Origin of the sequence: Nostoc sp. LPT, from assembly GCF_017115165.1 — a bacterium.
In the GTDB taxonomy this organism is placed as follows: Bacteria; Cyanobacteriota; Cyanobacteriia; order Cyanobacteriales; family Nostocaceae; genus Nostoc.
On the sequence record NZ_JABXKF010000150.1, the window covers coordinates 1 to 57,671 of the forward strand.

Annotated in this window: 49 protein-coding genes, 1 tRNA gene and 2 pseudogenes; 24 read left to right on the forward strand and 28 right to left on the reverse strand. The window is 42.5% G+C overall.

Annotated features, from left to right (window positions below; genetic code table 11):
• Positions 1 to 454: 454 nt before the first annotated feature.
• The 7 genes from HWQ58_RS29250 to HWQ58_RS29280 all read right to left on the reverse strand — a co-directional run bounded on the left by HWQ58_RS29250 (position 455) and on the right by HWQ58_RS29280 (position 6,317).
• On the reverse strand, positions 455 to 1,213 hold the full coding sequence (locus HWQ58_RS29250) for a YebC/PmpR family DNA-binding transcriptional regulator (protein WP_104906393.1): 759 nt from the start codon (positions 1,211 to 1,213) through the stop codon (positions 455 to 457).
• A 156-nt stretch (positions 1,214 to 1,369) separates the two neighbouring features.
• On the reverse strand, positions 1,370 to 2,938 hold the full coding sequence (locus HWQ58_RS29255) for a metallophosphoesterase (protein ID WP_292870904.1): 1,569 nt from the start codon (positions 2,936 to 2,938) through the stop codon (positions 1,370 to 1,372).
• Between the two features lie 215 nt (positions 2,939 to 3,153).
• Positions 3,154 to 3,579: a type II toxin-antitoxin system VapC family toxin gene (locus HWQ58_RS29260; protein WP_104906391.1), complete on the reverse strand. Its 426-nt coding sequence runs from the start codon at positions 3,577 to 3,579 to the stop codon at positions 3,154 to 3,156.
• 7 nt (positions 3,580 to 3,586) lie between these two features.
• Positions 3,587 to 3,802 carry a hypothetical protein gene (locus HWQ58_RS29265; protein ID WP_292870906.1) on the reverse strand — a complete coding sequence of 72 codons (216 nt, stop codon included), beginning with the start codon at positions 3,800 to 3,802 and terminating at the stop codon, positions 3,587 to 3,589.
• Between the two features lie 126 nt (positions 3,803 to 3,928).
• Positions 3,929 to 5,158, reverse strand: coding sequence for a damage-control phosphatase ARMT1 family protein (locus HWQ58_RS29270; RefSeq protein WP_292870908.1), 1,230 nt, complete (start codon positions 5,156 to 5,158; stop codon positions 3,929 to 3,931).
• Positions 5,159 to 5,462: 304 nt separating this feature from the next.
• Positions 5,463 to 5,864, reverse strand: coding sequence for a hypothetical protein (locus tag HWQ58_RS29275; RefSeq protein WP_292870910.1), 402 nt, complete (start codon positions 5,862 to 5,864; stop codon positions 5,463 to 5,465).
• A 282-nt stretch (positions 5,865 to 6,146) separates the two neighbouring features.
• The gene (locus HWQ58_RS29280) at positions 6,147 to 6,317 is read right to left on the reverse strand and encodes a hypothetical protein (protein ID WP_292870912.1); all 171 of its coding nucleotides are present in this window, start codon (positions 6,315 to 6,317) and stop codon (positions 6,147 to 6,149) included.
• A gap of 623 nt (positions 6,318 to 6,940) precedes the next feature.
• Here HWQ58_RS29280 and HWQ58_RS29285 point away from each other — a divergent pair.
• Positions 6,941 to 7,225, forward strand: a complete 285-nt coding sequence (locus HWQ58_RS29285) for a DUF427 domain-containing protein (RefSeq protein ID WP_292870914.1) — start codon at positions 6,941 to 6,943, stop codon at positions 7,223 to 7,225.
• A 129-nt stretch (positions 7,226 to 7,354) separates the two neighbouring features.
• On the opposite strand, the gene HWQ58_RS29290 is transcribed toward HWQ58_RS29285, so the two are convergent.
• Positions 7,355 to 8,182 carry a PEP-CTERM sorting domain-containing protein gene (locus tag HWQ58_RS29290; protein WP_292870916.1) on the reverse strand — a complete coding sequence of 276 codons (828 nt, stop codon included), beginning with the start codon at positions 8,180 to 8,182 and terminating at the stop codon, positions 7,355 to 7,357.
• Between the two features lie 137 nt (positions 8,183 to 8,319).
• On the opposite strand from HWQ58_RS29290, the gene HWQ58_RS29295 reads away from it, so the two are divergent.
• A complete protein-coding gene (locus HWQ58_RS29295; RefSeq protein WP_292870918.1) occupies positions 8,320 to 9,441 on the forward strand; it encodes a carboxylate-amine ligase in 1,122 nt (373 codons plus the stop codon).
• Between the two features lie 184 nt (positions 9,442 to 9,625).
• On the opposite strand, the gene HWQ58_RS29300 is transcribed toward HWQ58_RS29295, so the two are convergent.
• The gene (locus tag HWQ58_RS29300) at positions 9,626 to 9,814 is read right to left on the reverse strand and encodes a hypothetical protein (RefSeq protein WP_292870920.1); all 189 of its coding nucleotides are present in this window, start codon (positions 9,812 to 9,814) and stop codon (positions 9,626 to 9,628) included.
• 395 nt (positions 9,815 to 10,209) lie between these two features.
• Between HWQ58_RS29300 and HWQ58_RS29305 the strand changes: the two genes are divergently transcribed.
• Together HWQ58_RS29305 and HWQ58_RS29310 are read left to right on the forward strand one after the other, a co-directional pair.
• Positions 10,210 to 10,440: a DUF433 domain-containing protein gene (locus HWQ58_RS29305; RefSeq protein WP_292870922.1), complete on the forward strand. Its 231-nt coding sequence runs from the start codon at positions 10,210 to 10,212 to the stop codon at positions 10,438 to 10,440.
• Entirely contained in the window at positions 10,437 to 10,805 is a 369-nt protein-coding gene (locus HWQ58_RS29310; RefSeq protein ID WP_292870924.1) for a DUF5615 family PIN-like protein, read from the forward strand. The genes HWQ58_RS29305 and HWQ58_RS29310 overlap by 4 nt, the downstream gene beginning before the upstream one ends.
• Before the next feature lie 86 nt (positions 10,806 to 10,891).
• On the opposite strand, the gene HWQ58_RS29315 is transcribed toward HWQ58_RS29310, so the two are convergent.
• Together HWQ58_RS29315 and HWQ58_RS29320 are read right to left on the reverse strand one after the other, a co-directional pair.
• Positions 10,892 to 14,410, reverse strand: a complete 3,519-nt coding sequence (locus HWQ58_RS29315) for a HEAT repeat domain-containing protein (protein ID WP_292870998.1) — start codon at positions 14,408 to 14,410, stop codon at positions 10,892 to 10,894.
• Positions 14,411 to 14,479: 69 nt separating this feature from the next.
• On the reverse strand, positions 14,480 to 14,938 hold the full coding sequence (locus HWQ58_RS29320; RefSeq protein WP_292870926.1) for a hypothetical protein: 459 nt from the start codon (positions 14,936 to 14,938) through the stop codon (positions 14,480 to 14,482).
• A gap of 271 nt (positions 14,939 to 15,209) precedes the next feature.
• On the opposite strand from HWQ58_RS29320, the gene HWQ58_RS29325 reads away from it, so the two are divergent.
• Both HWQ58_RS29325 and HWQ58_RS29330 read left to right on the forward strand, forming a co-directional pair.
• Complete coding sequence (locus HWQ58_RS29325; protein ID WP_292870928.1) at positions 15,210 to 16,352, forward strand: FAD-dependent oxidoreductase; 1,143 nt, start codon at positions 15,210 to 15,212, stop codon at positions 16,350 to 16,352.
• The gene (locus HWQ58_RS29330; protein ID WP_292870930.1) at positions 16,258 to 16,587 is read left to right on the forward strand and encodes a hypothetical protein; all 330 of its coding nucleotides are present in this window, start codon (positions 16,258 to 16,260) and stop codon (positions 16,585 to 16,587) included. The genes HWQ58_RS29325 and HWQ58_RS29330 overlap by 95 nt, the downstream gene beginning before the upstream one ends.
• A 485-nt stretch (positions 16,588 to 17,072) precedes the next feature.
• Here HWQ58_RS29330 and HWQ58_RS29335 read toward each other — a convergent pair whose 3' ends face one another.
• The 5 genes from HWQ58_RS29335 to HWQ58_RS29355 all read right to left on the reverse strand — a co-directional run bounded on the left by HWQ58_RS29335 (position 17,073) and on the right by HWQ58_RS29355 (position 25,247).
• On the reverse strand, positions 17,073 to 20,117 hold the full coding sequence (locus tag HWQ58_RS29335; RefSeq protein WP_292870932.1) for a hybrid sensor histidine kinase/response regulator: 3,045 nt from the start codon (positions 20,115 to 20,117) through the stop codon (positions 17,073 to 17,075).
• Positions 20,118 to 20,350: 233 nt separating this feature from the next.
• Positions 20,351 to 23,176: a methyl-accepting chemotaxis protein gene (locus HWQ58_RS29340; protein ID WP_292870934.1), complete on the reverse strand. Its 2,826-nt coding sequence runs from the start codon at positions 23,174 to 23,176 to the stop codon at positions 20,351 to 20,353.
• Positions 23,177 to 23,238: 62 nt separating this feature from the next.
• A complete protein-coding gene (locus HWQ58_RS29345; RefSeq protein ID WP_292870936.1) occupies positions 23,239 to 23,736 on the reverse strand; it encodes a chemotaxis protein CheW in 498 nt (165 codons plus the stop codon).
• Between the two features lie 4 nt (positions 23,737 to 23,740).
• The gene (locus HWQ58_RS29350; protein WP_069071198.1) at positions 23,741 to 24,118 is read right to left on the reverse strand and encodes a response regulator; all 378 of its coding nucleotides are present in this window, start codon (positions 24,116 to 24,118) and stop codon (positions 23,741 to 23,743) included.
• A 61-nt stretch (positions 24,119 to 24,179) separates the two neighbouring features.
• Entirely contained in the window at positions 24,180 to 25,247 is a 1,068-nt protein-coding gene (locus HWQ58_RS29355; protein ID WP_292870938.1) for a response regulator, read from the reverse strand.
• An 862-nt stretch (positions 25,248 to 26,109) separates the two neighbouring features.
• Here HWQ58_RS29355 and HWQ58_RS29360 point away from each other — a divergent pair.
• Entirely contained in the window at positions 26,110 to 26,364 is a 255-nt protein-coding gene (locus HWQ58_RS29360; protein ID WP_292870940.1) for a hypothetical protein, read from the forward strand.
• Here HWQ58_RS29360 and HWQ58_RS29365 read toward each other — a convergent pair.
• Positions 26,356 to 26,472: an STAS-like domain-containing protein gene (locus HWQ58_RS29365; protein WP_292870942.1), complete on the reverse strand. Its 117-nt coding sequence runs from the start codon at positions 26,470 to 26,472 to the stop codon at positions 26,356 to 26,358. The two genes, HWQ58_RS29360 and HWQ58_RS29365, sit on opposite strands and share 9 nt — an antisense overlap.
• Before the next feature lie 290 nt (positions 26,473 to 26,762).
• Between HWQ58_RS29365 and HWQ58_RS29370 the strand changes: the two genes are divergently transcribed.
• Positions 26,763 to 27,056, forward strand: coding sequence for a hypothetical protein (locus tag HWQ58_RS29370; protein ID WP_292870944.1), 294 nt, complete (start codon positions 26,763 to 26,765; stop codon positions 27,054 to 27,056).
• A gap of 3 nt (positions 27,057 to 27,059) precedes the next feature.
• On the opposite strand, the gene HWQ58_RS29375 is transcribed toward HWQ58_RS29370, so the two are convergent.
• Together HWQ58_RS29375 and alr are read right to left on the reverse strand one after the other, a co-directional pair.
• Positions 27,060 to 27,141: transfer RNA gene (locus HWQ58_RS29375), tRNA-Leu, on the reverse strand.
• Between the two features lie 177 nt (positions 27,142 to 27,318).
• On the reverse strand, positions 27,319 to 28,506 hold the full coding sequence (gene alr / locus HWQ58_RS29380) for an alanine racemase (protein WP_292870946.1): 1,188 nt from the start codon (positions 28,504 to 28,506) through the stop codon (positions 27,319 to 27,321).
• A 509-nt stretch (positions 28,507 to 29,015) separates the two neighbouring features.
• Here alr and HWQ58_RS29385 point away from each other — a divergent pair.
• The 9 genes from HWQ58_RS29385 to HWQ58_RS29425 all read left to right on the forward strand — a co-directional run bounded on the left by HWQ58_RS29385 (position 29,016) and on the right by HWQ58_RS29425 (position 38,066).
• Positions 29,016 to 29,513, forward strand: coding sequence for an HNH endonuclease (locus HWQ58_RS29385; protein ID WP_094349059.1), 498 nt, complete (start codon positions 29,016 to 29,018; stop codon positions 29,511 to 29,513).
• A gap of 669 nt (positions 29,514 to 30,182) precedes the next feature.
• Complete coding sequence (locus HWQ58_RS29390; RefSeq protein ID WP_292870948.1) at positions 30,183 to 31,466, forward strand: bifunctional oligoribonuclease/PAP phosphatase NrnA; 1,284 nt, start codon at positions 30,183 to 30,185, stop codon at positions 31,464 to 31,466.
• Positions 31,467 to 32,242: 776 nt separating this feature from the next.
• Positions 32,243 to 32,737 carry a phosphohistidine phosphatase SixA gene (sixA, locus tag HWQ58_RS29395; protein ID WP_292870950.1) on the forward strand — a complete coding sequence of 165 codons (495 nt, stop codon included), beginning with the start codon at positions 32,243 to 32,245 and terminating at the stop codon, positions 32,735 to 32,737.
• 108 nt (positions 32,738 to 32,845) lie between these two features.
• A complete protein-coding gene (locus HWQ58_RS29400) occupies positions 32,846 to 33,982 on the forward strand; it encodes a citrate synthase (RefSeq protein WP_292870952.1) in 1,137 nt (378 codons plus the stop codon).
• A 298-nt stretch (positions 33,983 to 34,280) separates the two neighbouring features.
• Positions 34,281 to 35,399 (forward strand): NADH-quinone oxidoreductase subunit NuoH, encoded by a 1,119-nt coding sequence (nuoH, locus tag HWQ58_RS29405; protein WP_292870954.1) that lies wholly within the window; start codon positions 34,281 to 34,283, stop codon positions 35,397 to 35,399.
• 100 nt (positions 35,400 to 35,499) lie between these two features.
• A complete protein-coding gene (gene ndhI / locus HWQ58_RS29410; protein ID WP_229462911.1) occupies positions 35,500 to 36,084 on the forward strand; it encodes an NAD(P)H-quinone oxidoreductase subunit I in 585 nt (194 codons plus the stop codon).
• Between the two features lie 75 nt (positions 36,085 to 36,159).
• Entirely contained in the window at positions 36,160 to 36,774 is a 615-nt protein-coding gene (locus tag HWQ58_RS29415) for an NADH-quinone oxidoreductase subunit J (protein ID WP_292870958.1), read from the forward strand.
• A gap of 59 nt (positions 36,775 to 36,833) precedes the next feature.
• Entirely contained in the window at positions 36,834 to 37,139 is a 306-nt protein-coding gene (nuoK, locus tag HWQ58_RS29420; RefSeq protein ID WP_006199065.1) for an NADH-quinone oxidoreductase subunit NuoK, read from the forward strand.
• Positions 37,140 to 37,145: 6 nt separating this feature from the next.
• A complete protein-coding gene (locus HWQ58_RS29425) occupies positions 37,146 to 38,066 on the forward strand; it encodes an NAD(+) kinase (RefSeq protein ID WP_292870960.1) in 921 nt (306 codons plus the stop codon).
• Between the two features lie 198 nt (positions 38,067 to 38,264).
• On the opposite strand, the gene HWQ58_RS29430 is transcribed toward HWQ58_RS29425, so the two are convergent.
• The 3 genes from HWQ58_RS29430 to HWQ58_RS29440 all read right to left on the reverse strand — a co-directional run bounded on the left by HWQ58_RS29430 (position 38,265) and on the right by HWQ58_RS29440 (position 41,200).
• Positions 38,265 to 39,080 carry a pentapeptide repeat-containing protein gene (locus HWQ58_RS29430; RefSeq protein ID WP_292870962.1) on the reverse strand — a complete coding sequence of 272 codons (816 nt, stop codon included), beginning with the start codon at positions 39,078 to 39,080 and terminating at the stop codon, positions 38,265 to 38,267.
• On the reverse strand, positions 39,061 to 39,261 hold the full coding sequence (locus HWQ58_RS29435; protein ID WP_292870964.1) for a hypothetical protein: 201 nt from the start codon (positions 39,259 to 39,261) through the stop codon (positions 39,061 to 39,063). The genes HWQ58_RS29430 and HWQ58_RS29435 overlap by 20 nt, the downstream gene beginning before the upstream one ends.
• Before the next feature lie 169 nt (positions 39,262 to 39,430).
• The gene (locus HWQ58_RS29440; RefSeq protein ID WP_292870966.1) at positions 39,431 to 41,200 is read right to left on the reverse strand and encodes a pentapeptide repeat-containing protein; all 1,770 of its coding nucleotides are present in this window, start codon (positions 41,198 to 41,200) and stop codon (positions 39,431 to 39,433) included.
• 546 nt (positions 41,201 to 41,746) lie between these two features.
• On the opposite strand from HWQ58_RS29440, the gene HWQ58_RS29445 reads away from it, so the two are divergent.
• Complete coding sequence (locus HWQ58_RS29445; protein WP_292870968.1) at positions 41,747 to 44,764, forward strand: zinc-dependent metalloprotease; 3,018 nt, start codon at positions 41,747 to 41,749, stop codon at positions 44,762 to 44,764.
• Between the two features lie 88 nt (positions 44,765 to 44,852).
• Here the strand turns inward: HWQ58_RS29445 and HWQ58_RS29450 are convergent, their stop codons facing one another.
• Positions 44,853 to 45,089, reverse strand: coding sequence for a hypothetical protein (locus tag HWQ58_RS29450; RefSeq protein ID WP_292871000.1), 237 nt, complete (start codon positions 45,087 to 45,089; stop codon positions 44,853 to 44,855).
• 112 nt (positions 45,090 to 45,201) lie between these two features.
• Positions 45,202 to 45,415, reverse strand: a pseudogene (locus tag HWQ58_RS29455) (transposase); the annotation flags it as partial.
• A gap of 632 nt (positions 45,416 to 46,047) precedes the next feature.
• Here HWQ58_RS29455 and HWQ58_RS29460 point away from each other — a divergent pair.
• Positions 46,048 to 48,585, forward strand: a complete 2,538-nt coding sequence (locus HWQ58_RS29460) for a calcium-binding protein (RefSeq protein ID WP_292870970.1) — start codon at positions 46,048 to 46,050, stop codon at positions 48,583 to 48,585.
• A gap of 233 nt (positions 48,586 to 48,818) precedes the next feature.
• Here HWQ58_RS29460 and HWQ58_RS29465 read toward each other — a convergent pair whose 3' ends face one another.
• Complete coding sequence (locus HWQ58_RS29465) at positions 48,819 to 48,959, reverse strand: hypothetical protein (protein ID WP_292870972.1); 141 nt, start codon at positions 48,957 to 48,959, stop codon at positions 48,819 to 48,821.
• 293 nt (positions 48,960 to 49,252) lie between these two features.
• Here HWQ58_RS29465 and HWQ58_RS38600 point away from each other — a divergent pair.
• A pseudogene (locus tag HWQ58_RS38600) lies at positions 49,253 to 49,315 on the forward strand (XisI protein); the annotation flags it as partial.
• 19 nt (positions 49,316 to 49,334) lie between these two features.
• On the opposite strand, the gene HWQ58_RS29470 reads toward HWQ58_RS38600, so the two are convergent.
• A complete protein-coding gene (locus HWQ58_RS29470; protein ID WP_292870974.1) occupies positions 49,335 to 49,547 on the reverse strand; it encodes a hypothetical protein in 213 nt (70 codons plus the stop codon).
• 163 nt (positions 49,548 to 49,710) lie between these two features.
• Positions 49,711 to 52,263: a filamentous hemagglutinin N-terminal domain-containing protein gene (locus HWQ58_RS29475; RefSeq protein ID WP_292870976.1), complete on the reverse strand. Its 2,553-nt coding sequence runs from the start codon at positions 52,261 to 52,263 to the stop codon at positions 49,711 to 49,713.
• 484 nt (positions 52,264 to 52,747) lie between these two features.
• On the opposite strand from HWQ58_RS29475, the gene HWQ58_RS29480 reads away from it, so the two are divergent.
• A complete protein-coding gene (locus HWQ58_RS29480; protein WP_292870978.1) occupies positions 52,748 to 53,026 on the forward strand; it encodes a hypothetical protein in 279 nt (92 codons plus the stop codon).
• Here HWQ58_RS29480 and HWQ58_RS29485 read toward each other — a convergent pair.
• Positions 53,023 to 53,757: a DUF1995 family protein gene (locus HWQ58_RS29485; protein WP_292870980.1), complete on the reverse strand. Its 735-nt coding sequence runs from the start codon at positions 53,755 to 53,757 to the stop codon at positions 53,023 to 53,025. The genes HWQ58_RS29480 and HWQ58_RS29485 overlap by 4 nt on opposite strands.
• Positions 53,758 to 54,054: 297 nt before the next feature.
• On the opposite strand from HWQ58_RS29485, the gene HWQ58_RS29490 reads away from it, so the two are divergent.
• The 3 genes from HWQ58_RS29490 (at position 54,055) to HWQ58_RS29500 (ending at position 57,461) form a co-directional block, all read left to right on the forward strand.
• A complete protein-coding gene (locus HWQ58_RS29490; RefSeq protein WP_292870982.1) occupies positions 54,055 to 54,867 on the forward strand; it encodes a DUF2382 domain-containing protein in 813 nt (270 codons plus the stop codon).
• A gap of 556 nt (positions 54,868 to 55,423) precedes the next feature.
• Complete coding sequence (locus HWQ58_RS29495; RefSeq protein WP_292870984.1) at positions 55,424 to 56,329, forward strand: DUF2382 domain-containing protein; 906 nt, start codon at positions 55,424 to 55,426, stop codon at positions 56,327 to 56,329.
• A gap of 241 nt (positions 56,330 to 56,570) precedes the next feature.
• On the forward strand, positions 56,571 to 57,461 hold the full coding sequence (locus HWQ58_RS29500; RefSeq protein WP_292870986.1) for a DUF2382 domain-containing protein: 891 nt from the start codon (positions 56,571 to 56,573) through the stop codon (positions 57,459 to 57,461).
• The last annotated feature ends 210 nt before the right edge of the window (positions 57,462 to 57,671 follow it).

The following is a 57,671-nucleotide window of genomic DNA, read 5'->3' on the forward strand; positions in this document are numbered from 1 at the left end:
CTCATCTTTGCACTCACTACTTTTATCGTAAGCGATTATCCGGACATGATATCATGTCTATTTTTACATCCGTCAAATATAGGACTTACGTCAATACTGTTCGGGTAAGGCAAGAGACGCGATGAATCGCCGTCTATACAATGATGATTTATCGTATCTTTAGCGGTCTAAAATTTTGATCAAAAAACCTTAATCGAATTATATTGGAGCTTACGTGAATCTATCCCACTATTCTAAAAATTCCTACTTTTTGTCGTAAAATGTGCTTCAAAACCTTAATTTTTCGCTTTCATTTCTCAATAAGTTTAAGTTTTATAGCACAAATATTATTAGTAGGATAGGTTCGGGGAATACTTAGCTAAAAAATACTTGCTGGCATTTCAATTTTAAATGTAACAATTTGGACATCATCTAAATAACTGTAATTTGGCTATGATACCTGGGTTAATTTTGATTAGGAAATGCTGAGAGCCATCAATTCTTCTGCTACGTCAAAGTTAGCTGTGACATTTTGCACGTCATCCAAGCTTTCTAGAGTATCAATTAACTTGAAAAGCGATCGCGCCCGATCAGGATCGGTAACTTCTACACTATTACTAGGAATCCAGCGCAATTCGGCATCAGTTACCTTAAAGCCTTGATTTTTGAGTGTCTGACTAAGGGTTTCTAAATTTGCAATATCAGTAAATACCTCAGCCATCTCATCTTCAGTCATCTCATAAGACTGGGCACCGCCTTCAAGGGATGCTTCTAAAAGCTGTTCTTCGTCAAGTACACCCTGCACTACACAAACGCCTTTTTGTTCAAACATCCAGCTAACACAACCTGTTTCACCAAGATTGCCACCATTTTTACTAAAAGCTACACGCAAGTCAGCAGCAGTGCGATTACGATTATCTGTGAGGGCTTCGATTAAAATCGCTACACCACAAGGGCCATAGCCTTCGTAGCGAATGGCTTCAAAGATAGCATTATCGCCGCCAAAAGTGCCTGCACCTTTAGCGATCGCTCGTTCAATATTATCATTGGGAATACTCGCAGCCTTTGCTTTGTCAACTGCCGTGCGAAGTTGAAAATTCAACGCCGGATCTGGTACGCCGCTTCTAGCCGCCACGATAATCGCCCTAGATAACTGAGTAAAGGTTTTTCCCTTTTTTGCATCTACTACCGCTTTCTGGCGCTTAATATTTGCCCATTTACTATGTCCTGCCATAATTTGAGATTATCATAACTCTATTCAAGATTAGGATATACCTAGTTTTTGTCTTAATGCAAAGGTGCATTTAGTAAAAGTTCGCCAAGATGCAGCACTGAGATTTGATTTTCAAGTGAGATGAGGAATGGTGTCTTCAATTACTTCGTATCCTGTTTAGATAACAAAAGGTTCAAGTTCCGTGTTATGCCACTCTTGTTCAAGCCGTTCAGTAATCAACGGTCTGATGATAAACTTGGGCGGGCTACCATCCAGAACATCAATCCGCACACATGAATAAGGCAGTCGGTTCTGGAAATTGTAGTTATGACGGCCCACAAATAGCGTTGAATCCGCAACTTTCCGAGTGGGTTTACCTAGAATGTCAGCAAAAGTTTCCATCAATTCAGTCCCTTCTCGCCGTTGATAGCGGGGACGATGACCGCTACCACCAGAGATAATACAGTTAATGTGCGAGTCTGCAAATCCGGTATCAGTTGTGCAAAGATGCTCTAAACAGTGAGCGTGTCCATTTAAAATCAAATCGACTATGGGACGTTCTTTAATTAGAGAACCAAGAGTTTCTGCCACTTGTTCAAAGACCCAGCGCAAGCGGTGGCGAACCGCCAAGGTTTGTGCCTGATTCCACTTGGTAGCTTCTGTGACGTAGGGAGGATGGTGGAAAAAGATTACACGTCCGCGCACTTGGGAAGTGTTCCAAGATTCGATTAGTCTGCTTCGCAACCATTCAAGTTGTTCAAAGTCGATCGCAGGCATTTGATGAGATGCTAGTTGTTTTTCAATGTCGATTTTGATCTCGTTGATTTGGTCTAATTTGGCACTAAGGTCATCAAGTTGTTCCGCTTCGGTGGGTTTATCTGGGTTGAGGCGATCGTATATTTTCAAAATCTGCAATTCTTCTCGATCTATTTCCTGACGACGCTTTTGCAATTCCTGGCGGTAAATTTCCCCCTCTTGAGTTGCAGGTAAAGGTGAGGGTGTATTAAAGGTATTAGAATCCAATGCAAAAAAGTCAATCCCGCCGTAACGAAAGGTGTAATAGCGATTGGGTAAACGGGTAAACTGTCCAGGTTCATAACGCAAACAGCGCCCTGTGTCGGTCTTTGCAGTGTAGTGCCGATCTAAATGACGTTCTAACTCTTGTGGAGACATCGCTTGAGTGTAGTCCATAAATGCCCGTGCATAAGCATTACCTTGATACGATCCATGCCAGCCAATCTCAATGTCTTTGTAGCGGAACAGGCGACGCAGTGAGGATGTTGTGCCAGTAAATAAACGGTACATCAACGGCACATCGTAGTAATCATGATTCCCAAGTACTGGTAAGAACGGCAGATTAAACACCATGCGGTCATAAGGAATGCCTTTCGGGTTGTCACCACCAACAAGAAATTCCCGGTAAGGCTCAATAAAGTTTGTTGAATAATATTCTTGGGAACCCACCACATAGATGACATCGCCAGTATGCAACACAAAGCTGCAATCATCGCGGTGAGTCAGCATCAGTTCGGCAACTTTTCGTTGGGGGTGGTGTCGAGAATGGGATTTAGTACCGGAATCACCGATAACCATAAAAGAAAATTCTGGATTATCCTGCCTGCGATCGTCAATAACTATACTGGTTTGGTCAATTCCCCGTTGCACAAAACTTGGATGCATCCACCGCACCCGTTCCTTCATCTTTTGAATTTTCACAGGAATCGGTGGATCGGAAATCAATTTCATGGCTGATAACTCTTGAATGCCTAACGCACACGCCGATTGTAACGAAATATTTAATTGTCATTTGTCATTTGTCATTTGTGAATAACCAATGCCCAATGCCCTTCAGGAGTGCTGAGTGCTGAGTGCTGAGTGGGGAATCTCACTTCTTTACTCAGCACTTGAAACTCGAAACTCGGAACTGTTTAGCCCTATGCCCAATCCCCAATCCCCAATCTTTAAGGTAAATTTTCTCGCAGTAATGCTCGAAAGCCTGCTTGTTGAAAATGCTCATCAGCTGTCAGTGCTTCAGTGATGCCGCTATATTGCATAACAATAAAAGATACGCAATCGACAAATCCCCATTCTTTCTCTGTTCGTTCGCGATATAGCTGGAAAGCACGTTCGTAGAGTTCCTGGGAAAGGGGGACAATTTCTACTTTGGAGTCTGCTACTAGAGAATTTAATAATATGATTGCCGCCTGACGATAAGGTTGTTGGGATAAGGCATTGCCAATTTCCAACATTACCGCCTGTGTTGTCACCAAACGAGTTTCTGCTGCTTGTAACATTTTAGCCAGATGTAAGGCTCGGTCATGCAAGCGATCGCTCGGTGCCGATAAGGCAATGGCAAATGATGTATCAAGAAAGACTTCAGAATGCATGAAAAGTTTACTTGCTGTACAAATATTTATCTATATTGGTAGACCAGTCAGATGGCCCTTCGAGATTGAGCGATCGTGCCGTTTGTAGAAATGATACCGTTTCATGTTCGCTTGGCGGTAAAATTTCAATACTGATTCGCACGCGGGTATTAATTGGCAGTACGATCGGTTCAGCCGGATAGAACACTTTGCCATTAAACACAGCTGTGATTTTTTCTACCATTTTCCTTAAAAAGTTATTCTAGTCTATCCTAAGCTGGTTGTGGTGATACGGGTAGGGTAAACGACGCTAGAAGTAGTGAAGATACGTATACTTGTCTTACAAATTATCTCGATTTTGCAAAATTGTCTAAACTACCAACTGGATTACACCCCACTGTCCATTTGTCAACCAAGAAGAGTCAGATTTTGCTACTTTCTCGATAACTTCTGGTTTTAAACCGACTGCTACTTCTGACTTTAGGGTGCGTAGAGCTACCATTGGCATGGGTAAGTAGCAGACTATATCTGCAATGTTGGTAGTAAAATTCCAATGGCGATCGCCTAATAATCGGCGATAATTGGCATCTCCTTTGACTATAACCAAACTCGCATTGGCTAACTCATTTTTGAGGGAGTTGGGTATTTCCCAAAAAGCTAAAGGCGATGTCCAAAAGTAATTTTCAGATAGTACTAAACGCCCTGATGCAATATTGTCTTGCAATCTTTTAGCAAAGGATGTAACTTGTTGATTTCCACTAGCGGCTAAAAAACTTGTTGTGTAATGTACATCCTTAATCGTGGCATCAGAGACAAAAGTCGGATGTGGCTTTAAGTGTAGGTAAACCCGATCGGTCAGTCCGCTACTTAACAAAAAATCTACTAAAAATAAATCACAAACAAGTTCAAAACCAGCATTGTCTACAACAAAATCAATCCGTCCTCCTTGAGAGTTGATTAACAATTCCGTGACTTGGGAGGCATCATTTACTAGGATGTGAGCTAGTTGGGTTTGAATATCAAAACGACTGCGATCGCTTTCGGACGCTGACCATAAACTCAAATCAACTCGATTTCCCCACAAAGCAAAATATAACAGTGCTATTAAAGCTGTTTGATTTGATTCTCCCTTTAGTTGTGAATTATCTAACCAATTGTTAGCCTGACCACACAGTAGAATAATCGAATCCAGAGATGCTTCTAAACTTTGAGACTTTTGTAAATCAAATGGATCGACACCTTGCCAGGCACCAGGGCGAAAATAATTAGTAATTTCTAGAATTAACCGAAAAAAATAAGTTTCAGCAAAAAACCAAGGAACATCTACCCAACGCTGACCTTTGTAGAATTCTAAATATGTATTCCAGGCTGAAAAATCTACAGCAGTCTTATTTAAAAGAGGTTGTACATATCCTGCTGGCAATTTTGTAGCCAGGTTTTCTAAGCTGGTATTAATTTCAGACGAGAAATTATTTTCAGCAATAACTTTGCGAGCGATCGCAGGCATTCGTTGAGTAACTGTAAACTCAGTAAAAGAACCGACTTCTGACCCCAAAAGAGACGGTGGTATGGGTAATTTGGGGATGTGGGGTATATTCACTACAAACTTTGATTTTCCTGATCTTTTTAGTTATTCTAACCCTGTATGCGACTTGATTTCAAACCTAATTAACTCAAAAGCGGGATAAATCCACCAATGCTGCAAACAAAGCATTTAAGAAAGTCAGAAAAAAAAGACTGATTATTGTAGAGACGGCGATTCATCGCGTCTCTTGTTTTAACCAAACAGTATTGGGAGTGGTGCTTTTCGTTGTTGTGGAAGCCATGAAAGATTGGGAATTGGATGTAGAAGATACTAAAATTATAGGGAGATGCGGAGATTGATTCCAGCACTCCTAAATTGTCTATTGTGAATCATTAATATCGCCAAAGGATCTCATCTGTAACTCGACTGCGTTGACGTAACTTCGATCGTTCAAAACTTGCGCTGGTAACTTATTAGCCCTGATAGCAGCCTGAACCACATCTTTCGCAGTCAAGTATCCGGTTTGGTATTTGAATAACAAAGTGCCCCCACTAGGAATACCCTGGTCTTTTAAATAACCTTGATAAGCTAGAAAAGCAATATTGAAGGGTTGCAGATATTTAGTATCTGTGGAATTTTTACGTAAAGTATTAGAGTTGATATTTGGATTTATTTGTCCACCACCATTGTTCGTATTAACTGTTTGAGCGCCAGCAATTTTAGGGATGAAAGCCATAGAAGTAATGATAAGTGCAGAATTGAGCAAGGTTGTGAATTTCATGATTTTATCCTTAGTAGACATTAATTAGTGTTTTAAAGTCATCAACTCTTATTTTTTAAAACTTTCAGTATTTTGTAATTAGTCATCATATTTTTCGATTTACAACTCACAATTTTGAGTGAAATAATTTCCTCAAATCTCGATTAAACAAGATTTGAAGAGAATTAATACAGGTTGATAATGGAGTATTGTGGAAATAAACAAATTTATGATGAACTGTGACAAAGCTGTAATTGATAAAACGATCTAAGCTAAACCTTAAAAGCACAGAACTAACTTAGATCATTCAAAATTACCAAAACCCATCATGTAATAGGCGATAAAAGCAGTATCAAAGGATTTGAGGTGATTGACATTCGTGGAATAGCTAGGGAAAGTGTCAGAGTTGATGGCTGTGTTTATTGATGGGCTATTGTGGTTCCTGGATAGATGAAAGCAAGTGATTTTAGGCATAGAAGTAATCCAAGTAACAATATGTGCAGAATTGACTAAATTTGTGAATTTCATAGAATTATATTCAACTGAAGAAAGTGCAATCAGTATCCTCTAGTAATAGAGTTCACTGTTTTCTTAATCTCAATCTTTTATCGGAAGTTTACCTGATGGGTTGATTTGTTATTTACCCGAACTGGTAAGTTAAATTCCCCCCAATTGGAAAAATGGGGAATTAGGAGAAAGTTTAGTAATAACTTCAAAGAGGCAAAGATATGCTAAATAGAATCCTTAGCTGACAAGGATTTTTAGAAGATGCATTAGCGTAGCTCGCCGCAGGCATCGCCTATTCACATATCTAGAGATTTTTGTTTAAGGCTATCAATCGAAATCCAACTTTGTTTTGGCTAATTAACTTTCCATACCAATATGCTAGAAAATCTTGATGATGGAAGCAAATGCTTTTAATTTTCAAATTGATAAATAAAAGTGATTGCAATTAATATCTAGAGGGAAATTCTCCAATTCATTGCCTTTTCGTGACTTCTGAACTATTTTGGCAGTGTCACGGGTTCCATAAATTCACTACAAATAAGCTAATAGTGTCAAAATGTTATATGTATAGTTTATTTACAAAGTCATTTATGCCGAAAGCAATTTGGAATGGAGCTGTTTTAGCCGAGAGTGATAATACTGTAGTTGTGGAGGGCAACCATTATTTCCCTGTTGACACCATTAACAAACAGTACTTTACTGAAAGCAACACTCACACTAGTTGTGCTTGGAAAGGTGTTGCCAGTTACTACAGTATTGAAGTTGATGGGCAAGTCAACAAAGATGCTGCTTGGTATTATCCCAGCGCTAAGGAGAAGGCTAAGAACATTGAAGGTTATGTCGCCTTCTGGAAGGGTATAAAAGTAGAGGCTTAATAAAGGTTCCTGGAAGTATTTTAGTTGCAGGTAATTGATATTACATTCGACTAATTGCCCATAAAATACTTAGCCCGCGCACGCGGGCTAAGTATTTAAATTTATTTGCGAATTTATTTGAACACGTAATTATACCTTCGGCTTGCGAAATGCTGCTTGCTTTCTCTTCGTCAGCCAAGCTAGACTACCAGCAAGTATAGTACCAGCGATCGCACTTGGTTCGGGTACTCTTCTCAGAATCAGGTTAGGGGTTGTAAGAGTTATGTTTCCTCCTAATCCTAAATTATTTCCACCAGCATTAATTTGCCCATTATTATTTAAGCCAAGATTAGTACCGCTAGTGATGCCGTTGGGAGTCCCGATACTACTATAATCTTGAACAATCAGTTGACCAGTATTAATCACAGTATTGTTGCTGCTAACTAGGTGACTATGATCGGTGAGCGTCACCACATCACTAGCATTAATCTCAATATTATTGCTGCTGATAATGCTATTGATAAGTTTTAAGTTACTATCTATCTTAAAATTATCGCCGCTAACAGTGCTATTGGTAAAGGTTAGGTTACTAGAACTGTAAGCATTGAAATTACCAGCGATCGCTAACCCAGAAAATTTAACATCGGCGTCACTAATGTCAAATACGGGAAAGTTATTATTGCTACTGATGGTAAGTAAGTTAGCACCTGGGCCATTAATAGTGAGATTTTTTGCGAGCGCAAGTGCCCCACTTGTCAAGGTAATTGTACTGGGATTACTACCCAATAGGAACTCTACTACGTCATTGCTAGTTGCAGTGTTGATAGCGTCTCGCAATGAGCCAAAGCCACTGTCATCAAGATTGTTAACCGTCAAAGTAGCAGCTTGGGCTGATTCCACTTGCATTATCACCCAACCCAGAGCAACAGCTGTGGAAATAGCTTGAGCAACAGCCTTTTTTCTATTGTTTTTTATCACTTAAAACTCCTCAGATTTAGAGCAAGCAAGTATATTGAATGATGTTTAAGTTTATAACGTCTAACAAAATAAAATATAAGTATAATCTAGGGGTGCTGGTGTTGATTGATTAAACAAACGCTTGACCATCCAAATTTATGCCATCCCAGACCGAAGAATTTACTATTGGTGTCGAAGAAGAATATCAAATTATCGATCCCACGACGCGAGAACTAAGTTCGCGTGTGGAGCATATTCTTCCAAAAGCCGAGAAAGCAATTGGTTCAGAGGTGCAGCCAGAAGCCCAGCAATCGCAGATAGAAATTGGTACGCCCATCTGTAGAACACTTGCAGATGTACGCTCTGAGCTTGTTCGTTTGCGCTACGAAGTGATTACGGCGGCTGCTAAGGACGGTAAGCAAATTGCTGCTGCTGGGACGCACCCGTTCTCACATTGGGATGAACAGCAGATCACGCCCAAAGAACGTTATCAAGATTTGATGCGAGATTATCAACAACTCACCCGTGAACTAGTCATCTTTGGCTGTCATGTGCATGTGGGAATTAGCGATCGCTCTATTGCCATCCAGGTGATGAACCGGACTCGTGTATGGCTTTCCCCACTCTTGGCACTGGCAGCATCTTCACCTTTTTGGTTAGGTACGGATACAGGCTATGCAAGCTATCGTACCGAAATTTGGAGCCGATGGCCTATATCTGGAGTACCACTGATTTTCGAGTCCTTAACTGATTACGAAGCGCTTGTACAAGTTTTAGTAGAGACAAAAAGTGTCGCGGAGGCGACGAAGATTTATTGGGATGTGCGTTTGTCTGAGCGCTTTCCAACAATTGAGTTTCGAGTCACGGATGTCTGTCAGACAGTAGACGAAGCAGTAATGGTAGCAGGGCTTGTACGTGCTTTGGTGCGAACTTGCTACGAAGAAGTCATAACTGATAAACCGTTTCACCCAGTGCGTCACGAACTTATACGTGCTGCTCACTGGCGTGCTGCACGTTATGGATTAGATGAGGATTTAATTGACGTTAGCGCTATAAAAGCTGTTCCGGCACAGGAGATGGTTGAGAGCTTTCTCAGTTTCGTGCGTCCATCGCTTGAGGAGTACGGAGAATGGGATGAAGTCTCGTCTCTTGTACATAGAACGATGGAGTTTGGGAATGGTGCAACACGACAACGCGAAATTTACAAACAAACGGGGCGTTTTTCAGATGTCGTCGATTTAATCGTCCAAGATACAGCAAAAGGGATAGCTTCAGTATAAAGCTTTGGATATTGCAGTCCTAGCCATCCACACAAAATGATGTTTGAGATAAAATGCGGCTAATGACTAGTCTAAATAAATTTGACCCAATTTGTTCACAGTTCCTTTGACTTCAATTGCTTTTATTCTCGTGAATCTGAAGTTGTGCTGTTAATAGTATAAAACTTGTATTGATAAGTTTTGCTTAAGTTTTGGTAACGATCGCATAAGTTTTGTCACAAAAAGATAAGCGTTCTGAACAAAACAACTTGTGTTGTGAACGAATGGACAAGTTTTCGTTACCAACAGATAAGCGTTCTGAACGAAACAACTTGTGTTGTGAACGAACGGACAAGTTTTCGTTACCAACGGATAAGCGTTCTGAACGAAACAACTTGTGTTGTGAACGAACGGACAAGCTGTAGTAACGAAAACAACTTTATTCCTAACGACAGCTTCTTTTTTGGTAACAAATGGACAAGCTGTTGTTATCACAAGAACTTAATTTGTAACGTCGCTGCTGCAAAAGTACTCAAGTTCTTGTGAAAAGGATTTTCTTTAAGCTTTGCATCGCACGAGTAACAACATGATGCTGAAATGTAGGTAGGGTAGAGCGATCGCGACACCCAACACCAAGATCCATGTTGGGTTGGACTGCGCTTCACGCAACCTACATCTGATTTAAAACAACCTCTAATGCTTAACGTGAAAGATTCAGATAATAGAAAAAATGGACGCAGTTATTTATAATTCTTCAATCTAATAACCCCACATAGCGAGGTAACAACCATGCAAAATCTCACCAGAATTACCCGCAATCCAGAAGTGATGGGTGGTAAACCCTGCATTCGAGGAATGCGTATTACTGTTGGTACTATAGTTGGGTTAATGGCATCTGGACACAGCAATAGCGATATTCTTAAAGCATATCCCTACCTCGAAGAAGCTGATATTTATGAAGCACTTGCCTATGCTGCATGGCGAGTTGAAGAAATTGAAGTTCCTCTAAAAAGTGCATGAAAATTTTGATTGATATGAACCTTTCCCCTGATTGGGTTGTGGTTTTTCAGAGGTACAATATTTCGTCTATCCACTGGTCTACTATTGGCAACCCCCGTGAGAAAGATGCAATCATTATGGAGTGGGCAAGAACTAACAGTTATATCGTCTTTACTCACGATTTAGACTTTGGTACTTTGTTAGCTGCAACAGGTGCTGATACCCCCAGTGTAATTCAAGTTCGCGCTCAGGATATTTTGCCAAACAATATCGAAAATCTAGTCATTTCAGCCCTGAATCAGTTTGAGTCCTTACTGGAGTCAGGTGCGTTACTATTGACCAAGCTCAATCTAGGGTGCGTATTTTACCAATTCGTAAATAGCTGACAGCTTTGATTTAAGCATTTACCACAAATATGACAAAGTTCGTTGCCACCACAACTAGATTTGTAACGTCACTGCTGCAAAAATAGTTAAATTATTCTTGTGAAGAGGATTTTCTTTAATCTTCGCATTGTATCAGTAACAAGATTATGCTGATGCCAAGCTCGATAGAAATCTGGGTAAGGCATATTCTGAGTGCATTTCCATATAACATTGTAGCAATTATCATCTAATTGCAAATAACCACTTAAGGCTTTGACTACTGCAAAGCGATGTTCACTGGTTTGTATAATTTTATTTAAAGATGAAGCTGCTTCTTCACGGATGTAGTGAGCCACATTATTTGATTGCAGCAGTTGCACCAAAGCTGCGATCGCAATTTCTTTGCCCGTGCCGATTTGACTTAAGCTTCCTACTGCCAGCCAACGGGTGTAGTCATCCACATTATTTGATTGCAGCAGTTGCACCAAAGTTGCGAGCGCAAATTCATTGCCTGTGCCGATTATCCTTAAGCTATCTGCTGCCTGATAACGGGTATCGTTATTCAGATCATTTGATTGCAGCAGTTGCACCAAAGCTGCGATCGCATTTTCATTGCCAGGACCGATTTTCTCTAAGCTTTTTGCTGCCTGACACCGGGTGCGCCTATCCACAGTTGTTGATTGCAGCAATTGCACCAAGGCGGCAATCGCATTTTCATTGCCTATGCCTATTTCCCCTAAGCTTGATGCTGCCAGCCAACGGATGTAGTGAGCCACATCATTTAATTGTAGCAGTTGCACCAAGGCTGCAATTGCATTTTCATTGCCAGGGTCGATTTGCCATAAGCTATCTGCTGCCCGCCAACGGATGGCGTCATCCACAGTAGTTGATTGTAGCAGTTGCACCAAAGTGGCGATCGCTTTTTCATTGCCAGGGTCGATTTCCCCTAAACTTTCTGCTGTTTGCCTACGGGTGGAGTCATCCACAGTAGTTGATTGCAGCAGTTGCACCAAAGTGGCGATCGCTTTTTCATTGCCAGGGTCGATTTGCCATAAGCTTGATGCTGCCTGATAACGGGTATCGTTATTCAGATCATTTGATTGCAGCAGTTGCACCAAGGCGGCAATCGCATTTTCATTGCCTATGCCTATTTCCCCTAAGCTTGATGCTGCCAGCCAACAGATGTCGTAATTCAGATCATTTGATTTTGATTGCAGCAGTTGCACCAAGGCGGCGATCGCAATTTCATTGCCAGTGCCGATTTGCCTTAAGCTATCTGCTGCCTGATAACGGGTGAAGTCATCCACAATAGTTGATTGCAGCAGTTGCACCAAGGCGGCGATCGCAATTTCATTGCCAGGGTCGATTTGCCATAAGCTATCTGCTGCCCGCCAACGGGTGTCGTCATCCACAGTAGTTGATTGCAGCAGTTGCACCAAGGCTGCGATCGCATTTTCATTGCCTATGCCTATTTTCCCTAAGCTTGATTCTGCCTGCCCGTCATCCACAATAGTTGATTGCAGCAGTTGCACCAAGGCGGCGGTCGCATTTTTATTGCCTGTGCCGATTTCTCCTAAGCTATCTGCTGCCAGCAGACGGGTATTGTAATCTACATCATTTGATTGCAGCAGTTTCACCAAGGTGGCGAACGCAATTTCATTGCCAGGGTCGATTTCCCATAAGCTATGTGCTGCCAGCCAACGGGTGAAGTCATACACATCTTGAGATTGCAGCAGTTGCACCAAGGCTGCGCTCGCAATTTCATTGCCGGGGTCGATTTTCCCTAAGCTATTTGCTGCCAGGCAACGGGTATTGTAATCTACATCATTTGATTGCAGCAGTTTCACCAAGGCTGCGATCTCAAATTCATTACCAGTACCGATTTGGCTTAAGCTATCTGCTGCCGATTCACGGGTGCTGTCATCTACATCATTTGATTGCAGCAGTTTCACTAAGGCTGCGCTCGCAGTTTCATTGCCAGGGTCGATTTTCCCTAAGCTATATGCTGCCAGCCGACGGGTGAAGTCATCTAGATTATTTAATTGCAGCAGTTGCACCCAAGCTGCGATCACTTTTGTACGATCTGTCTGTTGCAGTGCTGATTTAGCTTCCTCTTTAATTGAACTCGGACTATCAATTGTCCATTTGACAATTTGTGTTACTATTTCATCTGCTTTAAAATAATCTCTAAACTCTACAATTCCTGCGGCAGCTAAAAAATAGGCACGCTCTTTATAAAATTTTTGACATCCATCTTTAAAACTAACTAAAGCATCAAAAAACTGTTGCTTTTGCTGTTTGAGATTTTCTTCTTCTCGCCCTAACCAAAGTAATATTGTTTGTTTCCATTGCGGTTCAAAGATGCGATAAGTTCCTTGATTGGGATTTTTGGGAACATGATTAAGAAAAAAATGCCAGTGATCAATTGCTATAGCAGCAAAGTACTCTTGAAATGAGGCATGAAAGAAAGCATAAATAGTTTTTCTATTTGTATCTATCCCTACACAGTTCAGCCAGCCTCGATTTAGTGCCAATTTCAGCAGCGAATTTTCATCATCAACATCGCCCAAAAACTGACTAACAAAATCCTGCCGCAAGCGAAAACGGGTTGCTTGTTTGTCTATAGCTTCTTTTGCTAATTCCCCCAGCTTGATATTGAGTTGCTGACGCTGTTCAGATGTTGTAGTGAATTCCTCTTTCTTCCACTTGTTGAAGTCATCAACAAATTGCTGATAGAGTCCTGCTTGAGTATCCGGTAATTTACCTTCTCCTGATTGCCAATTCAAACACAGCAGTGTCAACCGCAGAGGATTTTTCACTAAATCCTGAATCCGTTCCTTACCTGATTCTTTCAACGCAGTACATAACTGCTCTCCTTTTTCTCGATTAGCAGCGAACCATTTATGAATAAATCTCTCTACCTGTTGTGGATAAGAAAAATCTAAACTGCGATAGGTATCAAAATCATCAAGTGCATTAATGCTGCCATCCCACAGATTAACTCGACAGGTCAGCACAATTCGCGCTTGAGAAATTAACCTTACTTCACGGAATTGTCGTGCAATTTCTGTGAGAGGATTACCTGAAGATGCGGACATTTCATCTAACCCATCTAACAGCAGCCAGACATTATTTTGATTAAACAGAGCTACAAAATCATTCTTCAGTTGCTCAGTGGGTTCAGCTTTACTTGTTTTCTCAGCGACTTGAGTTAACCAAGTTTCAAACAGATAAGATTTTAGTTCCTTCTCTCGCAAATCTGCTAAAGATACCCAAATCACAATCGACTGGTGAATCTCACGAGATACCCAATTAGCAATCTGCTGTAAAAGTGTTGTCTTTCCTGCTCCTGGTTCGCCAATGATTGTAATTCGCTTACCTTGACTTTTAGGCGTGTTCTGCTGTTTGAGAACTTCTTCGAGAAAAGCATCATGCTCAAATGTTTTGGTGATTTCTGTCTCCTTGTAGAGTTCTGAACCCTGTTCTGGAGAAATATCACCTTGACGCTTGGATGGTTTTTTGCGCTCAACTAATCCCAGTGGTACGTAAACATCATCAACTTGCAGGGTGACTCCTTCAGTTGATGTCAGAGGGTTTGTAGTCAGCTTTCGTCGTTCTGCAAGTATTTCACAGCAGACTTGACGCCAGTCATCGGGAGTTAACTTTGTCCCATCCTCCCTTGGGGACGACTGTAGTCAGTTGTAAGTATTGGTCTGTTGCTCAATGTTGATTTGTTGGGCAACCATTGCACCTTTCTCAGCTTTTATTTCCTCTGCTAATTTTGCAAACTTGTTAATAACTGAAGGCTGTGACTTGATTTCATCTGCTAATTTTTGAATTTCCTTAGCACCCTCAGACTGGTCATTGTTAACTGCTGCTTCCACTTCTACAACAGCTTGAGCAATTTCTGGGTCTGCGTCTGCTGCTGCTTTCAGTTCCAGCACTGCTTGACCATAATCTAATCGCTGCGGTTCATTTCCCTCAACAGCACTGGTAAGTAATGGCGATTTATTCTTTTGGCGGAGTAATCCGATTAACTTACCACCTAGCGTCCATGTAGCATCACCAATGTTTTCGCCGATTTTCTCCTGTGCTTTAGTCCAAAGCGTAGTAGCGATCGCAGTAGCAACAGCCGTCAGTGTCACAGTTACCATAAATTCACTACAAATTGAATTGATATAGAAATTTCTCGGCTCAATACCTTTTGCAATTTTTCACAGAGAATATCACGAATACCACGCACAACCTGATAAGTTGAATTTTAACTCAAATAATTTGAGTGGTTTGACTGGAATCAGCGTTGAAGAATAAGAACACCTAATTGGAACCCAAGAAATCCTCGAATGATCAATCAGACTATCATCAACTCGTAAGAATTCAGCACCCAGGAGTCAGAAGTCAGAATTTATAAGGAGTTTAGCACTGATGGAAACAGCAGATGTCATTGTAATCGGCAGTGGTCAAGGAGGCATTCCACTGGCGGCTGATTTTGCCAATGATGGGCGTAAGGTTGTCTTGTTTGAGCGGGATGCTTTAGGCGGCAGTTGTATCAACTATGGCTGCACTCCGTCCAAAGCGTTCTTAGCTGCGGCTCATGCAGCAGGGCGGGCGCGCCTGGGCAAAAAGTTAGGCATCCACACACAGGTTGAAGTGGATTTTCCTGCTGTCATGGAGCGAGTTCGGGGAATCCGCAACAGCTTTAATCAGGGGATTCGCAAGCGATTGGAGACTGCGGGTGTCAAAGTCATTTGTGCCGAAGCTTCTTTTGTGGGTGAACGGACAGTCAAAGGTGGGGATGTTACCTTTCAGGCTCCTCTGGTAATCATTAACACAGGCACGTCAGCGCTGATTCCTGACATTCCTGGACTTGCAGGAACTCCCTACCTGACCAACCGCAACTTCTTTGACTTGAACACCTTACCAGCCCGTTTATTGGTGATTGGAGGCGGCTATATTGGCTTGGAATTGGGACAAGGATTAGCGCGTTTGGGCAGTCAGACCCACTTAATTGTGCGAGGCGATCGCGTCCTCGATCGGGAAGAGGCTGATGTCAGCAAGGTCTTAGCAGAAGCATTAAAACAGGATAGCATTGGGCTGCACTTTGGAGTTAATGTCAATCACGTCGCCCACGAGAGTAATGTGTTTAGCCTAACCCTGAGCAGTGGCGAACAACTCCAGGGAGAAGCGTTGCTGGTTGTGACTGGACGCAAACCTAATACAAGTCGATTAAATGCAGCCGCCAGCAAAATTGAGCTAGACGATCGAGGGTTTATCAAAATTGATCAGCAGTTCCATACTACCTGTTCTGGAGTTTATGCGATCGGGGATGCTGCCAAACAGCCTGCCTTTACGCACGTCTCGTGGGAGGACTATCGCCGCTTAAAAGCAATTATTGTGTGGAGAAAACCGGACACGGAGCGATCGCGTCCTTGGCTATGCGGTCTACACAGAACCCCAGGTTGGACGAGTGGGTATGACGTTAGAACAGGCTCACAAACAAGGTATCAACGCGCGTGCTGTCACATTACCCATGAGCCAAATTGCGCGTGCGATCGAGTGGGGGCATGACCTGGGATTTTATCGCATGGTGATCGACAGCGACACAGACAAAATCCTGGGAGCAACCCTGGTGGGGTACGAAACTGCTGAACTGGTGCATGTATTTTTATCCCTGATGGAAGCAGGAGCAACTTGGCAGTTGTTAGAGCGATCGGTTCACATCCATCCCACCTATGGTGAAGCTTTACCCAGTCTGGCACGATTGCTGCTTGGAGATAACATGCCAGGATGTCCGAATATGTGAAGAGGTTTTATTGATTATCCTTTGCATCCTTTGCGGTAGCCTGCGGCAAGCCCTTCGGGTGCCGCTCGTACCTCGCTAACGCTACGCTAACAGCAGTCGCTCATGGGCGGAAACCCCCTTGGCGCTAACCTCTCCCTTTGGGAGAAGACCGCGCTGCTTCACCGCTTTGCGTCTACGTTCAAAAAATTGACATTTAGAAAGAGTTTGAGTCTTAACCCAAGACGTATTGGGTTTTGTCTGTGTAGCCGCGACTTATAGTCACCAAGGCTGGAAGTCAAAACAAGCGGTGCGTTAGCCTTTGGCGTAACGCACCCTACTGGCGTGGCAAGCTTAAAATGGTGCAATAAATTTTCTTGTGGTGTGGGCCGGAAAGCCCGCACTGGACGGGCGAGACGCCCATCCTACAAGAGGAAAGCTAATGCACTATTTTAGCCTTGACACGCTACTACGAAAATATCTGAAACCTAATTATGAATTATCAATTTTTAATTAGAAGCTGCCTTTTCTGCAACATTACGAATTATTTCCTCCAGCGTTTGGAGTAATTCTTGCTCGTTATAAGGTTTAGAAAAATAAGCTCGTGCCCCCAATTGCATAGCCAGTTGCCGATGTTTATTGCTGCTACGAGAAGTCAGCATTGCAACTGGAATATTTTTTGTATCAACGTCTGAATTTATCTTACCTAAAAAGCCATAACCATCAAGGCGAGGCATTTCAATATCACAAATTACCGCCTCAACTCTCAATCCACTATGGAGTTTTTCTAAGGCATCTTGACCATCTTTAGCTTGCTCTACTTGATACCCTCCCTTTTCAAGGGTCAAAGCTAAAAAGCGGCGAACATTAATTGAATCATCTACAATCAAAATGGTGCCTTTCTGCTTTATAGATGCTGCTGATATTTTCTCTTCATCAAATATTAAGAACGGTGTTTTTAACCTTGCTGATGGTAATTGAGTGCCTCTGGGAGTCCGCGGATTGGTAGCAATCCAATACAGCAACTCATTGACATTCACTAGTGGCACTACTCGACCATCACCGAGAATTGTGCAGTTGCTGAAGCCTTCAGGTAAAGGTATATTCCCTTCAACTTGGCGAATCGCAACTTCCTGTTCACCCCAGCAACGATCTATTTGGATTGCAACTGGCTGATTATTACCTTTGACTACTAACACACTGTTAGTACTAATGGCTGCCGGAATTTCCAACTCTGGGCTATCGTAGCGTAGGCAATTAAACTCTAAATAACGAATTAAGCGAATCAGTGGCAGCATGGTTCCTTGCCAATTTAAAACTTCGCTACCAGCCATCTCGAAAACTCGCTCGTCTTGCAGTAAAGATATTTCTGAAATGACATCTGTGGGAAATGCTAATAGAATCTTATTGATTTCTACTAGCAAAACTCGCGCAACGGAAAGTGTAAACGGTACTGAGAGGGTGAAGGTAGTACCAACTCCTGGTTCTGTATCAACTTTCACATCTCCTCGAATCAGTTTGAGGTTGTTGCGAACCACATCCATACCGACACCGCGACCAGATAATGCTGTGACTTGCTCGGAGGTGGTAAAACCTGGTTCAAAAATTAGTGATAATAGTTCTTCATCACTAGCATTAGCGAGTAAAGAAACATCCAATCCCATCGCTAGGGCGCGGGTGCGAATTTTCTCCAGAGAAATGCCCCAACCATCATCACGGATGGTGATGATGGTGCGATTACTGCGGTGAGTAGCTGTAATTTCAATTAATCCTTGTTCTGGTTTACCCAAAAGGCGACGCGTGGTAGAGTCTTCGATACCATGATCGAAAGCGTTCCTTAATAGGTGCATCAAAGGTTCGTTTAAAGCTTCTAAAATGCTGCGTTCAATTAAAGTGTTGCCACCTTCAATTTTTAACTGGACATTTTTTCCATACTCGACATTTAAATCGCGCAAGGCTCTGGGAAAACGTTCAATTAAATCGGACAGTGGCCGCATTCGGATGTGATTTAGCTTTGTCTGTAACTGTTTTGATGTTTTGTTTAGTTTCCGAGCAATATGGTCTGTATCATCTACACTGAGTTGCACATCTGTTGTAACTTCCTGTACCTGAACAATGGTTTCCATAACTTCCTGCGATCGCAGGTTTAATTCGTTATAGCGATCCATTTCTAAGGCATCAAATTCTGTGTTTATACCTTGTACTTGGTGGTCATTTCCAGCTTGCATCTGTGCCCCATTAGACATGGTAGCTTGAGTGGAAATTTTGTCGGAGACTATACGTAATTCCTGGTTTTCGCGGTCGAGAACTTGGACTCGCTGGTTGAGGTTACGAACGAGTTTGCGTAATCTTTCTAGTTGTGAGTTTAACCCATTGCGCTGAACAATCAGTTCGCTAAATAAATCATTAATTTGCTCTAGTTGTTTGCTAGGAACTCGGACGCTATTTTCATGATTTTCTCGTTCTTTACCAACGGCAACTGGCTCACCTTTCCCTTCGCTAAATTTGGCATCTGGAGGATTATCTTCTTTAGCAAATATTGTATTGTGTTCGGTGACATTAACAGCATTTACGTCATCGGCAAATTCTGCATCTACAAATGTAAAATTGGCTGCGATACCTACGGTGGGCTGCGCCAACGCTTCATCTTTAGTCCAAGTTTCTGGAGTTATCTCTGCTTGCCAAACAGCTGTTGACACTACTTCTGTGTCGATAACATCTGTGGGGAGAAGCTGTGGTATTACTTGTGCTGGTAATAGTGGCTGGGATTGCGTAGAACTACTCAAGTCAATTTCTGTAGGTAAGTTATCTAGCTGATTTGTCAACACCAAAGCTTGCGATCGCCGCCATGCTTGCAATGCTAACTGGGCAATTTCGGGAATGCGTTCGCTACTAACAGTTTCCAAATGCTGCGTTACCGACTCACAAAGCTTGCTAAAAGCTGGCAACTGGAGCATTTCCCCTAAACCGCCTAATTCAGCTGCCAGAATCGCAATTTCTTCATGCAATCCAGGTTGTTTAGTATCTGCCAATATAGATTCTAGACGCTGCAAACACTCTTCTACTTCTGTGGCAAATAGCAAAGGGATAACGTCTTGCCCCTCCTCTGGGGATAGCATAGTTGAGGCATCTTCTGGGGTGGGGTCGCCCAAGCGATCATGCAACTCATCAAAAATTGGATAACAAAAAGTTGCTAACCACTGATCTTCAACAACATTCCCTTCTGCAAGCAATTCTACAATTTGACGCAGCCAGTCAACTCCAGATAGCAATAAACTTTGCAACTGAGTATCAATTTCTAAAGAATTTTTTTTAGTTTTTAAAACTTTAAAGGAATCTTCCAGACGGTGAGATAAATCACTTAGCGATTTAAATCCCATCATCCCCGCGCCACCTTTAATAGAATGAGTGGCCCGGAGTGCAGCATTGATTTTATCCAAATCGATGCGGTTACTAGTATCGATTTCTAGCAATACCCCTTCTAAGGTATTTAAGTAATCTGTTGCTTCTTCCAGAAACTGCATCTGGATTTCTAGTTCTTTGTCTTGTAGCATGGTTTTTGTCCTTAGTCATTGTTTATTGGTCATTAGTCATTAGTCATTAGTCATTGGTCACTTGTACTGAGCGACTTGTGCCGAGGTAAGTCGTTGGCGCAGCCTCTCGTAGAGAAGTATTGGTCATTAGTAAAAGGACAAAGGACAAATGACAACGGACAAATAACAAAAGTCATTCATCATTGGTCACTAGCAAATTGCAAAGGACAAAGGACAAATGACAAATGACAAATTTAACTAACTTTGAAAGCCTCAACAGTCTCTTGCAACTGCTGGGAAATCTCCACAGTTTGTTGTAAAGATTGGGAAACTTGGTGAGAAGAATCGCTGGTGCGTTGTGATATAGCAGCGATATCTTTCATCAATTGGCTAACACTTTGCGATGTTTCCACCTGAGATGCTGTTGCAGTAGAAATCGATTGCACTAAGGAGTCAATTTGACACGATACATCTAAAATTTCACTCAGACTTTGTTTCGCCTCCTCTACAATTCGAGTACCTTCTACCACTTGGGTAGTGCCTATTTCCATTGCTTGCACTACTTCACTGGTTTCTCGTTGAATATTTTCAACAATTTGCTCAATTTCTTGGGTTGCTGCGGCACTCCTGACTGCTAGTTCGCCAACTTCTTCAGCCACTACAGCAAAACCTTGACCTTCTTCACCCGCACGTGCTGCTTCAATGCCGGCGTTAATAGCAAGTAAGTTGGTTTGAATCGCGATTTGGTTAATCAAAGAAACCACGCGAGAAATTTGTTGCGAAGACTCTCCCAAACGTTTCACTTTCTTGGCAGTTTCACCCACAGTTTCCCGCAAAGAGAGGATATTTTGTACTGTCAAATCCATCGCGTGTCCGCTATTGGTGGCGGTGTGAGCAGCATGGTTAGCAATGAATGCAGCTTTTTCGGCACTTTCGGCTACAGCTTTCATGGATTGGGTCATTTGGTCAACAGCATCAAGGGTGCGGTTGATTTCGGCAGCTTGGGTGAGCGCTTCCTCTGCTAGGTGGCGGATGGCTCCTTCGTTAGAGCCAATGGCACTATTTACATGGATAGCAGCTTGTTTAACTTGAGTAACAATATCCCGGAGGCTTTCCACAATGGAGTTAAAGAAGTCGGCAACAGTACCGATTTCCCCAGCGGTTACGTCTGCACGCACTGTCAAGTCGCCTCTGGCTGCACCTTCTACCTCGTTGAGTAGTTGTAAAAGTTGTTGTTGCAGTGTTTCGTTTTCTTGCCGTTCTTCGTCTGAACCGGTTACAGCAACGTTTCTGACTTTTTCTATCTCTTCTAATAATTTGGCTTGTTCTAAGGCATAGCCGACTTGAGTTGCTATCTGTTGAAACAAGTCAATTTCTGCCTGTTGCCAAACACGAGGAGTTTCGCAATGATGAGCAATTAATAAGCCTAAAAGTTTTTCTTGGGCAAGAATCGGTACGATTAAATGACCTTTGACAGCAAATTTTTCCAACAGTTGGATGTAACCATCGGCATTTTTCAGGCTTTGGTCTTGATGAATATTGGCAACTGCTTGCACCTGTTGATCGCGATCGCTTTCTAGATAATGTTCCCGAAAATAGGAGTGATCAATTTGCACTCCCAGCATTTCCGGCCAATTACCAGTTACCGATTCCGCAACGACAACGCCAGGCAAAGTACCTGGATTCAGACTATAAATGATTACCCGGTCTGTTTTGAGGATTTGCTGAACTTCTTTGACTGTTGCGTGATAAATATCTTCAGTTTTGAGAATTTTCCGAATCCGTAGGGTAATATCTGCTAGTAATTTTGCCCCTTCAACGTCCAGTTCTTGTTGCTGTTCCTTTAAGACCTGCAATTGTTCAGCCATCTGGTTGAAATTTGCACTCAATACCCCTAATTCGTCTTCTCTTTCAATTTCCAGACGGGTATTAAATTTACCTTGACCTAACTTTGCTAATGCCGCAGTTGCATTGAGAATTGGCTGTGTAGTCAGTTTAGCCAACCGAGATGCGATCGCACCCACAATCAATGCTGTCACTGCTGTACCAATGGCTATAGTCCACAATAATTGTCTTTGCGGTTCAAATACAGTTGCGGTGTCTGTAGATAAAAGTACCTGCCAGTTTAAATCAGGTAAGCCATCTATAGTACTAGCTGGTACATAACTAACTAGTTTTTGTTTTTTGTGAGTTTTGGGAACTTCTATAAAACTATCTACCTTTTTAGCTGCTAGCAGTTTAGGTAAATTAGAATACTCTCCCTTGGCCTGTTTGCCTAATAATTCCTTTTGAGGACTTAAGAAAACTGTTCCCGAAGCATTAAGCAAATGGTATTGTTGTCCGTTGGCTGCGTAGTTTCTGATAACTTCCTCTAAAGATTTTCCGGGCATACGTGCTTGTACTACACCAATGGTTTGGCCCGTCCTTGTCTCTTTCACAGGTGCGGCTAGATAAATACTCACAACACCAGTATTTTTTGCTGCTTCCGGTTTGCTGATGACAGGAGTATCTTTTTGTAAAGCGTCTTGAAAATAGGTACGGTCTTTTTGATTTTCCAGGGATTCGCCTGTGGATTGGACAATCAAGTTACCTTGGCGATCAAAAACAGCAATACTGTCATAAGCTTTGTAGGCTTCGACAACCCGATCTAAGACTGCTTGCTTTTCCTGAGTACTAATACTAGCTTGAGAATTTGTCAAAAATAGCAAGTTTGATATTACCTGAATATCACCGTAGCGTCCCAGCATGAAGCGGTTAACTTTATCACTTAAGCCAGTGGCTTCGGCTTGTTGAGATTGGGTAATTTGCTTAGTAATAGATTTGTTAGCAAAACCAAAAGCGATCGCACCGATGCCCAAAACTGGTATTGTACCGATTGCGATCGCTAAAATAGTCGCTTTCTTAACCAATCCCAGCCTTGTCAAATAGGCAATCCCTTGATTCAAAGAAGAATTATTAGCAGTTTCAGTAGTCAGCTTAGTTGGTAGTTTTACTACAGTTACAATGGCTTTTTGGGATGAAATCAGTGAGGCTCGATTTTGAGCGCCATTACCTTGATTCGTGTTAGTTTTATTAAACATAAAAGTAGTTCTCCTAAGTATGTGAATAAGAACACTAAAAAAAAGATTTTTAGTAGTAAACCCTAATCACTGCGGAGAATAGAAGACTGCACAATTGCCTGTGCATCTAATACCAGTAATATTTCTTTCTGTTGCACAACGCACCCACATAAATAAGGAACTAAACTGGATGCCACTTGTCCGATAGGAGAATGAATATCATCAACTATGAACTTGGTTGTACCTTTTATTTCTTGTACAACTAAGCCCAACACTAATGATTCCACTTGGATAACGATCACATTGTATTGTCGCAGTCGATAATCTAGGGATTCTAAATTGAGCATTCTTGGTAAATCAACTATCCAAATTATCCGACTCCGCCAATTCATTAATCCTAATATGCAGGACGGCATATTGGGCATTGACGTAATAGATTCAATAGGCACAAGAATTGCTTCTTGCGTATGCCTCATTGATAAAACAGCAGTAGTTTGTTGATTTAGCTGAAACTTTAGATAACCATCTGCTAAATTATTTGGGATTGGTTTTGAAGAAAGAGTAATGTTTGTACTAGTCATTGATTCAAATTACCACTGATTTAATAGTACGTAGCAGATGTTCGCGGGTGTAAGGTTTAGTTATATAGGCATCTGCACCTTGTCTCATTGCCCACAACCGGTCAATCTCTTGATTTTTGGAACTACAAACCACAATCGGCACTTTTGCAGTAATCGGATTTCTTCTCAGAGAACGACACAATTCAAATCCACTCATTTCTGGCATTACTACATCAGTAACGATCGCATCTGGTTTTTCTAACACAGCTTTTTCTAAACCTTCTTTTGCACCACTTGCTTTAATTACGTTGTAACCACTCTCTTTGAGATAATGGCTCATTAATTCCAATTCGCTGGGAGAATCTTCTACAATCAAAATTGTGCCAAGCAAAGTCAGGCTCACTAGTAAATCTCCTAAAAAATCAATTAAACATATTTTGTTATTTTTATTTGCCTTATTTCAATCAACCAAGATGCTTAAAAACCATTTTTAGCAATTCTGATTGTGTAAAAGGCTTGGTCAAATATCCTGACGATCTGACCATTTTAGCCTTTGCCCTGTCGATAAATCCTGTTCTACCAGTCACCATAACGATCGGTGTATTTTTAAAAGCTGAATGTTTACGTAATAAGGAACATAGTTCATAGCCATCTAAACTTGGCATTTCAACATCTAACAAAATCAGATCGGGCTTACTCCGCAGAATTTGCATTAAAGCTTTTACCGGATCGTTGATCATCACAACTGAAAATGTGTTTTCATCCAAAAAGTGTTTAATGGAATTCAAAACAGTTTGGCTATCATCAATGCAGGCAATTGTATATAGTTTTTTGCCAACAGGTGGCTGAGTATTTTTATTATTCTCAGGAATATCAAAATTGATTGGTATTGGCAATTTTTGCCCAATCTTTATTTGGATATGTGGCTGAACTTGAGAAGATTGTGTTGTCGAAAAAACTTGAGAACTCCCACCAGCCGGAATTGATGACTGAATATTTTGCCGATTTCGTAATTGCTTTTGACAGTGTTCAACAAGTAACCGTAAATCCAGGTGACAGAACTTTGGTAGTTCATCCAAAGAGCTTTCTGAACTGAATTCATAGCTACCTTCTTTTAAACACAGAAATGATTCCATTACTTCTTTTGCCAATTCATCTATCAGGCTTCCTGCTTGCACAGAGGTAATATATTCCTGATTTACTAACCAACAAATAGCTTGGTAATCTGCATTTGGTATTGATTGATGTTCATTCTTCGTCTCAAACATCAGCCGCATCTGTACACGAGTGGCGCTGTTGAGAGCAGGAATTTGCTGACTCAAGCGCCGCAAGTGACTGTCAAGGCGCTCAAATAGTTTATCTGAATAGGAGGCATAAGTAAGTTTACCGTCCTCTAGATAGATTGACCAAGAAACTATCCCGGTAAATACGCTTAAGCAACCCGTAGCACGCCGACTAGTTAATTGTGCCAACAGAGATAGCGGATGTAGTTTCTGGAACAACCTGTAGCTACCTATAGGAGTTGTGCTCATTTTGCTTTTACTTCAGCTAAATTCGATACGTGTAAGCTAAATTCGTGTAGAGTTATTCCACAATTAAAATCAAGTAAAAAGTATTAAACTTTTGTATTTTAAAGTACATCAGTTTACATCTAGGTTTGTAGTGAAACTCAACGAGAGTAGCGTTATTTTCAGATGAGCAAATCTTAGTAAATTCGTAAATTGTGATTAATCTACTTAGTGTTACTGAGATTTATCAACATCTTTCGAGAAATAAGACATAAAAATGTCAAGACTAGATGAAGCCACTTTCCATTGAGTAACCCCAATCTGACCACAGGAATAATACTGATTTTGTAGAAAGTGATATATTTTAACTTCTGTATTTACACTTAAGTGAAATCTATTTTTAAAAAAAGTAAGAACTATATGAAGCCACTTTTCATTAAATACCCCCGTTGTGACTTCAGGGATAATACTGGTTTTTTTGACAAAAATAAAACAGAATTCAGAAAGACTGGTAAGCGTACTAGAAAAAGGGGTGAAATTATCGGCATTCCCCCTGGTATAGCAACTGCACTTAGTATATGCGTGTTTAAACTGGGTGCGAGAAGGTTTTGTCAAGTACCTTGACCTGGTGCTTAGGGAACTCCAAGAATTAACAATTCAAAATTCACGCATTCAAAATTCAAATATTTTAGACATTTTCATACGGGGATTTAAACCCCGACTGAAAATGATTTGGAGGCGGAGTGGCTCCGACTCCGCGCTACCTGTAGAGGTAGGGGTCTTAAACCCTTTGATTTCCGATAAATTATTTAATTTTGTGGGGTAGACATCTCGCCATTGGTGTCAAGTTAAGAAAAATGGATGGCTGTCAAGAGTGGGCAAATCAATGGTAAAAGTCAATCAACACCCCTGTGTTGAAAAAGCCATGAGTAAACCACGGAAAAAACAAGGGAATCCAGATTTTCGCCATCGAGTCAGCGTACCTGCCCCAGCCAGTCAAGAGATAGAATCACGCTTGTTTGAACTAGTCAGCCCAGGTACATTTGCTAACCTCAAAGGGGTACAAGACAAAGAACGGAGCTTGCGTTCACGAGTACTGAAGAAAGCCGATAAGCTTATCTGGCTGAATATCTCAAAGTAATTGTCCAATGGCAAAATTGAAGAAGGGAGAAGCAAATATTTCCACTCCTGCAAAGTCTAGCTCAACCTGATGCTCTGCTAATAATTCTGGATAAACCAAAGCATACACCTTCTGACCATCGCCCGGTGTAGTACAGTTTTTGCCTATTAAGGTAAGGATTTTATGCTTCGTACTTAAATCTCTCCCTTAAAACAACAGCTTGCAAAGCTTTAGATCGCATAATACCAGGTAAATATTAGTGATGAGCCGTTTTTCTTCGTAAGTAATAATTTTTAAATAATAATTAAGGCTATGATGAGCAAAAATATTCTTTTCCAAATACATTACAGGTGATACTTGCTACTTACCCAATCCCAAAGCTATCAATAGAATAACAACCTGTATCACCTATCACATTCATGAGTGCCGAATATTCCGAAGACCGCCTAGTGCAACAAACTACCACTAACTTCTTTGAACAAACCCTGAAATGGCACTCAGTTTACGCCTATAAAAAGGAAACCTTCGATATAAACGGCACACTAGGACGCAAGGATAAACGGGAAGTTGTCTTCACACGCTATCTGCGCCAAGCACTGGACAAACTTAACCCTGGTCATCCAAAGCAAGTATACGATCATGCGATCGCCCAATTCACTACATCCAATATTTCAGACCAATTTTTCAAAACCCAGAAAATAATCATTTCCTAGTAGTGCGGATGAAAGGACTTGAACCTTCACTCCTTTCGGAACTAGAACCTAAATCTAGCGCGTCTGCCAATTTCGCCACATCCGCATCAGTTTACTATCATACCATAAGAAATTATTTTTGTGAATAGGAAGTGGGGAGATGAGGGAGATCAGGGGGATGAGGGAGATGAAGGAGCAGGGGAGCAGAGGAGAAGTTGGAGTAATGTTTTTCCCCTCTGCCCCTTTGCATCTCTGCCTCTTGTGCCCAATGCTCAATGCCCTATTACATGACTGCAACACGAGGTAGACGATGCTTGAATCCACAGAGAATTTCCCAAGAAATAGTGTTTAATTGTTTTGCCCAGTCGTCCGCTGAAATTTGTTCTTTTCCCTGTTCCCCTAATAAGGTGACTACTTCTCCTTCTTGGATATTGGGTATGGCACTCACATCCAGCATCAACTGATCCATTGTAATTGTCCCAATTTGCGACACGCGCTGACCGCGAATTAACGCCTGCATTTTGTTGGAAAGACTGCGAGGAACACCGTCAGCATAGCCAATTCCCACGACGGCGAGGCGAAGTTCACGTGGAGCGATAAATTGATGGCCGTAGCTAACACCTGTTCCTGCGGCAATTGTTTTAACTTGGGTGACTCGTGCCTTAAGTTCCAAAACAGGCTTGAGGTCGATCGCATTTTGTAAATGCGGTGCTGGGTAGAGTCCATAAACAGCTAAACCTACACGCACCATATCGTAGTGCAATGATGAATCTGTGAGTGCGGCGGCTGAGTTTGCCAAGTGCAAGCAAGGTACTTGAATTCCCATTGCTTTGATTTGAGCGATCGCATCCTCAAATCGTTTATGCTGTTCTTCCATTACCGTGGTATCAGGATCGTCTGCTGTCGCCAAATGAGAATAAATACTAGCAATGTCAAGATGTGGTAATCGCTGCACTAATTGCACAAATTCGCCAGCTTGCCGCCAATTAGTTCCCAATCTAGACATTCCCGTGTCTAATTTAATGTGTACGGGCAGTGGAGAATCATAATTCATCGATTCTAGGGTATCAGAAAATACTAAAGCTTGTTTAGGACTACAGAGTGTGGGCTGAAGTTTCCATTGGGCGATCGCATGAATCTGCTCTAGTGTATGAGTTGCCCCTAAAATCAAAATGGGCGCTTGAATCCTGCCTTCCCGCAATTGAATAGCTTCTGGAACTGTAGCCACTCCCAGGCAACTAGCTCCCGATTGGATGGCAATTTGAGCGACTGTTACCGCTCCATGTCCATAGGCATCAGCTTTTACTACTGCCATCAACTGGGTACGCGGCGATAAAAACTGCACCAATTGCTTTACATTGTACGACAAAGCCTCTAGATCAATTTCGACCCAAGCTCGTTGCGAAAACCACGCGTAGGTGTCGCACTGCTGATTAGGAACTACACCAGGGATTTGTTTGCGACTTAACATTTGTACTGACTCCTATCCCGCCACGGCTAAACTTTCAAGTTATCTATCTATACACGCTCCTAAAAGCGAGATCAGATTAAATAGGAAGTTTAACCTTCAGATTGGAACTGATACAAGATGTTGCGGCGCTAAAGTAGAAGTTAGGAGTTAGAAGTAAATCTTACAGCTCAACTTTTCACTCCGTTCTTCTCTACGAGACGCTGCGCGATTGTGTCAGTCTACGTAAATCTTTATTTAACAGTTACCAGTTACCAGTTATCAGTTACCAGTTATCAGTTAAATCAATTCGGTTTAAGTCCCCCACTAAGAAGGTGGAAAGGGTTGGTGCCGGGTTTAAATCCCCCACCATACGCTTGGTCACTGGTCACTGATCACTGCTTTAAGTATTAAATTTTACTTTATTTATAACTTAATTTCCAAATTCTCTCCCCAGTATAATTTCATCTCATCTCCCTAGCAGGGTGTATTTGTGTTAATATATTGTAAAACTCATACCCTGAGCGCAAATAATGGGGAAGGTTTTAGTCTTAAACGCCTCTTACGAACCTCTCAATATAACGAGTTGGCGTCGTGCTGTAGTTCTTTTAATCAAGGGCAAAGCAGAACGCGTGGAACACAATGGGAAATTTCTGTACACGGATTTCCCGTTGCCGACCGTGATCCGGTTGCGTCATTATGTACGCGTTCCTTATAAAGAAATCCCTCTAACTCGCCGAAATATATTGCACCGTGATGGTCATGCCTGTCAATACTGTGGTTACACAGGTGATGAGTTGACGCTAGACCATGTAATACCGCGATCGCGCGGTGGGGGCGATACTTGGGAGAATATTGTTACCGCTTGTGTCCGTTGCAATGTCAAAAAAGGCAGTCGGACTCCTCACGAAGCTCACATGCCTTTGCGTCATCCCCCGCGCCAACCTTATAGTAGTCTTTATTTCGAGGTCAGCAAACATCTTAAGAGTGGACTACACACAGAGTGGCAAAAGTATGTTATAGGTCTTTGAGCAAAAAATTAGAGGAGCAAAGGCAAAAGAAGAAATACCCTCTTTCTTTAAGACATAGCCAATAACTTTTAGTTATGGAGTGTTAAAAATTTGGTGGCTATATGGCTTGCAACGAAGGCAATTGCATCAACTATCAAGCTTTCAAATTTGTTGTATGTATAGATATATAGAGTTTCCCCTTTACTCTTTATTCCCACTGTCTTTTGCCTTGGACTTTCGACTTTACTCTAAATTCTCAGAATTTTCAAAAGAGATACGAAACACGCGTTTTTCATCAAAAATAATTGTTAATTGCTCAATAGTCACAATAATGAGAATACTAAGCATAAGAATATTTCAAAGATCAAGGACTAATCCTAAAGTATAAGATAGAAAGTATACCCTAAGTTAGATAAAAATCACCCCGATTCAATTTACGAAAGAGAAAAAACTCCTAAAACATATTTATGCTGCCAGATACAGCCCAATATCCTAAACTTCCTTACTGTATGCCCTTTAGTGGAAGTTAGTTGATTGTTAAGCGCTGTTACTGACAAGAAATATACTTAGATGTATAGTGCAATGTCTTGAGATTTTTGCGAAGATCGTAATTAATGTGGCTAAATTCAGTGAATTGCTGCTCGTAGTATTTCTGAATTAAAGGAGCCTCACACTTTAAAAAAGTTCCCTATGTACTTTAATTCTCCCGTTACTCAGTTTGAGAGTTTGTCATTGACCACAGAGCCAAACCCAGAGGAACCTGAAATCGAGAAAGCGCCAGTGGAAGTTGCATTTAAAAGTCCGTCATTACCGCCATCGGTAGGTGATGGGACTATATACCTCGGTCAGCGTAGTAATTCTCTGGCACAACAAAAGTCAGAAGAACTACAAAAAACCCTTTTGGCACACCGACACGATCGCCAACTGGTTATTCTGCAAGATTTTCCTGACCCTGATGCCCTTTCCTGTGCCTGGGCTTATCAGTTAATTGCCCAGCAATATGATATCAAATGTGAAATCATTTATGCTGGCGCATTGAGCCATCAAGAAAATATTGCCTTGGTAAGGCTGACTAATTTACCTATTCAACGCTGGACAACGCAAACCTTGAAAACCAAAGATTTGTCATCTTATCAAGGTTTTGTATTAATTGACAACCAGGGAACCACTTCACAACTACTCTCAGTGGTGCAGCAGGCTGGAATTCCTTTAGTGGTACTCATCGATCATCACAGTATCCAAGGCGATCTGCAATCAGAGTTTGAGGATATTCGTCCTTATGTAAGAGCGACGGCAACAATTTTTACTCAATACCTGCAAACAGGATTATTAGCATTAGATAGCAGCATAAATCAACATGTCAAATGCGCTACTGCCTTGATGCATGGCTTGCGATCGGATACAAATCGGCTCATGCAAGCCCAAGAAGAAGATTTTATGGCAGCGGCGTATTTAAGCCGATTTTATGACGCCCAACTGCTGAATGCCATTTTACAGGCCAACCGTTCCAAGCGGGTAATGGATGTGATCGAGCGATCGCTCAAAAACCGCATCGTCCAAAATAACTTTTCCATTGCTGGTGTTGGTTATTTACGCTACGAAGATCGTGATGCCATCCCCCAAGCGGCTGATTTTCTCGTTACCGAAGAAAACGTCCACACCGCCGTAGTTTATGGCATTGTTCACGATGAAGACGAAGAATTAGAAATAGTGATTGGCTCCCTGAGAACCAGCAAACTCACCCTTGACCCCGATGAATTCATCAAAGAAGCCTTTGGACAAGATAGTGCAGGGCGTTTTTTCGGCGGTGGAAGGACAAGCGCAGGTGGCTTTGAAATTCCGATGGGATTCTTATCTGGCAGCAACGAAAATTCCGCTTATGCGAAAATGAAATGGGAAGTATTCGACGCTCAAATTAAGCAAAAACTGCTGAGGTTAGTTAATCCTAGAGATAATCCAATTCAGTCGGAGTAGAGGGAACTCAAGGAGACGCCGAGAACTCCTAACTAATGCAGCAGTCAAAGTGTTTGTTCATATAGCATCCCTTCCCGATTTTTGATAAAAGTCGGGAATTTAGGTTTTATAACGAATGCTGAACTAAATCAAAGTTAACTTGCGCCTACCTATTTATTTGTGAAGAAGGAGCGCCATGAAGTCTATAAAACTCAAAATCTTACAAACTCTGTATAAGCAAGATTTTTCAACTTGGAGAATGTTCAAAATCACCAGATTTTCCCAATTTTGTAGGTTTAAAGTCTTTTGTTAGAGATTATTTGGGGCGTAAAGGATATTCCTTTAATTCATCTTATGCCCTAATTAACCTTTTGGAAGATAAAGGTAAAATCGAAATTTATGAAGTACCAAATCCTTATGGAGCATTTAACACAACTGCTATTAAATTAATAGAATAAATTTATTTTCAATGCAATAGACGGAGAAAAGCCTTTAGTGGAGTTAGCGAAGCTTCCTCTACTCAATTGTGGCGTTAAACCGCTAAACCACCATTTTAAAGTCACATGACTAACTCAAGCATCGTTGATACTGATATTTTAATTGATGTAGGTCGCGGTGTTCTTGAAGCAGTAAAGTGTTTGCAAAATCTGAAAGCGGCCTAACGCCGCATTACACCGGACAAATGGCAGATTAACGAATACGTAATAATGATTAAAATTAGTATAGGTTAATTGACAGCAGACGTAAATCCTAACTAAGCACGGGCTACGCCCAGCTATGCTAACAGAACTCAAAGTATGGAACTATATTTAATTCGTCATGGCATCGCCGAAGACAAGGGATTAGGCATCAAGGATGAGGAGCGCAGCCTTACCAAAGAAGGAAGGCAAAAAACCGAAAAAGTTGCCCAGAAACTTGTTAAATTAGGTTTAAACTTTGATTTAATTCTCACCAGTCCCTTAGTGCGGGCCCGCCAAACGGCTGAAATCCTGATAGCAGAAAAACTAAGCTCCCAGTTAGAGGAATCTAGCCACCTCGCCCACGACGGTCAAATCTCTAGTTGGCTAAAAGACTGGTTAGAACCGAGAAATTATTCCCTAAATACCCAACTGGCGCTCGTTGGACATGAACCTGATTTGAGCAAATGGGCAGAAATTCTCCTGTGGGGGGAAGTCAAAGCAAGCTTAGTCTTGAAAAAAGCAGGTATGATTGGGATAAAACTACCAGAAACAGGTTCTGCTCTGGGTCGTAGTCAGATGTTTTGGTTGACACCACCCAAGTACCTGCTATAACAGTTTTTCAACATTTTCGATTGTTGTTAGAACGACTACTGTTATGGCAACAATAAATTTCTGGTAAGTTAGCTCCAGCAGATATTTCAAAAAGCAAATGGTGTTGCCATGATGGTGTGCGAATACAAGCCTGGTTTAGAAGGCATTCCCGCCGCTCAATCAAGTATCAGCTATGTTGATGGGCAAAAGGGAATACTAGAATATCGTGGCATTCGGATTGAGGAATTAGCAGAAAAAAGTACATTCTTAGAAACTGCTTATCTCTTAATCTGGGGTAAACTGCCAAGCAAGGAAGAGCTGGAAACATTTGAGCATGAAGTTCGTTACCACAGGCGGATAAAGTACCGCATTCGGGACATGATGAAATGCTTTCCAGAAAGCGGTCATCCAATGGATGCCTTGCAAGCCTCTGCTGCTGCTTTAGGCTTGTTTTATTCGCTCCGCGATTTACATAATCCTGTCTACATTCGAGATTCAGTAGTGCGCCTGATAGCAACCATTCCCACAATGGTGGCGGCGTTCCAACTGATGCGAAAAGGCAATGATCCGGTACGTCCCCGTGATGACTTAGACTACTCCGCCAACTTTCTATACATGCTCGATGAGAAAGAACCCGATCCTTTGATGGCGCGAGTTTTTGATATCTGCTTGATACTTCAGGTCGAGCATACAATGAATGCTTCCACTTTCAGTGCCAGGGTGACAGCTTCCACCTTGACCGATCCTTACGCTGTGGTTGCTAGTGCTGTGGGAACCTTGGGCGGGCCTCTGCATGGTGGAGCCAATGAAGAAGTAATTCAGATGTTGGAAAAAATTGGCTCTGTGGAAAATGTCCGTCCTTACATAGAGGACTGTCTGCAAAGTAAATCTAAGATTATGGGCTTTGGACATCGTGTTTATAAGGTGAAAGACCCACGAGCCACAATTTTACAAGCACTAGCAGAGCAATTGTTTGAAAAGTTTGGCCACGACAAGTTTTATGACATTGCTCAAGAAATGGAACGAGTAGTAGAGGAAAAACTCGGTAGCAAGGGGATTTATCCAAACATTGACTTTTATTCCGGTTTGGTGTATAGAAAGATGGGGATTCCCACAGACTTGTTTACGCCAATATTTGCGATCGCCCGCGTTGCCGGTTGGCTAGCCCACTGGAAAGAACAACTAGCAGAAAACCGGATTTTCCGTCCTACACAGGTTTACAACGGTCATCACGAAGTTACTTATACCCCCATTGACCAACGGTAAATGGGCATTGGGCATTGGGCATGGTTATTCCCCTTGTCCCCCTCATCTCCCCCATCTCCCCCATCTCCCCCATCCCCGCGTCTGCTCAATAGCCAATCTCAATGCCAACCATAAGTAGAAGTTCTCATCTCGCTTCAGGGTGCTCAAACCATCCAACGATATACTAGGCATGGGAATTGGCAACAAATCTTCAATCGGGCGTCATCACAGCAAAAATTAAAAATGGGTGAATTTACAGGTATTAATTTAACTAATAGTTGTAACTCACCATGACTCGATGTCTTAAAGAGCACCAAACATGAATTCAGGAATTGACCTCCAAGGAACTTTTATTGAATCCCTCCGGGATTTAGGTATACCAGCAGGAACAGCCAAAGCGATTTGGATGCCGCTGCCAATGATACTGATGCTGATTGGGGCGACAGTAGGGGTATTAGTTGCTACTTGGCTAGAACGGAAAATTTCTGCCTCTGCACAGCAGCGAATTGGGCCAGAATACCAAGGGCCTTTTGGGTTGCTGGTACCTGTAGCGGATGGTCTCAAGCTGGTATTTAAAGAAGATATTGTACCAGCCAAATCTGACCCTTGGCTGTTTACCCTTGGCCCAATTATTGTTGTAATTCCGGTATTTCTGTCGTTCCTGATTGTGCCCTTTGGACAGAATATCGTAATTAGCAATGTGGGCATGGGCGTATTCTTGTGGATTTCCTTGTCAAGCATTCAACCCATTGGCTTGCTGATGGCTGGCTATGCATCTAATAATAAATACTCCCTCTTAGGGGGCTTGCGGGCAGCAGCGCAATCTATTAGTTATGAAATTCCTTTGGCGCTGGCAGTGTTAGCGATCGCTATGATGTCTAACAGCCTCGACACCGTTGATATTGTCAATCAACAGTCTGGCTATGGCATTCTGGGCTGGAACATTTGGCGACAACCAATCGGTTTTCTGATCTTTTGGATAGCCGCCCTTGCTGAATGCGAACGATTACCCTTTGACTTACCGGAAGCGGAAGAAGAAATCGTCGCCGGCTATCAGACTGAATACTCAGGTATGAAATTCGGTCTGTTCTACCTGGGTTCTTACGTTAACTTGATCCTTTCTTCCTTACTAGTAGCAATTCTCTACCTGGGCGGTTGGGACTTTCCCCTTCCCCTCAACCTCATTGCTGGTTGGCTGGGAGTCAGTGAAGTAAATCCCGTGTTCCAGATAGTAACTGCGGCTTTGGGTATTACCATGACCGTGTTCAAAGCCTATTTACTAGTGTTTGTCGCTATCCTGTTGCGCTGGACAGTGCCACGGGTACGGATTGACCAACTGTTAGATTTAGGATGGAAGTTTTTGTTGCCAGTTGGTTTGGTTAATCTCCTATTAACCGCCGCCCTGAAACTAGCCTTTCCCTTCGCTTTTGGTGGTTAGTTATTAGTCATTAGTCATTAGTACGCAAATGACTAATGACCAAGAACCAAGGACAAGGGACAAATAACGCTGACAGCTTAAAAAGAGAGAGTGAAACACAATGCTAAAGTTCCTAAAACAAGTTGGTGATTACGCCAAAGAAACGGTACAAGCTGCGCGTTACATTGGTCAGGGACTTTCTGTTACCTTCGACCACATGCGGCGGCGTCCAATTACTGTACAGTACCCTTACGAGAAACTAATTCCTGGCGAACGGTTTCGCGGTAGGATTCACTTTGAATTTGATAAGTGCATCGCTTGCGAAGTTTGCGTTCGCGTTTGTCCAATTAACCTGCCTGTAGTAGATTGGGAATTCGACAAAGCCAGCAAAAAGAAAAAACTCAACCACTACAGCATTGACTTTGGAGTTTGTATCTTTTGCGGTAATTGTGTGGAATTTTGCCCAACTAACTGTCTATCTATGACAGAAGAGTATGAGCTTTCCACTTACGATCGCCATGAATTGAATTATGACAACGTAGCGCTAGGTCGTCTGCCCTATAAGGTAACAGATGATCCAATGGTTACACCACTGCGCGAACTAGTTTACCTACCCAAAGGCGTCCTCGAACCCCACGGACTGCCCGCAGATGCGCCACGTGCAGGTGCACGTCCAGAAGACCTGGTAGAACAAACCGAAAAATAATGTCATTTGTCCTTTGTTATTTGACAAATGACCAATGACCAATGACCAATGACAATTGACTAAGGACAAAAAACAGTGAATCTAGCAGAAGGAGTACAGTTAGTATCACTTGGCATACTGGGCGTGATGATGATTGGGGCAGCCATTGGTGTGGTGCTGTTCTCCAACATCGTCTATTCTGCCTTTTTGCTGGGGGGTGTGTTCATCAGCATAGCGGGAATGTACCTGTTGTTAAATGCTGATTTTGTTGCGGCTGCACAAATACTAATTTACGTTGGGGCGGTTAACGTGCTGATTTTGTTTGCCATTATGTTGGTGAACAAGCGGCAGAATTTTGTAGCATTTCCCAACTCTTGGGTGCGGAAAGCACTTACGGGTGTAGTCAGTGTAGGATTGTTTGGTCTTTTAAGTACGATGGTTCTAGCTACTCCTTGGGCCTACTCAACTGCTCCTGTGGCGGGTGGTGAAAGTTCTATAGTTTTGATTGGAGAGCATTTCTTCACTGACTTTTTACTACCTTTTGAACTGGCTTCTATTTTGCTACTGATAGCAATGGTAGGAGCAATTATTTTGGCACGCCGCGAGTATTTGCCAGACCTATTGACACCATCCCAACTAGGGCAAACTGTTTTGACTTTGCAAGAACGCCCTAGAGAACTAGTATCAACAACCAGTGAAACAAAAGAGTAAGATTTGCGAGTTGAGTCACAGATAAACAGGCAGATTTTTGAGGAGAAATACTTAAATTCATGCAACTCCAGTATTTTTTATTACTAGCAGCGGCTTTATTCTGCATCGGTATCTACGGTTTAATTACCAGCCGCAACGCTGTGCGGGTACTGATGTCAATTGAATTACTGCTTAATGCTGTTAATCTGAATTTAATGGCATTTTCCAACTTCCTCGACTCAACATTAATCAAGGGTCAGGTTTTCACAGTATTTGTGATTACCGTGGCCGCAGCCGAGGCGGCGGTGGGTTTAGCGATCGTGCTTGCCATTTATCGCAACCGTGATACCGTCGATATGGAGCAGTTTAATCTCCTGAAGTGGTAATTGTGCGTGCAACTCAAGCAGGTAATCATTGCTTATAAAGCGCGGGATGCCCGGAGTAAAGAATGGGCAGAAATCTGTGCAAAACAACTAGAAAGTCGCGAGTGCCAGGTGTTGATGGGACCTAGCGGGCCGAAAGACAACCCCTATCCAGTCTTTTTGGCTTCGGCGGGTCAACCAATCGATCTCGCTTTGGTACTCGGTGGCGATGGTACTGTTTTAACCAGTGCCAGACATTTAGCCCCAGCTGGCATCCCAATTCTGGGAGTGAATGTGGGAGGTCATCTGGGGTTTTTAACTGAGTCAGTGGAAGAGTTTCAGGATACGGAGAAAGTTTGGGATCGGCTGTTTGAGGATCGCTATGCTATCCAACGACGGATGATGTTACAGGCTGCGGTGTATGAGGGTCATGGGTCTAATTTGGAACCAGTGAGCGAACGTTACCTGGCTTTGAATGAATTTTGTGTCAAACCTGCCTCCGCTGACCGAATGATTACTTCAATTCTGGAAATGGAAATCGATGGTGAGGTAGTCGATCAATACGTCGGGGATGGGTTGATTATTTCTACTCCCACAGGTTCCACAGGTTATACCGTTTCTGCGAATGGGCCAATTATGCATGATGGTATGGAGGCGCTTACCATCACTCCTATTTGTGCAATGAGCCTTTCTAGTCGTCCTCTCGTTTTACCCCCTGGTTCTGTGGTGAGTATTTGGCCTTTGGGGGATTACGATTTGAGTACTAAACTGTGGACAGATGGGGTTTTGGGAACTTCAATTTGGCCCGGACACCGCGTTGATGTGCGGATGGCAGAGTGTCGGGCTAAATTTATTATTTTGCGCGAGAACAATTCCTACTATCAGACGCTGCGGGAAAAGTTGCTTTGGGCAGGTACAAGGGTTCACTACAGCAATAATCACCGTAATTAATTAAGTATTTTAGAGTGCATTTACCGCAGATTGCGATCCCGTAGGCGATCGCAACCAAAATTATCCCAGCCCTTGGATTCATCCGGGGGCTTTCTGCTCTGATTGTGACTTTCTTTGCTGATACCGTTTTTTGGCTGACAATTTAGAGTGATGTGAAAAAAGTCAAGTAGGGAAAGCCTCCTTTGCTTCCACCTCTTTTTAACTCAGCCGTAACTGTTTCTTTAAGGCTTCTGGCACATTCACTGCTGTATCAAGTCCTTCCACATTTTCCCAGTTTGTATTTTCATCCCAGTTCATATCTCCCCAACTCTTCTGGCTGAGGTTTGCGCGGCTGAGGTTTGCGCCCCACAGGTCTGCACCACAAAGATTTGCGCCTTTGAGGTTTGCGCTTTTGAGATTTGCGCTTTTGAGATTTGCGCTTTTGAGATTTGCGCCACTGAGGTCTGCGCTGCTGAGATTTACGTAGCTAAGGTCTAAGAAGATAAGGTTTGCGCGGCTGAGATTTGCGCGGCTGAGGTTTGCTTCGCCAAGGTCTGCGCCGCTAAGGTTGGTGTCGCTGAGAAATTGCCCAATTACACAATTAAAAGTTCCAGGCTGAAAGCAATCACTGTAATTGATGACACGAGTTAATTGGTATTCTTCAAAATTGTCTGCACCAGTTTGACCAGACGGATAGAAGACAATTTCTTGTTTGAGATCATCTCGCCCTTTAGCATAACGGTGCAACTCCAAAAGCAAAATCATCACATTCAATTCAGCATAAATATCCACCTGACGCTGACCTAACCCTTGAATCCCATACTGTTGTAACTGTTGTAGCTTTTTCTGAGGCAAAGTCTCTTTCGCAGAGTCAATAAACTTCCCCTTACACCAGTTATGGTAAAAATTTTCTAAGCGTTTAAATAATTGCTCCCAAGAGAAATCTTGTTTTTCAGTCAGCAGCCTCATCAAATATTCCACAATTTCTGGTGTGAGTCTGCCAAAACCCAGCAAATCATAAATTTGCCAATTCATTTGGTCTTCGAGAATAACTAGTTGTTTTCCGTCTTCTGTTTACTTCGTATTGTGTCCACGCTTTCAGGTGTTCAGCGGCTTCCAAAACTGCCTTGCCAGTCTTAACTGTGGTGTTCAGACTCTCTTCTATTGAGAAGGATTGCTGAAACTTCTGCCAGGTTTGCAATAAACGCTTGTTCATTTACTGGGACTCGTATAATTACTGGTTATTTAGAGTTGAGTTTAAAATTTGGGGTTGATGGGTGTGGGAAGAATGACGTAGACGCACAGAGGACACGGAGTCAAAGAAAAGGCGATTCGCATTAAGCTTGAGTTTTACCTTTCCCGTTGTCCCCTTGATCCGCCTCATCTCAATTTAGTCCCAGTTCTTCCTTCAACGCCTCCGGGATATTAACTGCTGTCTCTAATCCCCGCACACCTTCCCACTGCTGCTTTTTACCCCAGATCATTTCTTCTAGATTGGCGTCGCTAAGGTCTGCACCACCCAGAATGGCGTAACTGAGGTTGCTATGGCTGAGATCCGCGCCATTGAGGATAGCACCACTGAGATTACTGCCACTGAGGTTAGCACTGTTAAGGTTGGCATAGCTGAAGTCTGTGCCAAACAAGATGGCGTCGCTGAGGTCAGCACCACTGAGGTCGGCGTCGTTGAGAATCACGCCGCTGAGGTCAGCTTCGTTGAGAATTACCCGACTCAGGTCTACGCCGCTGAGGTCGGCACCTAAGAACATTGCACCATTAAGTCTGGCATTGTTAAGTTTGGCACCGTTAAGTTTGGCATAGCTGAGGTCTGCGGCAACAAGGATAGCATCGCTAAGGTTGGTACTGAAAAGAATTGTGTCACTGAGGTTAGTACCGTTGAGGATGGCGTGACTCAAATCAGCACCACTGAGGTCGGCGCGGCAAAGGTCGGCATGACTAAGGCTGACGCTATTAAGGTTTGCTTCACTCAGATTTGCACCGAAAAGGATGGCGTTACTTAGGTCAGCATGGCTGAGGTTAGTGCTGCTAAGGTCGGCGCGGTTGAGGTCGGCGTGGCTAAGGTCGGCACGGCTAAGGTTGGTATTGCTAAGGTCGGCACGGTTGAGGTCGGCGCGGTTAAGGTTGGCACAGCTAAGGTTAGCACCGCTGAGGTTGGTGCTACTGAGGTCGGCACCGCTGAGGTTAACACCGCTGAGGTTGGCACCGCTGAGGTTGGCATCGCCGAGGTTGGCACCGCTAAGGTTAGCACAGCTGAAGTTTACGCCAGTTAAGTTGGCATCGCCGAGATAAGCAAGGCTTAGGTCAGCACCACTAAAATCTGCCCCTGTAAGGTTGGCATCGCCGAGGTAAGCATTGCGAAAGTTACCGCCTTTAAGGAATTGTCCAACTATAGTGCTAAAGTTGCCAATTTCCAGGGCATCGCTATAATTGATAATCCGCAGCAGTTGGGATGTGAAAAAATTGTCTGTGTTCGGTTGGGCAGATGGATAGAAGGTGATTTTTTGTTTGAGTTCATCTCGCCCTTGGGCGTAACGGTGTAACTCTAATAATAAAATCAGTACGTTCAGCCCTGTATATATGTCTACCTGTCTCAACCCGATCGCAATATTTTGTGCCGCTAACTTTAACTTTGTTTTCTGAGGCAGGTTATCATCTGGTGTTTCATCGATAAATTCTCCCTGACACCAGCGACGATAAAAATCTTCTAGCCGCCCAAAAAGTAATTTTGGGCGAATTTTTTGACCAGTCACAACCAATTCCATCAGTTGCTTGACTATTTCAGGTTTCAGGGCACCATTGCCCAATAAATCATAAATCTCTTCATGCATCTGGCGATCGCATACTCTAAAGCAAAACCCAGTGGGTAAAGTTCCCAATGTGCGATCGTCTATCTGAGAAGTCAAACCGTTTTTTGGTATTGTCCATTTTTCTAAGCTTTTTTGCAGTCTTGGAGAGTATAAATATTCCTGCAAATTATTTTGAGCCAATTTAACGCTTTTGTCTGGTTCTTTAATATTTTTTCCTAGAGGTAAAACTGCTTCAGTTTCTGGCGATGTGGTCTTTGGCATCTCTTGTAACCTTGTACCTCTCACATAATTTCTCAGCATCTGCCAGACTTGAGATAAATATGTTGACATTTCTGTTTCCGTTGTTACATTTAAATAACTGTTTTTGATAATCCTGAATTAAAAACTTTTTTATGCTAGTTTGCTTTTCATTTCCAACAATCAATAGTATAAATAAATACTATAGTCAAAAAATCATGAGTTAGCGATGTTTACGGCGGGCTACTTCTGGTGAATTTGCCAACAACGTTCTTGGATGGCGGCTTTTGGCTCACCTATAATAGCCTTAAGCTTTTTCTCATGATGTAAACAAAGTGTTAACTTAAAAATTCTTTCAAAAATCAAGTAATTCCATGCTTTGGCTTAATTTGTTATACTTTTTTCCCATAAATTTACTAGTCTGATGTAAAAATCATACTTACTGTTTGTTGGAGATGCAATTGTTAGGAAAAATCCTACACTAAAACAGCACAACAAAGCTGAAAAATTGCAACTAAAATTAAACTTGATTTGTTGCCTAATATAAAGCAGCTAAGAGAGAGAATCGGCAGAGGGCAGCCTATTTGCCTTTGCAAAAGTTAAAAATTAACGAGAGATTGTTATCAGGCCATGAATGCGATGAACAGATTAACCTTTTATATGATTTTGTTACATAGTTTGTTTTTAGGAATAGCGACAGCTAGCGCTAAGTCACCGTTTGTTAACAATGTTGATACAGCCAAGCATATTCTTGTAGAAGATGTCGTTACAGCTAAAAGTGGAAATAAATCCAATAGTAAGTTATCGACAGAAACTTCTTCAACTAAAATTTCAGCCTTATCATTAAAGGATATTAATATTCCTCAGAAGAGACTACCGTCAGGGCAAGTTTGGGTAGTTAATCAAAATAAACACGTACAGCCTCAACCGTTTATTTGGATAGTAGAAAACCTGAAAAAAGCAGGTCAGCAACCATTCTTACAAGTTGCAAAACCCGCAGAAAAACCGGATGGAAAGCCCAATACTAGTGCTAAACCAGCAGCAAAGGATGATTTAGAGCCATTTAACGAAGTAATTAAAAACACCCAAAAGTCAGGGGGATTGTTCACCCTTTATCGCAATAAAGAAAAGAATAAGATTTATCTAGAAATTAAGCCAGAACAACTTAATAAAAATTACCTAGCTACGGCAACCCTGGAATCGGGCATTGGCGAACGGGGTATTTACAGTGGTATGCCTCTGCAAGATTTTTTGTTTTATTTCCAACGGGTGGATGATAAACTACACTTTGTCATCCGCAATGTGAATTTTCGCACTCGTGAGGGAGATCCGCAGGTGCGATCGCTGACGCGATCTTTTAGTGACTCTGTTCTCTACAACATTTCCATTAAAAGCATTCATCCAGAACGCAAAACTATTCTCATTGACTTGGGAGATTTGTTACTCACAGACTTAGCTGGATTATCTGCAAGTTTAGGAGTCCCCACAAGCACAGACCAGTCCTATTTTGGTACTGCTAAAGCCTTTCCCCAAAACTTAGAAGTCGAGTCAGTTTTAAATTACTCTGGTAGCGTTGAACCCAACACTGAAGTGGCAAGCTTTGCATCGCTAGCTGACAACCGTGGCTTTACCCTGCGCGTTCACTACAGTCTCTCCCAACTACCCGATCAAGATTATCGACCGCGCCTTGCTGATGATCGCGTCGGCTATTTCATCACCGCCTACCAAGATTTATCCAAAGACGACAATCGCGGCGATTCTTTTGTTCGTTACATCAATCGCTGGCATTTAGAAAAACAAGACCCGAAAGCAGTCATTTCTCATCCCAAAAAACCGATTGTCTTCTGGATTGATAACGCTGTACCCTTAGAATACCGCGATGCCATGAAAGAAGGCGTTCTCATGTGGAACAAAGCCTTTCTCAAAGCCGGATTCAAGGATGCAATTGAAGTCCGCCAAATGCCAGATGATGCTACCTGGGACCCGGCAGATATTCGTTACAACACGATTCGCTGGATTAATACAGTCGATGGCTACTTTGCGATGGGGCCATCCCGCGTTAACCCGTTGACAGGGGAAATTTTGGATGCAGACATTCTTGTAGATGCTAGCTTTATCCGCGCACTCAAGAGTGAATATCGCAAAATCGTCCAACCCAGCCAAACAGAAAATCGCACTACCTTATCAGCTTTGATGCAAAATCGTCTACTTTGCGCCAATGGTTTAGATGCGAAAAATAATGGTGTACCCCAGAAGATGCAAGGGCAACAGGGGTTGTTGAGTCATTTATCGAAAATGGCAGGCGAGTACGATCTATGCTACGGGATGGAAGCTGCTAACCAGTTTGCTTTAGGTTCACTGGCGATGTCACTGCTGCCTGATACTATGGCTACTCCAGACCAGGTGAAAGAATATATCAATCAATATTTACGTTTAATCATCGCTCACGAAGTTGGACATACTCTTGGTTTACGTCATAACTTCCGTGGTAGTACGCTGCTACCACCACAGGAGATGAATAATACAGAAATTACTAAAAATAAAGGTCTGACAACTTCTGTCATGGACTATATTCCCCCAAATATCGCCCCTCAAGGGACAAAACAAGGAGATTATTTTCCTAGTATAGTGGGGCCTTATGATGAATGGGCAATTAAGTACGGCTACACAACAATTCAGACATCAACTCCCATAGCAGAAAAGCCAATTTTGGAGGAAATTGCTGCACAATCCTACAAGCCAGAGTTGAGTTATTCCACAGATGAAGATGTATATGACCTTGACCCCACAGCTGATGCTTGGGATAACAGCGGTAATGTGCTGCTTTATTCTCAGTGGCAGTTGAATAATTCGCGGGTGATGTGGGAACGTCTGGATAAGCGTTTTCCAATGGCTGGTGATAGTTACAGCGATGTCAGCGAACGTTTTAGCACAGTATTGGGTAACTATTTCCAGCAAATATATTTCACCACCAAATACATCGGGGGACAATCTTTCTATCGCATTCACCCCAATGACATACCTTCGGAGAAAGTCTCTGGAGTTCCCCAACACCGTTTACCATTTGAACCAGTACCCGTTGAAGAACAACGCCAAGCTTTAGAAACGCTGCAAAAATATGTATTTGCAGAAGATGCCCTCAGTTTTTCACCAGAATTGCTGAATAAATTAGCACCTTCCCGTTGGCGACATTGGGGTAGTTCTGTGCAAGTTGGTCGTTTGGATTTTCCCATTCATGACTTGGTGCTACTGATGCAGGGTTCTGTATTGCGAGATTTACTCTCAGGCGATCGCCTCTCTCGTCTCAAGGATATTGAACTCAAAACTCCCGAAGGAAAAGCATTGACTCTGCCAGAATTATTTGATACTTTACAGTCTGGTATTTGGACGGAAGTCATCAAACCAAAAGGTAAACCAATGAAGATTGCCAGTTTGCGGCGAGGCTTGCAGCGTCAATATCTGGACATTTTGACTAGTATGGTATTGCGAAAAGAATATGTTCCAGAAGATGCTCGTACTTTAGCATGGTATAAACTCAAACAGCTTGACGAGAAGCTCAAGGGTGTTAATTCTGAGGATGAATATACCAAAGCGCACTTATTAGAAACGCGCGATCGCATCGAGAAAGTCTTGAATGCACCATTGCAAACGAATTAAAAAAGTTAGGAATTGCCACTTTCAGAGACCATTTATAAAGTAAATCTTTAGTTTGGCGTTTACGTCCGCAAAACTCAGCTTACCGCAATCATTGCCGTACACTTACCACGCCAGTTGCTTCAAGTCGGGCTTTTCCCGCCCAACGCACTGGCTCCCTTTTTTCAGTCGTTTTCACCGACTGACTGTCTGCTGCGATGCCTACGGCGAGCTTTGCTAACGCAGTTGGTTGGACTGACCTACCCATTTGTTCCCGAACCTGGTTACGTAGTGTGTGGTTCAATTCTTGCCAAACTCCTTGTTTGTGCCATTTCCGGTAGTATAGCAAAGTGCTGAGTGCTGAGTGCTGTTAGCGTCAGCGGGGCGTTTAGCCCGTGCTGAGTAGAAACCCAGTTAAATCAAGGCTTTTAGCAATCAATATTGTCCTAACCTATGTGGCTACGGCTATAACTATAAACCGTCAAGCTTGGAGGAAAGTCACGCCTGTTGCATGTCCCATTGACAACCTGTTTTCAAGTGGTAGTAGATGGCATTGCATACTTCGCGCATATCAGTTGTGCGCGGATGTCCACCGGACTTAGCTGGTGGAATTAAGGGAGCTAGAATAGCCCATTCTGAGTCACTCAGATCGGTAGAATAAGCCTTTCGAGTCATTGAACGCTACGTAAATGCACTATCTCAAAAGTATCTTATCGTTATCATTTCATTTGATTAGCCACCTTTAGATTTACTTTATAAATAGCCTCTTAGCTGCAACTTCAACAAAATGTCTTAAAATTTATCGCAAATGCAACTCAAAGTTATTGCTCACAAGGCTGTTCCTGACCGTCCTGCTAGAAACGAACCATGAGTTCGTAAACGTCGTCCGAAAGCCTACCCCTTAATGACCAAACCACGGCATGAATTACGCAAACAATTGCAAACTGCTTAAACCGCAAGTGTTTCAGCTTTTCTTAGTGCCATTCCTCTCTTAGTTTTTAGTAGCAAATAAGATGCCTTTGCCCTATGCTAGTGATAACTATTTAGGTAGTGTCTAGACCAAGAAACCAGGTATCCGCTCAATAAATCGGGGCGAACTACCAGTTCAGGAACGAGTTTACGCCATTTGAGCCTTGTCACTGAGCGATTTACCCCGAATTATTGAGCGGTTACGAAACCAGTGTAAATACATGCTACATTTATTTGAACTACCTATCTAGGGTTTCTCCCTGCTGGCAGGGCTACTCATAGATGACACCTCTGCCAGCGAATATCTCTGAATCAAACTTATAACCGAGGGGATTGATATGGCAGACCTTATTGGAGACAACACGAATAACACTCTAATTGGCACGTTTGAGAATGACGCTATCCTTGGTCAGGGCGGTGATGATAACCTCTTTGGTCGGGGCGGCAATGATGACCTCTTGGGTGGGGCTGGCAATGACTCGCTTAATGGCGAGGACGGCAATGACCTTCTCAATGGTGAGGACGGCGAGAACACCCTGCTTGGTGGGTTCGGCGATGATGTCCTCCTTGGTGGATCTAGCAATGACCTTCTCGAAGGCGAGGAGGACAACGATCAACTCCTTGGCAAAGGCGGTGACGACACCCTGCTTGGTGGGTTCGGTAATGATGTTTTCCTAGCTGGATCTGGCAATGACCTTCTCGAAGGCGGGGACGGAAATGACCGACTCGCTGGAGAAGACGGTAAAGACCAACTCTTTGGCGGGGAAGGGGTTGACACGCTCAATGGCGGGGCTGGCGATGACCAGATTGATGGCGAGGATGGCAATGACAACTTGATTGGTGAGGCTGGCGATGACACCCTCCTTGGCGGGGCTGGCGATGACCGACTCGAAGCAGGGGACGGGGATGACCAAATCTTTGGTGGGACTGGCAATGATACTGCTGACTATTCAAATACCACTGTTGGTGTCACCGTTAACCTAGCGACTGGAACTGCCAGTGGAGGGGCTGGGAATGATGTCCTATTTAATATCGAACAAGTCTTTGGTTCTGGTTTCAGCGACATTCTAACTGGCGGGCGCGGTAATGACACCCTCTTTGGTAGAGGTGGCAATGACACCCTTGATAGTGGAGTTGGCGATGACCTGCTTGATGGCGAGGAAGGCAACGATATTGTCCGTGGTGGGGCTGGCGATGACACCTTGCGTGGTGGGACTGGCAATAACCAACTCTTGGGTGGAGCTGGTGTTGATACTGCTGATTATTTCAGTGCCACTGCCGGAGTCACGATTAACCTTGCCACTGGAACCGCTACAGGGCAGGGCAGGAAGGATGTCCTGTTGGAGATTGAAAGAATCGTTGGTTCTAGGTTCAATGACACCCTCTTGGGCGGAGCTGGCAATGACTTCTTCCTCAGTGGTGGGGACGGGAATGACTCTATCAATGGTGAGGCTGGTAATGACCGCCTGTTTGGCGATAACGGCAATGACACCCTCCTTGGCGGGACTAACGACGACTTTATCAATGGCGGGTACGGCAATGACTCCCTGCTTGGCGGTAGCGGCATTGACATCCTGCTTGGTGGGGCTGGCGATGACCAACTCCAAGGTGAGGACGGGAGTGACACTCTCATTAGTAGAGAAGGCAATGATACCCTGCTAGGCGGCAGCGGCAATGACATTCTGCTTGGTGGAAGTGACAATGACCAACTCCAAGGTGGAGGCGGGGATGACCAACTCTTTGGTGGAGATGGCGTTGATACTGCTGATTATTTAAATGCCACTGCCGGAGTCACCGTTGACCTTGGCACTGGAACTGCCAGTGGGGGAGATGGGAATGATGTCCTGTTCAATATCGAGCAAGTCTTTGGTTCTAGTTTTAGCGACTCCCTGATTGGAGGAGGCAGCAGTGATACCCTCTTTGGCAGAGGCAACAATGACACCTTGCTTGGTGGGGATGGCGATGACTTTCTTGATGGTCAGGAAGGTAATGACCTCGTCTTGGGCGAGGATGGGAATGACAGCCTGTTTGGCGGGGCTGGCAATGACCAAATCGAAGGAGGAGAAGGCGATGACACCCTCCGTGGCGGGGTCGGCAATGACACTCTCCTTGGAGGGCCTGGAAATGATATCCTCATAGGCGTTGATACTAACGGTTCTGATTCTCCTGGATTAGGGGAGGTTGATACCCTAACTGGAGGGCCTGGGGAAGATCAGTTCTTACTTGGAGATGCTACTAATGTCTTCTATGACGATAACAACAGTGAAAGTAGTGGTTTGGCAGACTACGCTACCATCAGTGGCTTCAACTCCAACGAAGATACAATCCAGCTCAAAGGAACAGTGGCAGACTATCGCTTGCAGACTGTGGGAGCCGATACAAGGGTATTTCTGGACAACTCAGGAGAGCTAGATGAACTCGTTGGTGTTGTGCAAGCATCGCCTCTGAAGCTTGATAGTGACGACTTCCTGTTCTACGAGAAAGAAGATGCTGGACAAGGGACAAACAACACACTAGCCACTGCTGAGAAGCTAGGTACTTTAACATCAGGTTCAGAAGTTAATACCTCTGCTCAACTGGCAAGACTTCCAGGGAACAATCCTGATTTCGACTTTTTCACATTTTCTTTAGCTAACCCAGGAACTGTGACTATTAGCACGCCGAATTACAGTGGTAGCTTTCCAGTTCTCGGCCTATTTAATAGTGCTGGGAACTTACAGAGTTCCAGTACTTCTCTATCAATCACCGCTTCACTAGGGGCAGGTACTTACTCCATTTCAGTAAGTGATTATGATTACTTCCCTCAAAATGGCGGAACTTTCAGTTCTGGCTATTTTGACCCTGGTTCTTATACGCTAGGAGTCACTGTAGTCTAAAGACAAATGGTACTAAGAAAAGCGGAAACAGTTGCCAATTACGAAGTTTGCAGTTGTTTACTAACTCAGTGCTGAGTACTGAGTCCTGAGTGCTGAGTGAATTAAGAATTACTCAGTACTTATGTACTTGGGTTTTAGCCCCGCCCCTTGTGGGCGGAATTATACAGTCAGGAGAAGGTTGATACCCCACCCCTTGTGGGTGGTCTTTCAACTCAGCACTCAGCACTCGGAACTCAGCACTCTTCATGTAATTCTTGTCGAGGTTTTGTCATGAAGGGGTAAGCTTTGGGGCGGCGTTTTTGAACTCGTGGTTCCCTGCGTGCGGGACGGTCAGTAACGACTTTGTGAACGATAATTTTGATTGTTCTGCTCATCCATCATTACTATCCGCTCAATAAATCGGGGCGAACTATTAGTTCAGGAACGAGTTTACGCCATTTGAGCCTTGTCACTGAGCGATTTACCCCGGATTATTGAGCGATTACCTTAATTGCATCAGCTTCACAGGCAAATCTTTCTTGAGACAACTTTTTTAAATCAATTTTATTTTTCTCTTCAGCTTTCGTGATTTTTTTAGCTAGCTTCTCTAAATCTGATTTTTTTCTGGCTTGGCTCTATACTACTAACTATCTTTGTTCTATTCCCCCATAAGTGATATTTTTAACTCGATATTGTCGTTGGGTTTCACCCGCCTTACATACGGCAGTATACAGATTATGCTGTGAGTTAAAGGGTTGTTGCTAAACTACTTAGAAAAATATCATTCGCTCTAAATATATTGCACCGTTGAAAAACTGTACACGATACACATCTGGATTGCTCAGTTTTTCCCATTCAATATAACCAATGCAATCATCAAAATGCTTCAGAATCAGCGCCATTAAATTGCCATGCGTCATGATCGCAGTTGTGCTTGCTTCTTGCTGCAATACTTCATCGACTACGGCGATTTCACGCGCCATAGCAGCTAACTAGTACACTGTGACGGAAGTTTGCCTACGTTTAAGGCGGGCTTAATCAATTGTCTGGTTAATTGAGATGGTAGCTGGATTTAGGCACCCGCTAGATGTAATTGTCAGGTTACTGAGCCACAGCAAGCCGGACGCTGCAAAAGTCTGAGTAACTTTAGCTACCATAACATTGAATTGGGTTCTGTCTAGAAGTGTGAGGAGTAGGGGTAGATGAATTAGCACTGAGGACTATTTGTCCTTTGGCGTTTAGCACTGCACCTGTAGCTTCAACAATGCGTTTGGGAGTGGAGATAGTTGGTTTACTAGTAACAGGTGGTAAGGAACGGTTGTTGTTGCGGGGTTTAAGGGATACCCAATCTATTTGGACTGCATCAGGAGTGAGAATGTCTTTAGGATTGGGTGGTAAACCACCGCGTCCAGCGATTACAAATCGGTTTTGGGCGTAACCAGGACTGTAGCAACCTTGGGCTAACTTGGTATCAACTGGTGTTGTTGGCAATTCGCTTAATCCTTGGTTAGGGTCAACATCGGGCGTGTTTAATGTGACCTTTCCAGTTGCAACAATGTCACTTTCTAAGGTTTGCTGTTTCCGAAATTGAGTGCCAAAAATTCCTTGGGCATTGACTTGAATATTACTACCAGGAGTTCGCCCGAAGCCATTGGCAATAATATCACTGTTCTCGGAGGGGACAGCGACTAAGAATTTGGTGTCGATGTTTATATTGCCGTCAAGTCCATTACTACCAGCAACACCACTAGTAGCAGAGATTAAACCCTGATAACGCAACATAAGTAAATTTTCTATATTTAGGCGAATATTTCCACCCTGACCTGTTCTGGATTCTGCAAATACACCCGTAGGTAAGCCATTGCTATCGATTCCATTTACTAAAAATTTATTGGTGGCTTGAATTGTTATAGTACCTGCATTTCCTTCTCCAAAACTGCTGGCAACTAATTGAGCACCGCTCTTAAGTGTTAGTTCATTTGTGGTAATTCCAATGGTTCCGGCATTCCCCACTGCCTCTTTTTCCACTGCACTAAAAACACCACTTGATGAATCACTGAATACTGCATTCTGAGTATTCAGAATGATACTACCTGCATTTCCTCTGCCAAAGATGCTATTAGTCAGTCGAGCGCCATTAGTGATACTGAGTAACCCAGATGTGATGTTTATATTTCCACTATTACCTAAAGCATTTGGGTTAATAGTTTGTTCGCGAGGCTCAATTGTGACTGTGGGACGCCCAGAGTCATCAAAATTGACTTTAATGATTGGCGCGGTTGTAGAACCTAGTGTGCTGAAGATGGCAGCATTACCAGCGAGGGAAACAGCATCTCGTGCCCGTACTGTCACATTCCCCGCATTCCCTAATCCCAATGTTGAGGCAGTAAGTTGAGCGCCATCGCCTAACGAGAATGAACCAGAATTGATAGTAATGTTACCTCCATTGCCAACTGCCTCCGTTTCCACAAAGCTGCCAATCAGACTAACAATAGTAAAACCAAAAAAATTTCCCTTTCCAGCAATATCAACTTTCCCAGTAACATTAACATTGACATTCCCTGCATTCCCTAGTCCCAATGTTGAGGTACCAAGTTGAGCGCCATCGCGTAACGAGAACGAACCAGAATTGATAATAATATTACCTCCATTACCTTTTGAACCTAAACGCACAAGATTGACAACTATGCTCCTATCAGCAACTTGGATTTTCCCAGTAGCATTAAGCGTAATATCTCCTGCAACGGTTTCAGGTGTCCCTAAGCCTTGCCCAATACCAGCACTTAGGACATTTCTTCCTAAAAGCTCTAGATTCTTGGCATTGACTACAATATTACCGCCACCAGCACCTTCTACATGTATAGTAGCTGCTTGATTGATAATACCTGCTGTTTGATAAAAAAAAGGGAAAAGAAGTACATTTGCTCGCTCAACATTCTCAGGAAATATCAAGCTGAGATTATCGCCATCTACACCCAGCAAGACACTACCAGGTTTTGCCAACCCTCCTAACTCAACTCGTCCACCATTAGCATTTAATTGTCCCCCCTCCATGCTGACATCACCACCCACCAGCAGTAAGCTTTTTCCATTTGGTACTCGTAAACCAAATGCGTTTAAACCTGCTGGATCTATTCCTGCTGGTGCAACTGAGTTATTTCTAATCGGTGCGGTTTGATTAAACAGCAATGCTGAAGGATCAATAGTCAACAACGGGGAAGGGATATTTTTCTCAGTAGCGCTAAAAAATCCGATATTTCCAAATTGCAGTGCATTAGCTGTACTTGCCACAAAAGAACCACCAATATCTAAGCTGGCATTCCGACCAAAAATAATCCCATTTGGATTTATCAGAAACAGGTTAGCCTTACCAAGAGCGCGAATTAACCCATCAATATTAGAAATTGACCTACCCGTTACTCGACTAATAATATTTTGAATATCTACAGCATTATTAAAAGAAGCAGTGACACCAGTAGGCACAGAAAACTGCTCAAAACTATGAAACAAATTACTTCCTGCTTGTGTTCCTCCAGTAATATTGGAGATGTTCCCATCCGTTGTAACGCTAGAGTTATTAGGCAAGGTACTATCCGGGATAATTTGGGCAAAAACACGCTCTTGCAAGGAAGCAATTAACACACTTGCCACTACAAACCTACTACACCAACACTGCCAATTTTGAGTTATTCCTGACATAGCACCCTTAATAAATCAGTAACTTCACCGTGTGACCGAATAATTAATAATTCACGTTTAATGTGAATTAAGTGTTGAAACCCATGTAATTGCGTTAATAATTCCAAAATTATGATTTTGGACAATCTCAAAACCCTTACGGTACAAGAGGCGTTTTTAATTCACATCAGGCGTAATTCATAATTCATAATTAATGGTTACAGAGCAAATAAATTTATTTATGGAAATGATGGAAAGCGCAGCATCATTCTCTTACAAATTTATGATGCCTGCTGCGGGTTGCGCCAACGGAGTCAGCCTTATCTGTGACTTCTCTTCAAATGGAGCAACTTGGTGCGTAGGATACTAATTATGAATTATGAATTATTAATTATGAATTATTATAGTGCGATCGCCTAATTTGTTGCTCTGCCGAAGCAGCGATATCTAGCAACAAATCGCTTTGCGTCTACGCACTCCCCAATAAACTGAAGCGGTCTCCCTCGTGACGGAAGCGGTCTTCCTCGTGACGGAAGCGGTCTTCCTCGTGACGGGAGCGGTCTTCCTCGCAACGGGAGCAGTCTTCCTCGTGACGGGAGCGGTCTTCTTCGCAACGGGAGCGGTCTTCCTCGCAACGGAAGCGGTCTTCCTCGCAACGCGAGCGGTCTTCCTCGCAACGGGAGCAGTCTTCCTCGTGACGATTTACTATCAAAGGATAAATAAAAAACTCAAAATGAGGCAGCAGATGATCAAGTTTCCTCCTGCTACCTCTGCATTATCTTAACTACTCAATGCTTTTAAAAACCGTTGCAAACTCTTAAATACACTGGGCTTTCTCGCAGGTGTCGCGTCTGTTGTTGTTTGCGGTTGTCCTTTTAAAACAATGAGATCCAAATCATCACCAGATGGTTTTGTAGGTAATTCGGCAATTCTTTGATATTCGCCTTTGGTTTCCTGCCAAACTTCCCACTGTCCTGGGTAGCAGCGATATAGGGCACTTTCATCGTCTATGGGGCGCACGTAATAGGCGGATTCAATGGTACTGATAAAACGATCGCGGATTTTTCTCGCTGTATAACCAATGCCCACGGTTCCAGAATCTTCTAAGCGAGGATTTAACAAGACTAAAGGGCGATCGCCTATTACTTCACACAACTTTTCTAACTGCGGCACTTCTACGGATGTCGGGGCGATAAATAAGAAAATTTCATCCTCTGGCTGAATTTTTGTCTGCAAGGAAGCAGCCCTACCCGTACCAATATCCAAAATTTGAAATGGTGCATCTGCCCAATCACGCCGGGCTAAAGCCGCAGCCCCAGCGTCAGCAAAGAAAATCTTCAAACGGGAATCATAATCTGTAAACGCCGGTAGAAATTGTTCCGCCACCGGCATAAACTTCAGTTCTGGGAACAGGAATTCAACTTGTAAGCGAGTACAACCATCTGCAAGGGCAGCTTGCACAGCTACACAAGATTGGGCGATCGCATCTTCAAGAGTATTTGGAAGTTCACTCATAATCTGCATGGTTCTGTAGTGTCTACTCCCATTGTTTCAGTATTGGCTCTTAATTAGGACTTACGCAGAGGAGATCGCCTCAACCAGTTGAAAAAAATATTTTATTTCAGTACAGTGTCTTGTTTTTTACAACTTTAGTTATATCTCTATTGATTATTAATAGGGTTCAGCTTAAGTCTTTCCCTAATAATAAATTTTCACATATTTCCATTAAACTCAGTCGCCAGCAGGAGGATACTTAGCTCAATATTTTTTACACTAGTAAATAAACCTTATAAACCAACTTAGGAATAGCGTATGCCTCTTCACAAACTTGAACATTTTGACCAAAATTATCGAGAAACTTTTGGCGGAGACGATCTCAAAGCACTGGATCTTTATACTGGGGGAGGAGACAGAGTTGGCTCAGTTGGTGACGTTTTAGTTGATGATGATGGTCATTTCCGGTATTTAATTATTGATATCAGCTTAGATTTTGTTAGCAAGAAAATCTTACTACCAATTGGTCTTTGCCGGATCAGTTATCCAGAAAGACGCGTCTATGTTGATGGCTTAAGTAGACAGCAAATAGAAGGTTTACCCGATCATACAGAAGACGTGATCGTTAATAATGATTATGAAGAAAAGGTACGTAGTGTATTTCGTTCTCCAACTAGCGGTGTGACTTCCGATCGCGATACATACAATTACCAAGAAGATCCAGATTTATATGGGTTGAATGAGCAATCTCATCAAACTTTTAAACTCTATGAAGAACGATTAATTGCCAACAAACACCGCATCAAAACCGGAGAAGTAACGGTTGGTAAGCATATTGAAACAGAAACTGTACACCTTACAGTACCCGTTCAAAAAGAACGAGTTCTGATTGAGCGAGTTACGCCAACAGAAGCAGGAAAGGTTGTAAATCCCAATGAACTTCAGTTTCAAGAAGGGGAAGTAGCACGCATAGAAGTGTATGAAGAAACGCCTGAGATACATAAAGAAGCGTTTGTGCGTGAAGAAGTCCGGGTGAAGAAAGTAGTAGAACAGGACACTGTAGAAGCACAAGACACTATTCGTCGAGAAGAGTTAGATGTTGATACTGCGGGAAATTTACATCTGCAATAACATGGTGTTACTGCCATGAAGCTATTTAATTAGGTGGTTTATAAATTTGTTTGATAGATTTAGGACTTACGCATCAGGTACGAAATGTAGGGGCAATTCAAGAATTGCCCCTACGGTAAATCAAGGCTTTCACTGCTTTTTTGTGTAAGTCCTGAGATTTATCTAAAAATAATCATGTAGGCAACATTAATTTTATCTCTGCCTGTGTTTTTTATTCAATAACAAGATTCTCGACTTTTTAAGAAGTCGGTAATCTTAACATTTAAAAAAATTACATTTTTATAAACCATGTACAAATCCTAAGATACAAAACTTGGCAGTGAAAATCTTAATATATTTGGTAAATCCCGTGTACTAAAGCTAGACATATCTTTACAAAAGTCAAGTGAGATGCTGCCAATTTCATGTCTATAGTTAGCCATATCGATTAAAAATCTCTATAACTTTCGGTTATTTAACCCTGGAAATAATTCATTCGGCAGAAGGATGTATAAAAATAAATAAATGTCTAGTTTAGTCATTAAGAGATGACAAAAAATATTTGAGGTTAGACATAATGGTTCTTTACAAATTAGAAGATTTTGAGCCTAGTTATCAAGAGAGCTTTGATGGTCATGACATTAAGGGGCTGGGTGTCTATACACAGGGAACTGATGAAAAAGTTGGTACTGTTAGCGATGTTTTAGTTGATGAAGAAGGTCATTTTCGCTATCTAGTTGTTGACTTAGGCTTCTGGATTTTTGGTAAAAAAGTATTACTACCAATTGGCCGCGCCCGTATCGACTATAGCATTGATCGCGTTTACACAATTGGCTTGACTAGAGAGCAAGCTGAAGATTTGCCTGAGTTCAATGAACGTCAAACCCTTGATTACGACTATGAAGAACGGGTGCGTGGCGTATATCGCCAACCCACAGACTACAACCTTCCTGTAGAAGCTGCAACACCATTAGACCCTTTGGCAGGATTAGATCCTTTAGGATCGCCTGTAACACCATTAGGTACAACTCCCACTTACGCCCGTGATAGTTATACTTACGAAAATGAGCCTGCTTTATACGGGTTAAATGAGCAAGATCATCAAACTTTGAAATTGTATGAAGAACGGCTGATTGCCAGCAAACGACGCCAAAAAACTGGAGAAGTAACGATTGGTAAGCGTGTTGAAACTGATACCGCACGAGTTGCAGTGCCAGTAGAAAGAGAACGAGTTGTAATTGAACGTGTAACTCCAGCAGATGCGGGTGCGACTGTTTCTGGGCGCGAAGCAGACTTCCGTGAAGGCGAAGTTGCTCGCATAGAAATCCATGAAGAAACTGCTGATGTTCGCAAAGAAGCATTTTTGCGTGAAGAAGTCAGAGTCAGAAAAGTGGTCGATCAAGACACAGTTGAAACTCAAGAAACCGTGCGTCGTGAAGAGTTAGATGTGAATTCTGGTAATCTTCCAATTGAAGAACGTTAACTAAACATAGTCATTAGCTAGTACTAATGACTAATAATTAATTCTACACAGTGCAGGTAAAGCTGTTGAATTAGCTTTACCTGTGCTCGCAATACCTGATACCACTTAGGATTTTTGATTGCAAGTATTACTCTGGATATGAGTTGGAGAAATGCATCGAGCGCAAATATTTCCTAAATGGTATCCAGATGATTAATACATTTAATTTAGCTAAGTAGAAAGCAGTTGGTAAATTTTCCAGATGAATAGCCAAACTATGGCAAAAAACACTTTACAGGCAAAGGGTAATTCTCGCACTAGCTCCTCACTGGCAGATTTAAGAAAGAAGGTGAATAATTTTGCTGTGTTTGATAATCAAGGTCAGCTAGTAGGAGTAGTTCATGATTTAATTGTGGATGGTAATCGTCGGCTAAACCTCGTTATATCTAACCAGGCTAATCAAAAAACTGCTGAATATAGCCAGCAGTTAGCTGATAAACATCCTTCTTTATTTCGGTTGCAGAGCCAGAGAATAAAACAAATAGACAAGCCGACTAAATCTGTTTTCATCGACTTAAACAAATCAGAAATTGAATATATGCCTGAATATTTAGAATCAGAAACACCAGGCGATTTTAACTCAACTGAGCAATTAGCTAAAAATCAAATTAGCAATAGCCCAGTTGAGCCAGTAAATTTAGAACAGGTTCCTGAAGACCAGATTATTCGTCTAATAGAAGAACGACTAGTTGTTGAAAGCAGTAAGCGTAAAGTTGGTGAGGTAATTGTTCGCAAAGTAATCGAAACCCAGATAGTACAAGTTCCTGTCCGGCGTGAAAAGCTGATTGTGGAACAAATTAGCCCAGAACACAAACAACTTGCAGAAATTGATTTAGGACAAGGAGAAATTCCAGGCGTTGATTTGACCGAAGTAGAAAGACTTGAAGTTACACATTTCAACAACGGTTTAACGATAAGCGGCGAATTTAGCTCACCTAAAATTGCTAATTTATTATTGAATGCGATCGCACTAGAGCGAAATAATGGCTGTAAGCAGGTGCGTGTTACCATTGCTGTTGAAGATGAGTCGCACCAGAAAAAATACCAGGAGTGGTTTGATCGCTGTTCTAAAGGTCAATCACTAAAGCCATAATAATAAGTTTCTAACAGATAAATTAGTAGGGTGAGCATTGCACACCCTATTTTTTTGCTGATTTAAGAAAAGAAAGTTTAAATTTCCACTCCCTACTCCCTAATTGTCTATAGCAATCCTAAATGAGATTGTGAAAATTTTGGTTATGGTCGTCCTTGGTCATTTGTCATTTGCAATTTACTTAGGACACAATACTGCGTAGGTTTTGCC

Excerpts from the sequence above, each read along its gene's own strand:
- HWQ58_RS29250 (WP_104906393.1), bottom strand. The coding sequence starts at position 1,213 with ATGGCAGGACATAGTAAATGGGCAAATATTAAGCGCCAGAAAGCGGTA.
- HWQ58_RS29255 (WP_292870904.1), bottom strand. The coding sequence starts at position 2,938 with ATGAAATTGATTTCCGATCCACCGATTCCTGTGAAAATTCAAAAGATG.
- HWQ58_RS29260 (WP_104906391.1), bottom strand. The coding sequence starts at position 3,579 with ATGCATTCTGAAGTCTTTCTTGATACATCATTTGCCATTGCCTTATCG.
- HWQ58_RS29265 (WP_292870906.1), bottom strand. The coding sequence starts at position 3,802 with ATGGTAGAAAAAATCACAGCTGTGTTTAATGGCAAAGTGTTCTATCCG.
- HWQ58_RS29275 (WP_292870910.1), bottom strand. The coding sequence starts at position 5,864 with ATGAAATTCACAACCTTGCTCAATTCTGCACTTATCATTACTTCTATG.
- HWQ58_RS29280 (WP_292870912.1), bottom strand. The coding sequence starts at position 6,317 with ATGCCTAAAATCACTTGCTTTCATCTATCCAGGAACCACAATAGCCCA.
- HWQ58_RS29285 (WP_292870914.1), top strand. The coding sequence starts at position 6,941 with ATGCCGAAAGCAATTTGGAATGGAGCTGTTTTAGCCGAGAGTGATAAT.
- HWQ58_RS29295 (WP_292870918.1), top strand. The coding sequence starts at position 8,320 with ATGCCATCCCAGACCGAAGAATTTACTATTGGTGTCGAAGAAGAATAT.
- HWQ58_RS29305 (WP_292870922.1), top strand. The coding sequence starts at position 10,210 with ATGCAAAATCTCACCAGAATTACCCGCAATCCAGAAGTGATGGGTGGT.
- HWQ58_RS29310 (WP_292870924.1), top strand. The coding sequence starts at position 10,437 with ATGAAAATTTTGATTGATATGAACCTTTCCCCTGATTGGGTTGTGGTT.
- HWQ58_RS29320 (WP_292870926.1), bottom strand. The coding sequence starts at position 14,938 with ATGGTAACTGTGACACTGACGGCTGTTGCTACTGCGATCGCTACTACG.
- HWQ58_RS29325 (WP_292870928.1), top strand. The coding sequence starts at position 15,210 with ATGGAAACAGCAGATGTCATTGTAATCGGCAGTGGTCAAGGAGGCATT.
- HWQ58_RS29330 (WP_292870930.1), top strand. The coding sequence starts at position 16,258 with ATGACGTTAGAACAGGCTCACAAACAAGGTATCAACGCGCGTGCTGTC.
- HWQ58_RS29335 (WP_292870932.1), bottom strand. The coding sequence starts at position 20,117 with ATGCTACAAGACAAAGAACTAGAAATCCAGATGCAGTTTCTGGAAGAA.
- HWQ58_RS29340 (WP_292870934.1), bottom strand. The coding sequence starts at position 23,176 with ATGTTTAATAAAACTAACACGAATCAAGGTAATGGCGCTCAAAATCGA.
- HWQ58_RS29345 (WP_292870936.1), bottom strand. The coding sequence starts at position 23,736 with ATGACTAGTACAAACATTACTCTTTCTTCAAAACCAATCCCAAATAAT.
- HWQ58_RS29355 (WP_292870938.1), bottom strand. The coding sequence starts at position 25,247 with ATGAGCACAACTCCTATAGGTAGCTACAGGTTGTTCCAGAAACTACAT.
- HWQ58_RS29360 (WP_292870940.1), top strand. The coding sequence starts at position 26,110 with ATGGTAAAAGTCAATCAACACCCCTGTGTTGAAAAAGCCATGAGTAAA.
- HWQ58_RS29370 (WP_292870944.1), top strand. The coding sequence starts at position 26,763 with ATGAGTGCCGAATATTCCGAAGACCGCCTAGTGCAACAAACTACCACT.
- alr (WP_292870946.1), bottom strand. The coding sequence starts at position 28,506 with ATGTTAAGTCGCAAACAAATCCCTGGTGTAGTTCCTAATCAGCAGTGC.
- HWQ58_RS29385 (WP_094349059.1), top strand. The coding sequence starts at position 29,016 with ATGGGGAAGGTTTTAGTCTTAAACGCCTCTTACGAACCTCTCAATATA.
- HWQ58_RS29390 (WP_292870948.1), top strand. The coding sequence starts at position 30,183 with ATGTACTTTAATTCTCCCGTTACTCAGTTTGAGAGTTTGTCATTGACC.
- sixA (WP_292870950.1), top strand. The coding sequence starts at position 32,243 with ATGGAACTATATTTAATTCGTCATGGCATCGCCGAAGACAAGGGATTA.
- HWQ58_RS29400 (WP_292870952.1), top strand. The coding sequence starts at position 32,846 with ATGATGGTGTGCGAATACAAGCCTGGTTTAGAAGGCATTCCCGCCGCT.
- nuoH (WP_292870954.1), top strand. The coding sequence starts at position 34,281 with ATGAATTCAGGAATTGACCTCCAAGGAACTTTTATTGAATCCCTCCGG.
- ndhI (WP_229462911.1), top strand. The coding sequence starts at position 35,500 with ATGCTAAAGTTCCTAAAACAAGTTGGTGATTACGCCAAAGAAACGGTA.
- nuoK (WP_006199065.1), top strand. The coding sequence starts at position 36,834 with ATGCAACTCCAGTATTTTTTATTACTAGCAGCGGCTTTATTCTGCATC.
- HWQ58_RS29430 (WP_292870962.1), bottom strand. The coding sequence starts at position 39,080 with ATGAATTGGCAAATTTATGATTTGCTGGGTTTTGGCAGACTCACACCA.
- HWQ58_RS29435 (WP_292870964.1), bottom strand. The coding sequence starts at position 39,261 with ATGAACAAGCGTTTATTGCAAACCTGGCAGAAGTTTCAGCAATCCTTC.
- HWQ58_RS29440 (WP_292870966.1), bottom strand. The coding sequence starts at position 41,200 with ATGTCAACATATTTATCTCAAGTCTGGCAGATGCTGAGAAATTATGTG.
- HWQ58_RS29445 (WP_292870968.1), top strand. The coding sequence starts at position 41,747 with ATGAACAGATTAACCTTTTATATGATTTTGTTACATAGTTTGTTTTTA.
- HWQ58_RS29460 (WP_292870970.1), top strand. The coding sequence starts at position 46,048 with ATGGCAGACCTTATTGGAGACAACACGAATAACACTCTAATTGGCACG.
- HWQ58_RS29465 (WP_292870972.1), bottom strand. The coding sequence starts at position 48,959 with ATGAGCAGAACAATCAAAATTATCGTTCACAAAGTCGTTACTGACCGT.
- HWQ58_RS29470 (WP_292870974.1), bottom strand. The coding sequence starts at position 49,547 with ATGGCGCGTGAAATCGCCGTAGTCGATGAAGTATTGCAGCAAGAAGCA.
- HWQ58_RS29475 (WP_292870976.1), bottom strand. The coding sequence starts at position 52,263 with ATGTCAGGAATAACTCAAAATTGGCAGTGTTGGTGTAGTAGGTTTGTA.
- HWQ58_RS29485 (WP_292870980.1), bottom strand. The coding sequence starts at position 53,757 with ATGAGTGAACTTCCAAATACTCTTGAAGATGCGATCGCCCAATCTTGT.
- HWQ58_RS29490 (WP_292870982.1), top strand. The coding sequence starts at position 54,055 with ATGCCTCTTCACAAACTTGAACATTTTGACCAAAATTATCGAGAAACT.
- HWQ58_RS29495 (WP_292870984.1), top strand. The coding sequence starts at position 55,424 with ATGGTTCTTTACAAATTAGAAGATTTTGAGCCTAGTTATCAAGAGAGC.
- HWQ58_RS29500 (WP_292870986.1), top strand. The coding sequence starts at position 56,571 with ATGAATAGCCAAACTATGGCAAAAAACACTTTACAGGCAAAGGGTAAT.